General features: G+C 47.7%; 29 protein-coding genes (1 of these 29 running past the window's edge). All 29 read left to right on the top strand.

Translation table 11 applies throughout. The features are described from left to right. Window positions 1-373, top strand: the 3' portion of a protein-coding gene (locus KVT36_RS27540; protein ID WP_217606660.1) for a rod shape-determining protein MreD. Its footprint begins 137 nt before the window's first position; the window shows 373 of its 510 coding nt (coding positions 138-510); its start codon lies off the left edge, out of view; it ends in the stop codon at window positions 371-373. A gap of 114 nt (window positions 374-487) precedes the next feature. Then, on the top strand, window positions 488-2,440 hold the full coding sequence (gene mrdA, locus KVT36_RS27535; protein ID WP_217606659.1) for a penicillin-binding protein 2: 1,953 nt from the start codon (window positions 488-490) through the stop codon (window positions 2,438-2,440). An 836-nt stretch (window positions 2,441-3,276) separates the two neighbouring features. Continuing rightward, entirely contained in the window at window positions 3,277-3,783 is a 507-nt protein-coding gene (locus KVT36_RS27530; RefSeq protein ID WP_217606658.1) for a transcription termination/antitermination protein NusG, read from the top strand. 163 nt (window positions 3,784-3,946) lie between these two features. Next, a complete protein-coding gene (locus KVT36_RS27525; RefSeq protein WP_217606657.1) occupies window positions 3,947-4,990 on the top strand; it encodes a TauD/TfdA family dioxygenase in 1,044 nt (347 codons plus the stop codon). After that, complete coding sequence (locus KVT36_RS27520) at window positions 4,908-6,746, top strand: carbamoyltransferase N-terminal domain-containing protein (protein ID WP_368670054.1); 1,839 nt, start codon at window positions 4,908-4,910, stop codon at window positions 6,744-6,746. Before KVT36_RS27525 ends, KVT36_RS27520 begins: the two co-directional genes overlap by 83 nt. Window positions 6,747-6,795: 49 nt before the next feature. Beyond that, complete coding sequence (locus KVT36_RS27515) at window positions 6,796-10,650, top strand: non-ribosomal peptide synthetase (protein WP_217606655.1); 3,855 nt, start codon at window positions 6,796-6,798, stop codon at window positions 10,648-10,650. 27 nt (window positions 10,651-10,677) lie between these two features. Further along, the gene (locus KVT36_RS27510; RefSeq protein ID WP_217606654.1) at window positions 10,678-12,975 is read left to right on the top strand and encodes a non-ribosomal peptide synthetase; all 2,298 of its coding nucleotides are present in this window, start codon (window positions 10,678-10,680) and stop codon (window positions 12,973-12,975) included. Then, a complete protein-coding gene (locus KVT36_RS27505; RefSeq protein ID WP_217606653.1) occupies window positions 12,962-17,485 on the top strand; it encodes a condensation domain-containing protein in 4,524 nt (1,507 codons plus the stop codon). The genes KVT36_RS27510 and KVT36_RS27505 overlap by 14 nt, the downstream gene beginning before the upstream one ends. After that, window positions 17,482-18,189, top strand: a complete 708-nt coding sequence (locus tag KVT36_RS27500) for a thioesterase II family protein (protein WP_217606652.1) — start codon at window positions 17,482-17,484, stop codon at window positions 18,187-18,189. The genes KVT36_RS27505 and KVT36_RS27500 overlap by 4 nt, the downstream gene beginning before the upstream one ends. 95 nt (window positions 18,190-18,284) lie before the next feature. Next, entirely contained in the window at window positions 18,285-20,411 is a 2,127-nt protein-coding gene (locus KVT36_RS27495; RefSeq protein WP_217606651.1) for a condensation domain-containing protein, read from the top strand. Between the two features lie 12 nt (window positions 20,412-20,423). After that, window positions 20,424-21,707, top strand: coding sequence for a PLP-dependent aminotransferase family protein (locus tag KVT36_RS27490; protein ID WP_217606650.1), 1,284 nt, complete (start codon window positions 20,424-20,426; stop codon window positions 21,705-21,707). Window positions 21,708-21,719: 12 nt separating this feature from the next. Further along, window positions 21,720-22,847 carry a VOC family protein gene (locus tag KVT36_RS27485; RefSeq protein ID WP_217606649.1) on the top strand — a complete coding sequence of 376 codons (1,128 nt, stop codon included), beginning with the start codon at window positions 21,720-21,722 and terminating at the stop codon, window positions 22,845-22,847. Next, a complete protein-coding gene (locus KVT36_RS27480; RefSeq protein WP_217606648.1) occupies window positions 22,837-24,228 on the top strand; it encodes an FAD-binding oxidoreductase in 1,392 nt (463 codons plus the stop codon). The genes KVT36_RS27485 and KVT36_RS27480 overlap by 11 nt, the downstream gene beginning before the upstream one ends. A gap of 19 nt (window positions 24,229-24,247) precedes the next feature. After that, the gene (locus KVT36_RS27475; protein ID WP_217606647.1) at window positions 24,248-30,004 is read left to right on the top strand and encodes a non-ribosomal peptide synthetase; all 5,757 of its coding nucleotides are present in this window, start codon (window positions 24,248-24,250) and stop codon (window positions 30,002-30,004) included. Between the two features lie 22 nt (window positions 30,005-30,026). After that, a complete protein-coding gene (locus tag KVT36_RS27470; protein ID WP_217606646.1) occupies window positions 30,027-38,954 on the top strand; it encodes a non-ribosomal peptide synthetase in 8,928 nt (2,975 codons plus the stop codon). 12 nt (window positions 38,955-38,966) lie between these two features. Continuing rightward, window positions 38,967-39,896 carry a cupin-like domain-containing protein gene (locus KVT36_RS27465; protein WP_217606645.1) on the top strand — a complete coding sequence of 310 codons (930 nt, stop codon included), beginning with the start codon at window positions 38,967-38,969 and terminating at the stop codon, window positions 39,894-39,896. Window positions 39,897-40,053: 157 nt separating this feature from the next. Further along, window positions 40,054-42,492 (top strand): outer membrane beta-barrel family protein, encoded by a 2,439-nt coding sequence (locus KVT36_RS27460; RefSeq protein ID WP_217606644.1) that lies wholly within the window; start codon window positions 40,054-40,056, stop codon window positions 42,490-42,492. Window positions 42,493-42,507: 15 nt separating this feature from the next. After that, window positions 42,508-43,449: a 3-oxoacyl-[acyl-carrier-protein] synthase III C-terminal domain-containing protein gene (locus KVT36_RS27455; RefSeq protein ID WP_217606643.1), complete on the top strand. Its 942-nt coding sequence runs from the start codon at window positions 42,508-42,510 to the stop codon at window positions 43,447-43,449. Between the two features lie 48 nt (window positions 43,450-43,497). Then, a complete protein-coding gene (locus KVT36_RS27450) occupies window positions 43,498-45,021 on the top strand; it encodes an AMP-binding protein (protein ID WP_217606642.1) in 1,524 nt (507 codons plus the stop codon). 2 nt (window positions 45,022-45,023) lie between these two features. Further along, window positions 45,024-45,284 (top strand): hypothetical protein, encoded by a 261-nt coding sequence (locus KVT36_RS27445; RefSeq protein ID WP_217606641.1) that lies wholly within the window; start codon window positions 45,024-45,026, stop codon window positions 45,282-45,284. Beyond that, a complete protein-coding gene (locus KVT36_RS27440) occupies window positions 45,271-45,858 on the top strand; it encodes a GNAT family N-acetyltransferase (protein ID WP_217606640.1) in 588 nt (195 codons plus the stop codon). The genes KVT36_RS27445 and KVT36_RS27440 overlap by 14 nt, the downstream gene beginning before the upstream one ends. Continuing rightward, window positions 45,831-46,904, top strand: coding sequence for a C45 family peptidase (locus KVT36_RS27435; protein WP_217606639.1), 1,074 nt, complete (start codon window positions 45,831-45,833; stop codon window positions 46,902-46,904). The genes KVT36_RS27440 and KVT36_RS27435 overlap by 28 nt, the downstream gene beginning before the upstream one ends. After that, a complete protein-coding gene (locus tag KVT36_RS27430; RefSeq protein ID WP_217606638.1) occupies window positions 46,897-48,513 on the top strand; it encodes a class I tRNA ligase family protein in 1,617 nt (538 codons plus the stop codon). Before KVT36_RS27435 ends, KVT36_RS27430 begins: the two co-directional genes overlap by 8 nt. An 11-nt stretch (window positions 48,514-48,524) precedes the next feature. Next, the gene (locus KVT36_RS27425; protein ID WP_217606637.1) at window positions 48,525-48,866 is read left to right on the top strand and encodes a cupin domain-containing protein; all 342 of its coding nucleotides are present in this window, start codon (window positions 48,525-48,527) and stop codon (window positions 48,864-48,866) included. Further along, window positions 48,857-49,918: an FAD-dependent oxidoreductase gene (locus KVT36_RS27420; RefSeq protein WP_217606636.1), complete on the top strand. Its 1,062-nt coding sequence runs from the start codon at window positions 48,857-48,859 to the stop codon at window positions 49,916-49,918. Before KVT36_RS27425 ends, KVT36_RS27420 begins: the two co-directional genes overlap by 10 nt. A gap of 14 nt (window positions 49,919-49,932) precedes the next feature. Beyond that, window positions 49,933-51,633 carry a carbamoyltransferase N-terminal domain-containing protein gene (locus KVT36_RS27415; protein WP_217606635.1) on the top strand — a complete coding sequence of 567 codons (1,701 nt, stop codon included), beginning with the start codon at window positions 49,933-49,935 and terminating at the stop codon, window positions 51,631-51,633. 10 nt (window positions 51,634-51,643) lie between these two features. After that, a complete protein-coding gene (locus KVT36_RS27410) occupies window positions 51,644-52,969 on the top strand; it encodes a lysine N(6)-hydroxylase/L-ornithine N(5)-oxygenase family protein (RefSeq protein WP_217606634.1) in 1,326 nt (441 codons plus the stop codon). A 56-nt stretch (window positions 52,970-53,025) separates the two neighbouring features. Further along, window positions 53,026-53,862 carry a phytanoyl-CoA dioxygenase family protein gene (locus KVT36_RS27405; protein ID WP_217606633.1) on the top strand — a complete coding sequence of 279 codons (837 nt, stop codon included), beginning with the start codon at window positions 53,026-53,028 and terminating at the stop codon, window positions 53,860-53,862. A 57-nt stretch (window positions 53,863-53,919) separates the two neighbouring features. Further along, on the top strand, window positions 53,920-57,671 hold a 3,752-nt coding region (locus KVT36_RS27400), incomplete at its 3' end, for a non-ribosomal peptide synthetase (protein WP_217606632.1).

Raw genomic sequence — 57,671 nt, 5'->3', positions numbered from 1 at the left:
CATTCCCCGCCCGGCCGTTATGCTGCTGGGATTGCTCATGGGACTTAGCCTGGACATGTTCATGAACACCATGGGCATACACGCTTTTGCCTGTGTGTTTATGGCATACCTGCGCCCGTTTATCATTAACATACTTTCTCCCCAGGGAGGCTTTGAAACCAATATGAAAACCCCCTCCATGATCAGTATGGGTGTATCCCAGTTCCTGACCTACATATCCATACTGGTGGTGCTGCATCACATGGCGCTGTTTACCCTGGAGGTGTTTGGCTTTGGCAACTTTGGATACCTGCTGATGAAGATCGTGTTTTCCAGCATAGCCAGCCTGGTATTGATTGTCTTGTACGAGCTGCTGTTCTTTTCTAAAAGATAATTACGAATTACGCAGTTGTTAAAAATGAGATAAAATTTAATATCACTTGTCTGTCATTCGTAATTTGTAATTGAATAATTCGTAATTTAATCTGTGCACTTCACGCTTACTTAGATGTCCGTTTATAATCAGCCCAGGAGAAGAGTTATACAGTTGATCATACTTGGAATGGTGCTGCTCATCGTTTCCAGGTTGTTCTTTTTGCAGGTAGTGGAAAAGAAATATTCCAAGCTTGCGGATGCCAACGCCGTACTGCGCAAAGTGGTGTACCCCAGCAGGGGCATTATCTTTGACCGGCAGAACCGCAGCGTGCTGCGTAATGATGTGATGTATGACCTGGTGGTAACCCCTGCCAGTGTTAAAAAAATAGATACCGCGTACCTATGCCAGATATTACAGATAGATAATACAGAATTCAGGAAACGTATTGTAAACGCCATCGTAAAGAACGGGCGCGTACGCCAGTCTGTATTTGCGCCGTTATTACCCCCGGAAATATTTGGCCGCCTGCAGGAAAGCATGTACCTGTTCCAGCCCGGCTTTGAGCTGGTGCAACGGCAGATCCGCTCTTACCCTTACTCCGCCGCGGCTAACATACTGGGTTATATTGGTGAAATTTCCCCGCAGCTGCTGGCTAAGCAAGCCTACAGCGCTTACCAGATGGGTGATTACCTGGGTATGACCGGCCTGGAAAAAAATTATGAAAGTGTGCTGATGGGCCAGCGTGGCATCCAATACCTGGTAAAAGATAACCTGAACCGCCCGCAGGGTGCATATGAAAAAGGGGAGTTTGATACAGCGGCTATTGCCGGGAAAAACCTGCGCCTGTCGCTGGATATAGACCTGCAGGTATTAGGTGAAAGGCTGATGCGTAATAAAATAGGCAGTGTAGTGGCCATTGATCCGCAAACCGGCGGCATACTGGCCATGGTAAGCAGCCCTACGTTTGATCCGAACCTGCTGTCAGGCTCCTATCGTACCAGGAACTTCAGTAAACTTTTTGTTGATACAACCAAGCCTTTGTTCAACCGTGCCATGCAGGGTACTTATCCGCCAGGCTCTTCCATGAAACCATTAACAGCGCTGGTAGCGCTGGATGAAGGGATCATTACTCCCAGCTTTGGCTACCCCTGCCGTGGGGCTTATCTTGCCTGCGGGCGTATTGCCTGTGAGCACAGTGAGCCGGGCCATGCCGCCAATCTCCGGCTGGCGATCTCCCACTCCTGTAACTCGTATTTCGTAAACCTGTACCGGTTGGCAGTAGACTCCCGGAAATGGGGCAGTGTAAAAAAAGGCCACCAACGCTGGTATGAGTACATGAGCTCCTTTGGGCTGGGGCACCGCCTGGGTGTTGATATCCCGGGAGAATATCCGGGTTATGCTATTGACACCATAGGTATGAATAAACGCTACCGGGGACAATGGAACTCCTGTACCGAGCTCTATGTAGGTATGGGACAGGGAGCCGTATCGGTAACTCCTTTGCAGATGGCAAATGCGATGTGTATTATTGCCAATCATGGTTACTATTACCTGCCGCATTTTGTTTCAAGCATTGACAATGATAATACAGACCTGCTGAAGAAATATAAAGAGAAACACGTGGTGGCAAATGTATCAGATAGCAGCTACCGGTCTGTAATATACGGTATGGAAGATGTGGTGGAAAGCGGCACCGGGCGTAACGCACAGGTAGAGGGAGTGGTCGTTTGCGGTAAAACCGGTACGGCAGAGAACAATGCTATTGTAAACGGCAAGCTCACCAAGCTGAAGAACCATGCGTTCTTCGTGGCTTTTGCACCCCGTGATAATCCTAAAATTGCGATCACCGTACTGGTAGAGAACTCCGGTTATGGTGGAACCTATGCTGCGCCTATTGCCGGACTTATGATTGAGAAGTATCTTAAAGATACTATCTCTATCAAGAAAAAACCCGTAATGAAAACCATGCTTGATTATATTACCATGGATCCTGTGATCCGTGCGAAGTCGAAGCTGGATTCCCTCAACGGAGCTACGGCGCGGATGACAGCAGAGCAAATACTCAGCGCGTATTTCCGTAATTAAAAGAACCGGTATTCAATCTCATACAACCTTGTTTTTTAACACCACTTTTTCTTTTCTTTTCATAAATTTATTTTACAACGCTTCCGAAGCGGAAGCTGCCGTAAATATAACGTTGGCATTTTATGGAAAAGCACAGCGGGATTACGGAACGGATTAGAATTATTTCTATAGTTTAAATATAATCTTAAAGTATAAGAGTCTTTCAAACGCTTACTGGTAAAGGTTATGCAAAGGAAACGATAACATAATAATAATCACCTGCTGATTTTTTTTTCGGGTTACAAAAATTATTCTATTTTTAATCCCCGAGTTAAACGCAACATTAAAGAGTGTCATATTTAAGCCTGAATAATCATTAATATTTTTTCAATTAATTTTTGCAGAAGGCAAATGGAAATATAATTTTAGATGTTGGGATCACCTTAGTTTAAAATAGCCAGCTTTATTGTTTTAACTCCTATTAAAAAGTAACCATTATTAATCCATTAATTTTAGACAATAAATGTGGGTTGCCTTAGCGATAGCTCTGTCCTTTAGAGTTAGGTAAGGGGTATCCTTATAGCCTGTTCTTAACCATCAATTACATCAACATACATTTTTTTACCACACCTTTTATTTTGTCGAAAACCCTGCCTGATAAGATCCACCATTTTATCGGGATAAGTGCTTTGTATTGCTGCAGATAGCTTTATTAGTATATCTGCATTTAACGGAGTTCTGCAAGACATAAAAAAAGGTATATCTAAACCGTACCGTTAACCGGCTATTCATTTAATATCTGCCACTTTGTGCAGTTAACCTTATTATTTAATTCCTATCATAAATCCTCTTTAACCATGACTGACTTCAGGAAAGGGTGGTATCTTTTGTATACCCTGCCGCGACAAGAGAAAAAGATATCCAGACAGCTCCTGGAAATGAATGTGACACATTACCTGCCAGTCGTTAAAACTCTACGCCAGTGGAGTGACCGGGTTAAAACATTGTATGAACCGCTCTTCCCCTCTTATCTATTCATCTATCTTCAAAATTCCCAGGATTATTTTACGGGATTAAATGCCGATGGTGTGGTTGGCTATGTGAAATTTGGCGGTAAGATTGCCCTCGTTGCTGATGCGGTAGTGAACGACCTTCGCCTGGTAGTGGGCTCAGGAGAAGCGTTGGAAGTATCTTCCATCGAATTCCAGCCGGGGCAGATGCTTATCATCGCAGAGGGCGCCTTTGCCGGCCTGCAGGGGGAAATGGTACAGCATAAGAATAAGGAAATGCTGATCATCAGAATTAATTTGCTCAAACGTAATATACTGGTAGAGTTACCGGTAGCCCAGCTAATAGGCGTTTAGACTTTAATTACGAATTGTCAATTACGAATTACGAATTAAATGCAGCGGATCTTTATAAGTTGCCCGCATTAGTGTAATGTTCCATTCGTAATTCCCTATTCCCAATCCCGTCCCTCACCCGAACCGCCAGCTTTAAAATCCAAACGTTAAAAGTGGTATCTCAATGACAAGTAATTACCGTGAAATTGCACCAACACAGTTGGATGCGGGCATTGCCCTGCCTGATGATATAACGCTGACAAGGATCGGCAACCAGTACACAAAGGCTACGTTAATAACGCCCGCACAAACTTATCCGGAGCTTAAAAGCTGGATCAGCGGGCATGTTGATTTCGTCAGATCCCTGTACCAGCAGGACCGTGTGCTTTTGTTCAAAGGATTCTCCCCCTTTAAGGAAAGGAAAGATCTTTCAGAGATCGTAGGGCTTGTTTCCGACAGTAAAGCGCTGCAGTATGCAGAACCTTCCACCCCCAGAACAAAGGTGCTGGATGATATTTACACTTCCACTGAATATCCCAAAGAACAACAAATAGCCCAGCACAACGAACATTCCTACTCTGATTTCTGGCCGAAGAAATTATTCTTTTATTGTGAGCAACCTGCTGCCAGCGGAGGGCAAACGCCTATCTGCGACAGCGCTGAGGTGTATAAGCTTATTCCTGAAGAAATATCCCGCAGGTTTGAATCCAAAGGAGGGGTCATGTATGTCCGGAACTTTACAGAAGAAATGGATATCAGGTGGCAGGACTTCTTCAACACAAATGATAAGCGGGCCGCAGAAGAATATTGTGAAGCAAGAAAAATGGGATATAAGTGGCAGGATGATGAGAAGCTGATGATCTACCAGGTTTCACAGGCGGTGCTTACTGAAAAAACGTTTGGCCGTAAGGTATGGTTTAACCAGGCGCATTTGTTCCACTATAGTAACCTGAATGAAGAGATCTCCGCTTACCTGATTGATGTATACGGAATGGAAAACCTTCCCCGCAATACTTTTTATGCTGATGGTTCGGAAATAGCGGTAGCGGATCTTGACCGGATCAGGAAAGCTTACCAGGATGCCATGTTCCGGTTTGAATGGAACAAAGGTGATCTGCTGATCATGGATAATGTAAATTTTACACATGGCCGTGATACATACAGCGGCGACAGAAGCCTGCTGGTATCCATGTCTGAAGAAGATGGCATCAGCAACTATAACGCATAACATTTCTTTCCCCATAGTTAAACACATAAAAAAGGTATTCAACGTGAAAATTCTTGGACTTAAAACAAGCCATGACGGAGCAATGGCTTTAATAGATAACGGGAAGCTGATTTTTTCATATGAAATGGAAAAATTGAATAATAACAACCGGCTGGAAACTTTTAACCTTACGCTGCCGGAAATAGACGCTATATTAAACGACTATGGTTATAACCTGCGCTCCCTGGACCTTATTGCTATAGATGGATGGAGAAATGAAAAAAGAGTGGTATTGGAATCCGTTAAAGAAGAGGACACTTCTATTCTGAAAGGCGCTAAGCTGGGGAAAGACCTTACGCTGGACCTGCAGCTGGCGCGGTATGGCGTGCTGATCTCAGAAAAGGAAAATGTGATGACGCCGCTGGATGCAAAAATTGATGCGCTTAATTTATCCTATTCCAGCTATATGCATGTTACAGGGCATCTTTTCTGTGCTTACTGCACCAGCCCTTTTGCAAAAACACAACAGGATTCATATGTACTTGTATGGGATGGTGGTATGCCTCCCCAGCTATTCTATTATCAGTATAATGAGAATAAGGTAATAAACTACGGGCCGTTGTTCCTGATGTTTGGCGGTGTTTATCCTGAATTCTCCTATGAGTTTCCCCCGTTTGACCAGTTTAAGGGCGACTACCAGACCTCCGGTAAGCTAATGGCCTACATTGCATTAGGAAAGGTAAATGAACTGCTGATGGCGGAGTTCCGCCGGATGTACTATGAGCTGGAAGCCGGGATCATTGATGATGTGAACATTAAAAATATCAATTGGGTTACCCGCCAGTTCATTGCAAGGTCAAAAGCGCTGTATGAAGAAACAGGTATCAGCAGCGAAGACCTGCTTTGCACCTTCCATGTTTTCCTGGACAATCTGCTCACAGAAAAACTAAAAGCACGCCTGGAAGGGCTTTCACATTCCATAGAGAACTTATGCTTTGTGGGGGGATGTGCGCTGAGCATTAAATGGAACAGCAGTATCCGCAACACCGGCCTTTTCAGGAATATGTGGGTGCCTCCTTTCCCTAACGATGCGGGTAGCGCCATAGGAGCTGCATGCAGCGCCATGGTAGATAAAACGGGCAAACAGGTGCTGGACTGGAATGTATATGCCGGACCTAAAATAGTTGAAAAAGGCACTGTACAGGATACCTATACAGTAAAACCTTTTTCTGTAAAAGAGCTGGCAACGCTGCTGCTTACACGGGATGAACCTGTGGTAGTGCTGAATGACAGAGCCGAGCTTGGGCCAAGGGCATTAGGTAACAGAAGCATTATTTCCACCGCAACAAATACAAAAATGAAGGCCCTGCTGAACAAAATAAAAGGCAGGGAATTTTACAGGCCTGTGGCGCCTATTTGCCTGGAAGAAAATGCCCCGGTTGTATTTACTCCCGGCAGCCCGGATCCCTATATGCTTTTTGAGCACACGGTAAGAACGGAATGGAAAGATAAAGTGCCGGCTATTGTGCACCTGGATGGCAGCGCAAGGTTACAGACCGTGAATGAAAAAGAAAATGATGTGATCTACGAATTGCTGAAGCGTTATAATGAAATGTCGGGGATACCACTTTTATGCAATACCAGCGCTAATTTCAAAGGAAAAGGTTTTTTCCCGGATGTGCACAGTGTAATGGAGTGGGATGGTGTGAACTATATCTGGAGCAATAACACCCTGTATGAAAGAAAAGAAAAACTTGCTTTGTTTGAAGACCTTTAGAAGGCACCTCATCCAACCCCGGCATATTTTCCAATTGACATAGAAAAGTATGAAAGATATAAACTCCATTGGTAAGGATCTTACGCAGGATAAGAAGCCGCAGCTTATAACTACGTCCGGTCCGGTGAGTGACAGAACGGTCCAGCAACGGGATGCGTATTGGACAGCGCAGCTGGCAGCTGAGCTTCCGGTGTTGAATTTTCCCGGTTACAGGAACAGGCAGGTTGTTAAAACATACCGTCCGGTAACGATCCGTTGTACATTTCCGGATCATATTCCGGCAGTGGCCTGGTCCCAGGGGAACCGCAGTAAATTATTTGCCCTCCTGGTGGCGGGCGTAAATATCCTGTTGCAGAAGTATACCCGCCAGTATGATATTATCATCGGTACCCTTAGTGATAACATGGGCATGCCGGGAAACGACGATCTTGCCGCCCACACGCTGCTGATCAGGTCGCGGATGGATAAGAACACCCCTGTAAAACAATGGCTGAACCAGCAGCAGCAAATACTGCAGGATGCTTATGAACACCAGCAGCAGCTGCACGCAGGAACACCGGAGGTATTTGTAATATTAAAAGAATATACTGACCTGGCAGCTGCACCGGCCGGGGACATCTGTTTCAGCTTCAGCGATGCCGGGGCACTGGCGCTGGAGGTCACCTATAATGCTGATGCCTGCGAGCAGCAGATAATGGAACAGCTGCCGGGGCACTATATCCAAATATTATCGGGTATGCTGGCTGATGAGGATATAACGGTTAAGGACATAGGTTATCTCACAAAGCAGGAAACAGCGTCACTGCTGGTATTTGGTGAAGCAGGTACCGATAATGATACAACAGCAACGATCATAGACCTGTTTCAAAAACAGGCTGCGGAAAAGCCAGGCCACACTGCTGTGATAGCAGAGGGTAATACCCTTACCTACCAGCAGCTGAATGAACGGTCGGACCTGCTGGCGCATTACCTGGTTCATAAGGGGGTGCACAGGAATGACCGTGTTTTCCTGTGCTTTAATCATGCAATGGACAGATCCATTATAGGCATGCTGGGAATTATGAAAACAGGCGCTACCTATGTGCCGGTTGATTCCGATCTGCCGGCAGAGCGGATTGCCTACCTGGTAGCTGATACAGCAGCCGTCTTTGTTGTTACCAATAACATAGATGCAGCCGTTTTTGCAGATCTCCCGGTTCAGATCATTAACCTGGATGAACCTATACTGGATGAACCTATAGAGGCGCCTCAACCTGCTGATCACAGAAAGATCAGCCCGGATGATCATGCCTATATTATTTACACTTCAGGCACCACCGGTGATCCTAAAGGTGTAATGATCACCCATCAGAACCTGTCGGATTATTTTTACGGGCTGAATAAAAAAACAGGGATAGGGCAAAACCGTACCAGCGCCCTGATGTCTACCCTGGCTACAGACCTTGGTAATACAGTACTTTTCAGCGCTTTGATATATGGGAACACCCTGCATCTGTTCTCAAAAGATGCATTGAGGAATGCCGAATACCTGCATCGCTATTTTAATGAGCATACTATTGATTGTATTAAAATAGTGCCCACATATTGGAAATCGCTGGAACTAAAAGGCAGCTTCATTCTGCCTGCCAAACTGATCATCTTTGGCGGAGAAGAATTGCCTGCGGATATTGTACAGAAAATAAGGCGTTTACAACCGGGTATCCGCATTATTAACCATTATGGCCCTACGGAAACAACGATCGGTAAACTATTGTATGAGATAAAAGCAGATCCCCCTCAGTCCCTTATTCCTATTGGAAAACCTTTCTCCGGCACCACGATCTATATTGTGGATGAAGAGCTGGAGCTTTGCGCCAAAGGCATATGGGGAGAGCTGCTCATAGGCGGGAAAGGTGTTTTCAGCGGTTACCTGAATAACCCCTCACTCACTAAAGAAAAATGTATTGAAAATAAATTCAGGGGAACCAAAGAACGTCTTTACCGCAGCGGCGACCTGGTAAGAATAAATGCAGCAGGAGAAATAGAATTTGCTTCCCGGCTGGATAACCAGGTAAAGATACAGGGTTACAGGATAGAACCGGCCGGGATAGCGGCCATCATAGCCAGGCATGCTGCTGTGCGGCAATGTTATGTAGGTGTAATGGAAAATGAGCAGGGTGTGAAAACACTGGCAGCCTACCTGGAAACACGGGAAGGTTATTCGGAAGAAGCATTAAAGGAATACCTGAAGAACAATTTTCCTGCTTATATGATCCCTTCCTTTTTGATAAAGGTGCCGGCATTACCTATGACCTCAAATGGTAAGATCAACAAACAGCAATTACCTGCCATTGAACAGCTGAAAGCTACCGCGGGATTTGAAAAGCCCCAGGATGAGATACAACAGGCGCTCATAGGCATACTGGAAGAGATCTTTAACAGGGAGCGTATTAGTATTAACGACAACTTCTTTGTGCTGGGCGGCGATTCTATTAAATCTATACAGGTAGTATCAAGACTCAGGCAACGCGGTTATATCCTGCATCTGAAGGAAATTATCAAAAATCCGGTTATCCGGGATTTTGCAGCCCAGGTAAAGATCAGCGCGCCTGTTAAGCCTAAAGAAGATCTGTTTTCGGGCACTATCCCGTTCTCCCCTATCCAGCTATATTTTTTTGAGAATAAGCGGGGCGATTATAATCACTATAACCAATCCGTAATCCTTTATGGAAAAGAGCTGCGGGAAGACTATCTCAGCAAGACTTTTGATGAGCTGGTAAAATATCACGATACATTAAGGATAAGATATGCGGAGGAAGGAGCCGGGCAATGGAAGCAGTATTACAGCAATGCTTTTCCAGCTTATGTATTTACCAGTGTTCCCTATACAGACGAAGCATCTTTTTACAACAAAATGAATGAACAGAGCAGGAGCCTGGATATACAACAGGGCCCGCTCATCCGCTTATGCCTGTTTAAAGGGGTGGAGCAGGACCGCTTGCTGATCGTTATTCACCATCTGCTGGCAGACGGCGTTTCTTTCAGGATATTGACGGAAGACCTGTCCAGCTTATACCGGAAACAAGCGGCCGGCTCCGGGTTTGAGCTGAAGCATAAAAGCAGCTCTCTGAAAGAGTGGCAGACAAAGCTGCTGGAATATGCAAAGCAGGGAACGCTGGCTAAGGAAGCCGCTTATTGGGAACAGGTAGATAAAAGCAAGTTTGACAGGATCCGGGAAAACAGCCGAAGTGTACCGAATACCATTGCAGACAGAAAGAAGCGCTTGCTGGCATTTGAAACATCCCATACGAACGATCTGCTGACAAAGTGTTACAGGAAATATAACACGGAGATCAATGAAATACTGGTTACTGCTTTATACCTGAGTCTTCATGAAGTATTTAACCTGCAAAAGATATTGATGCACATGGAAGGGCACGGCCGGGAAGATATCGGGTATGAGCTGGATGTATCCGGCACGCTGGGATGGTTCACCTCCATTTTTCCCGTTTACTTTGACCAGATAACCCCCGGGGATCCCGTGGCCATGCTGCTGCGGGTAAAAGAGCACCTGAATGCGGTGCCGGGTAAAGGAATGGGATACGGCCTGCTGAAGTACCTGCAAAAACAACCACTGAACGTACAGCCGGAAATTACTTTTAATTACCTGGGCGATCTCTCATCCGGTTTGAATAATTACCAGGAGGATGCTGTTTTTCAGCAGGTGAAATTTAACTACCAGGACGCTTCCGGGCTGATAACCTTTAATGATGTCCTCAACTTTACCGGTGTAATAGAACAGCAGCAGCTGTGCATATACATCCATTATAACCAGCTGTTGTTTTCCGAAGAGGAAATTAACATGTTAAGCCATTCTTATAAAAAGCACCTGCTAATGATCATAGACCATATCATTCAAGCTTAACCGGAAGGTGAAAATTGTATACCATATATGGAAAAGATAAAAGAGATCCGGCGCCTGCCTGTTGAGGAACAACAGCAGATACTGGTTGATTTTAATAATACAACAACGGCTTACCCGCAGGATAAAACAGTAACAGACCTGTTTGAAGAACAAGTGTTGTTACATCCCGGCCATACCGCCATTGTAACAGATAATGGCGCCATCACGTATGAGGCGCTGAACAGCACTGCTAACCAGCTGGCCGCCTACATACAGCACCGGCATGGGGTAAAGCCGGGAGCGGTGATCGCTGTGCAGCTGAAAAGAAGCGAGCACCTCATCATGGCCATATTAGCCATCCTGAAATCCGGCGCCATCTATATGCCGGTGGATAATAATATGCCGGAGAAAAGGAAGGAATATATTAAAGCAGACAGCGGTTATACGTTACTGATAGACAGCGGGCTTTTTAGCGCATTTGCTGCTGATAAAGCCGCTTTTTCTGCTGAGGATCCCCCGCGCGCATCCCAGCCGGGTGATGTAGCTTATATTATTTATACTTCCGGCACCACCGGGCAACCCAAGGGTACGCTGATAGAACATCATTCGCTGGTGAACAGGTTATGCTGGATGCAGAAACAATACACATTATCGGCAGCAGATACCATTCTGCAGAAAACATCCAACTCTTTTGATGTATCTGTGTGGGAGCTGTTATGGTGGGCCGTTATGGGAGCAAAAGTATATTTTCTGCCGGATGGTTATGAAAGAGATCCGGAGCAGATAGCACTGCATATAGAACGTTATGGCATCAGCGTAGTGCATTTTGTACCCTCCATGCTGGTGCGGTTCCTTGACTTCCTGGAAAATAATCCCGCATATGCGCTGGGCAGCCTGCAACGCGTATATGCAAGCGGAGAAGCATTAACGCCCAGGTTAAATCAGCAGTTTCATGAGCTGATAAAACAAACAAAGCTGGTGAACCTGTATGGACCTACGGAAGCAACCATAGACGTAACCTGTTTTGAATGTAAGCAGGGATTGAATATTATTCCTATCGGCAAACCGATTGATAATACAAGGATCTATATACTGGATGATAACAGGGAGCTGGTGCCGGTTGGTAAAGAGGGCAGGATATTCCTGGCAGGCGCGGGCCTGTCAAGAGGTTACCTGAATAAGCCTGAATTGACCGCACAACGTTTTATAGCCGATCCCTTTTTTGCCGGAGAACGTATGTACGACACCGGAGATCTGGGAAAATGGATGCCTGACGGAAACATTATCTATTTGGGCCGGGACGATGACCAGGTGAAGATCAGGGGATTCAGGATAGAGCCGGGCGAGATCAGTAATACACTCGAAAGCCTGCAGGGGGTGGGTGTAGCGCATGTGCTGCACCTGGAGGAAAAGCTGGTGGCATTCATTGTGCCGGACAGCCCGGCGCCCATTGCGGATCATACGGCATTGGAAAACTACCTGAGGGCGGAGCTGTTACAGATACTACCGGATTATATGCTGCCGCATTATTTCTGCCTGGTGAAGGAGATCCCCGTTGGGGCTACCGGAAAAGCTGACAAAAAACAGCTGGCCCGCATCTTTGAAGAAAGGAAAGCAGCTGCTCCGGCAAGGAACCACATAACACAACTGACGCCGGCCAGCCGTATTATGACAGAGATATGGTCGGCCGTATTAGGGGTGCCTGTTGAAGCCATAGATCCTGAACAGAGCTTTATTGAGCAGGGCGGCGATTCCCTGTCTATGCTAAAGGTAGTGGCTATGTGCAAAAAGAAAGGTTATTCCATTACCGTAAAGAGTTTCCTGGATGCACCCTACGTTAATTTTCTTGATAAAGCAGTAAGCAGCAAAAAGGAAAGCGCAGCTGTTACACAAGGCCCCTTTGTGTTATCTCCCATCCAGCAGTTCTTCTTTGATCATAACCGGCAGGGATCGCAATTCCTGATGCACGCTTCTTACTACCTGCAACCGGCATTCAGCCTGGAGGGTATCCGTAAAAGCCTGGATGCGGTAACGGAAAAACATGACACGTTCCGGCTGCGGTTCAAAAAGGAAAAAGGACAATGGCGTCAGCAATATGAAGCTGTTACTATTAATTATACGCTGGAAACAACGGCGGCCGGACAGGATGAAAAGAGCCTGCAAGAGCGGATAGGTCACGCCATGAAAGTGATCAATATTGAGAAAGGGCCCTTACTCTATGCCGGGATATTCTTTGAACAGGAACGCCCTGTGCTGTTCCTGGCCTGCCATCACCTGATCATGGATATGGTATCGTGGAAACTATTTATTGAAGACCTGCAGTACAATTATTATGAACAATTATAAACACTGGATATTAGAGAACCAGAAAGCAGTGAATGTACTGCTGGAACAGGAGCTGGACTACTGGGTAGCCCAGGTGGATGGTGGTGAGCTTCCCGAAAGAATAGAAGCCGGCATTCCTCATTCCGCTATGGTAAAAGTGCCGGTAGGCCGGGCAATGGGGGGTGTGGCCCTTCAGAATATCACCATCACGGCAATATTATATGCCTTACATGAGCTAACCCTGGAAGATGCATTTGTTATATACCGGGAAGGGCATGGCCGCAATGCGCTTACAGATTATGACGTGTCTGATACCATTGGCTGGTTTACCTGCAAATACCCTACTAAGTATAGGATGGTTCCCGGCAGTATCAGCCGTACATTGGAAGGAATTGCAGCTGCGAATAATGCGGTTCCTAATGGAGGGGTAGGGTTTGACGTATTGAAATATTATGGCCCGGTATATATCAACCGGCAGCTGGAATGTGCTGACCGCATATTGTTCAACTACCTGGGCGATATTGGTTTTAATACGGATGCTCCTGCTGATGACCGGTTGCTCTTATCCGCCCATTCCGGTTTTGCAGCTACCTTTCAGGGGAATGCCGGCAGCCTGTATGCATTGAATATAAACGCATGGCTTGATAACAAGGTATTACATTGCCAGCTGGCCATAGCCCCGGAAATGGGGCTGGACAGCGAAAAGGGTGCGCTTTTTATTACCCTGGTACAGCAGTATATAGAAACACTGCTCGTAAGGGATAAGGCAGCGGAGCATGTACCGGTTACTCCTTTTCAGCGGGGACTGATCAGCTATGTGTTTAACCATCCGGAGAACAAGAGTTATATTAACCAGAACAGCTTTGAGACAACAGAAGATATTTCTTTCAGCTTTCTGCGTGAAGTATGCCGGCTGCTGACCACGAAGTATGAAATTCTCAGAACCTGTTATGACTTTGATTATAATACGGGTGAGTTCATTGCCACCGTACTGCCCGCAGGCACCCTGAACTGTGAATACTTTGAGGCAGGTGATACCGCTTCCCTGCAGCACCTGCTGATCCATATCAAACAGCAGGGTTTTGATATAGCCAGGGAGCCGCTGATCCGGTTCTCGCTGATCAGAACCGGCAATGGGAAATGTGTTGTGGTTATCACCAGCCATCATATTATTATTGATGGCACATCCGTGATGCACATCTTTAAGGAGCTGCTGGATATAGCGGACAGGCTGCGTGCAGGAAAGGAAGTGATAACCACCATTCCTGAAGAGCTGAAATTTTCTACCTACGCCCGCTGGATCAGCGGAAAGAATGAGCAGGAAGCGCTCACCTATTGGAAAACACTGCTGTCTGATGTAAAGCCAACATTGCTGGAGGAGAAAACTACCGGGGAAACAGAGTTCCCGGAAAATCCTTTCTCTGACCTGGAGCTGCACTTTGATCTCAATGCAGGCTCACTGGCGGTTTTAAAAAGCCAGCATATTACCCTGGCGGCTGCATTGAATTATATCACGGGTTTCATTCTTTCCAGGTACTGCGGGAAAGATGCCTTTATATGGGGGAATACGGTAACTGTGCGCCCGTTTGAGCTAAATGATATGGAAACCATCATTGGCCCCTGTATTTCCACCATCCCGGTAAAGATGCATTTTAATACAGGGCAGTCTTTGCTGGAAGGGATCAAGGCGTTGCAGATCCAGCTGATAGAATCACAGGAATACGCTTATCTGTCCCTGAATGATATTGCCCGGGCGGCCGGACATGCGCAGCTGTTCAGCGTTTCCTATGTATACCAGAATTTTATCAGGACCGGCACCGGCGCCGGGCAGCAGGACCTTTCACTGAAACATTTATCAACAGATGCCAACATCTCTTCCCATTTCCCGGTAAACCTGCTGCTGGTAGAGGGCGATGGACAGCTGGGTATTAAGACGAGATACCGGAATGATAATTTTACCAGCCACCTGGTAAAGGATATTTGCCAGGCCATTGTATCTGTATTCAACCGGCTGGATATTGTAAAGAGCTTACCGGATAACGGTATAAATGTATTTGAGGCAGGCGGCCTTAAAAGTTCCAGGTTGCAGGGAAACGTTCCTGCAGCGGGGGGGAGTACCCTGCACGGCGCATTTATGAAAGCTGCCGCTGTTTTCCCTGACCGTATTGCAGTGAGAGATATCAGCAGGGAGGTTACTTACCGCGAGCTGAATGCCATGAGCAACCGCATATTTGAGCTGCTGACCAGACATGATATTTCCGGTGCAGTAGGCGTGCGGATGAAACGTTCCGTTAACCTCATTGCCGTGATCATAGGCGCCCTGAAAGCAGGCTGCCATATTGTAAGCCTGGAGCATGATTTTCCTGATGAGAAAGTAGAATGGATCCATAAGACCATAGGTTTGAGTGCTGTTTTTACAGATATGGATACCTTGTTAAAAACAGCCGGCCGGGTTTTTGCCATCGGCCAAATAGATCCCCTGGAATCTTATGAGGCGGTTCCACACGCGGATCCTTCTTCCCTGTGCTGCATAAACTATACTTCCGGTTCTACCGGCGTACCCAAGCTGGTAAAGATCGATCATACCGGTCATATGAACCGGGTATCCTGGCTAAGCGGAACTTTTCCGGCAACTGCAGAGGATACCTATGGGTTTAAGACGCTGCTGTGTTTTGGCCCTTCACTGCGTGAAGTATTTGAGCCGCTTGCACAGGGCAGCACTTTATTTGTTTATTCAAATGAATCCAATAATAATCCTGCGCTGTTCCATGAGCAAACCACAAAATACAAGGTAAGCAGGTTGTTCCTGACGCCTACTTTTTTGCGCTTGCTGTATGATTGCGAACTACAGGAAGCACTGGCTCCTTTAAGATACCTGGAGATCAGCGGAGAGCCCATTGCCGTTACGCTTTTTGAAAGATTAAAAAAAGATTTCCCGCAGATAAGGATCGTAGGCAGGTATGGCGCCACCGAAGCACCCGGCACCGTTTATTTTACCGGGGATAATCCTGGCAGCAGAAGGAACCTGCCGTTGGGGAGGCCTATACAACATACAGCCATTGCTGTGCTGGATGAGCATAGGAAAATATTGCCCGTTGGTATTATAGGGGAGATAGGCATAACCGGGGAAAGTATTTCTACCGGGTATATTAATAAAGAGCTGGAAACAGACAGCTTTGTAGAAGTGGATGGAGAACGTTATGTTAAAACCGGCGACCTTGGTTATGTGAACCATGAAGGCATTCTTATTTTCCAAAGCAGGAAAACAAGAATGGTAAAGATCAGGGGATTCCGTGTAGAACCTACTGAGATCGAGTTCAACCTTACACAGCACCCTGCCCTGAAGAAGGCAATTGTTGTACCTGTGGTAAGCAGCGGCAATACGCGGATCACTGCTTTTTATATGAAGAACAGCGAAGTAACGGGAAAAGAGCTCAGATCCTTTCTTGAAAAGAAGATACCTCCCTATATGATCCCGCATGAGTTTACAGAGATAGACGCCGTGCCGCTGACAGACAGCGGGAAGGTTGACTTTGTAAAGCTGGCGCAGCGTGCAGGCACAAAAGCACAGGGTGAAATGCGGCCACCGGAAGCAGGTATTGAAAAGGACCTTTATAATATTATCAGCAGCTTGCTGGACAACAGGCCGTTCGATATCTTATCCAATTTCTTTGAAATAGGCATGGATTCCATACTGGCGCTGAAAGCTGTTTACAGGATAAGAAAGCAGCTGGCGCCAGCCATAACAGTAACAGACCTGTACCTGCAACCTACCATTAAAGAGCTGGCAGCCTTTATTACGCGCAGGCCGCATAGCTCCCCTGCAAATGAAGAGCGGTTCTATTTCATTAATTACAATGAGCAAAATGAGCTTCTGTTCTTTGTACTGCCTATAGGGAACACCCAGTTTGATATAAATACCCTGGAAAAGGCCGTGCCCGGGCATGTTACGCTGGTAATATTAAGATCCGTGAGCGCAGAAGATGCTATGCAGTCGTCTATAGAAAAAATAGCGGCTGATTACATTCAGCTCATAGAAAAGATCAATAAAGGCAGGAAAGTGCATATCAGTGGCTGGTCGCTGGGTGCTACTATTGCTTACGAAATAGCGGTGCAGCTTGAAAAAGCAGGCACGCAGATCGGTGCTGTACTGTTGTTTGATCCCGGTTTCTATTTGCCTGAATATGATATGAACCTCACAAAAGAAAAGCTGGGAAATATCCTGGACAGCCAGTTGGAAGGAAGTAACCGGGCAGATGCTGAGATCCGGGAAAGGATCCTGACAGATATGCTGGGGGCCAACCAGCTGATCGTTCATTATAAACCGGGTACTTACAGGGGAACGATGCAGCTGTTCAAACCTGTACAGATCCGCGAAGGAGAACGTAACTACAGCAGGCCGCAGAACGGGCTGCAGGGCGATATCCATATCACCAGCATAGAAGGCAACCACATGAATATGCTGGGCAATGCACAGCGCAATAAACAGATCATCCAGGAATTTATATTGCAGGAGGAAGCAACGCGATGAAGGAACAATTATTTATGCTGCATTTTTCCGGGGGAAGTATTTACTCCTTCAGAAGAATGTTCGATAAGCTGAACGATTTTTTTACAACGGAACCGGTTGAGCTGCCCGGCAGGGGTATGCGCTTCGCAGAAGAGCTGATCTCAGACCGGCAGGCTGCTGTGAATGACCTGTTACAGCAGATCCTGGAAAAAAGGAATGGGCAGCCATTCTATATTTATGGGCATAGCCTTGGCGCAGAAATGGGATTGCTGGTAACTCAGCAGCTGGAACGGCTGAACGACGGACCGGCTTACCTGGTCGTATCCGGCAATCCCGGTCCCAATGTACGGGATGAGAAACTGTATAATGTACCCTCTTCCTATTTCTGGGAGAAGTTAAATGAATGGGGAGGCGTATCCGCAGAAATACTTGCCAACACAGAGCTGACGGAAGTGTTTGAACCGATCTTAAGAGCTGACTTTGGGATACTGGAAAAAGATACCGCACCTATTACCGGCAGGATCCATACACCTGTACTGGCGCTGATGGGAAGTGAGGAGAAGAATGTGCATAAGATCCTGAACTGGAAAGAGTATGTAAATGGCGCATTTTCCCACCGTATCTTATCCGGTAACCATTTTTTCATCTACGACCATATTAATACCGTTTGTGAAATGATCATTAACTGTAAGAGAACGCTCTCTGCCAGCCGCTCCGGTAACTAATTCCTTTTGTTTTGATCTGATCTTAACCGATCCTGTTTTTTATAATGGCCGGGCCAGAAGCCTGTGCTGTTGAATGTTTAATTGTATCTGCCAGTATGGATATTGTATATATTATTCAGCAACTCAGGGATGTGAATGCCCGTATTTCCGTGGAAGGAGAAAGACTGCGTATAGATGCAGGAAAGGGAGCTATTGGCCCTGAGCTGAAAGCCCTGATACAGGCGCATAAAGATGACCTGGTAAAATATATCCGCGGCGCCGGAGCAGGCGCCTTCACCGCTATTCCGGCAGCAGCGCCTGCAGCATCCTACCCCTTATCTTCTGCGCAGCGCCGCTTATGGGTGCTTAGCCAGTTTGAGGATGGGAATGCTGCCTACAATATGCCGGCTGTATATGTGTTCAACGGAAAGCCGGACCTCACTGTTATGGACAAAGCTTTCCTGGCCCTGGTAGAACGGCATGAGATACTGCGCACCGTATTCCGTACAGATGCTGCAGGAAATGTGCAGCAGTTTATTCTAACACCGGCAGCACTGTCTTTTGGTATTACTTATAAAGATGTACAGGATCTCTCACCGGGATCACCGGAACTGGGAACATTGGTACGTGCAGATTGCCAGCGCCCTTTTGATCTTTATTCAGGGCCTTTATTCAGGGCTGGTTTATACCAGATGGCTGCACATCAATGGGTATTCACTTACACCATGCATCACATTATCACAGATGGGTGGTCCATGAATGTGCTGTTCCGCGAATTGCTGGAAGCGTATTACGCAGGTGTGCAGGGAACAGCCTATGCCCCCGCCCCACTGCGTATCCACTATAAAGATTATGCTGTATGGCAGCAATCGCAGCTAACCGGCAGCAGCCACCAGGCCCACCGCGCTTACTGGCAGCAGCAGCTTGCAGGCCAGCTGCCGGTGCTGGACCTTCCGGGCAGCCAGCTGCGGCCTGCAGTAAAAACCTATAATGGCGGTTATGTACAACGCCGTTTTTCAACCGGGTTAAGTAAGCAGGTGCAGGCCCTGTTGCAGGAAGAAGGCTGTTCCCTGTTCATGGGATTACTGGCAGCAGTAAATGTGTTGTTATACCGGTACAGCGGACAGGAAGACATGATCATAGGCAGTCCTATAGCAGGCCGTGAGCATATAGACCTGGATGACCAGATAGGGTTCTATCTTAATATGCTTCCCCTCCGCAGCCGTTTCCGCGGTGCAGACAGCTACCGCAGCCTGCTTGGGCAGGTAAAACAGCTAACCCTGGATGCTTATACGCACCAGGCATACCCTTTTGACGAGCTGGTAGATGATCTGCATCTGCAACGCGACATGAGCCGGAGTGCGCTGTTTGATGTGATGCTGGCGTTGCAGAATACCACATCGGATATACCGGCCGCAGCCTCCGGGGAGCTGCAAATTGCCCCTTATAACGGTGACGCAGGTACGGTTAGCAAGTATGACCTTAATTTCAATTTTTCAGAAACAGCCGGGCAGGTGCATCTCAGGCTTGAGTATAACAGTGATATATATGAGGATGCTTTTGCAACGCAGTTAGCCCGCCACCTGGAACAGCTGTTGGCGGTAATGGCAGCAGATCCTGACCTGCCGCTCCGGCAGCTGGATTACCTCAGCACACAGGAAAAACAGCAGCTGGTGGAAGGCTTTAATGATAACCGGACTTATTACCCTGCCGATAAAACAATGATAGACCTGTTTGAAGAACAGGTGCTGCAAACCCCGGATCATACTGCGGTGATCTTTGGCGCCACAAAGCTGAGCTACCAGGAGCTGAATGAATGTGCTAACCAGCTGGCAAACTATCTGCGGCACCGTTATGCCGTAGCCGCAGAAGACCTGGTAGGGCTGATGCTGCCACGCTCAGAATGGATGCTGGTGGCCATACTGGGGATCTTAAAATCCGGCGGGGCCTATGTACCTATTGACCCGGCTTACCCACAGGAAAGAATTGATTATATACTAACAGACAGCCGGTGTAAGGCGCTGTTAGATGAAAAAGAGCTGGCGCAGTTCAAACAGGAACGGTTACAATACAGCAGTGATAACCTGCCGGGTATTATTCAGCCGGAACAGTTGGCTTATGTTATCTACACATCCGGTTCCACCGGCAAGCCCAAAGGGGTAATGATACCGCATAAAAGTGCAGCCGTATTCTTTGAAAGCTGCATTCACCAGTTCGGGTTAAGAAAAGAAGCTGTTTATTAAAAAAGATCAATTATGGTGAATCCTTTGTTAAGCCGGCTGGGAGAAGATGTAATGGGCTTCCTGAACGAGATACAGATCAAATATCCCAACGCTATTTCACTGGCCTCCGGCCGGCCGGATGAAAGATATTTTGATATCCGGGACTTTGCATCCTGCTTCAACCTTTATGTGGATACCGTGGCCCGTGAAGAAGGAAAAGAACGGGAAGCAGTATTAAATAACCTGGGCCAGTATAACCGTACAAAAGGCATCATTAACCAGCTGCTGGTAAAATATTTAAAGAATGATGAGGAGCTGGATGTGCGGCCGGAAGATGTTATTGTAACCGTAGGAACGCAGGAGGCAATGATACTGGCTGTTACCACCTTATGCGACAGGGAAAAGGATGTTATTATAGTAGAGGATCCCACTTACGTAGGGCTGCCGCATTTTGCCATTATTGCAGGTTACCAGGTTGCGGCGGTTGGCGTTAATAAGGACGGCATTTGCCTTCAATCGCTGGAAGAAAAGATCACTTACTTTAAAGAGCTGGGTAAGCAGGTAAAGGCGGTGTATGTGATACCCGATTACCAGAACCCTACCGGCAACAGTATGCCTGATGAGAACAGGCATAAGCTGCTGGACCTGTCGGCAAAACACAATTTCTATATCCTTGAAGACAATGCTTACGGGGATTATAATTACCAGGGTAAAAGATCGCTGCCGTTAAAGGCGCTTGATAAGGACCGCAGGGTAATATACATGCGCTCGTTCTCAAAAACACTCTATCCTTCACTGAGGCTTGGTCTGATAGTGGCAGACCAGCAGGTGCAGTACCAGGGGGCTGAAGTGGCATTGAGTGAGCTGATAACAAAAACCAAAGGTTACACAACAGTTAATACACCTTCCATCAGCCAGGCAGTTATGGGCGGGTTGCTGATAAAGCATCATTGCTCGCTCAGCGCAGTGAACACGGATAAAGTAGCGGCCATCCGGAATAAAAGGGATCTTTTACTTGCTGCGCTGGATGCCTGTTTAAGCGCAGCACAGTTTCCCGGGGCAAAAGATATTTCATGGAACATACCGGAAGGTGGTTTTTTCATCACTATTAATACGCCTTTTAAAGTAGATAAAAATGATGTGATCCTGTGCGCGGAGCGTTATGGCGTTATCTTCACCCCCATGTCATTTTTCTATTTGAACGGTGGTGGGGATAATGATATCAGGCTTGCCTTCAGTTACCTGTCGCCGGATGATATAGTGCCGGCTATAGAGCGGTTGACCTCATTTTTCAAGTATAAACTTAACATTAATTAATTCTGATCTAACATGAAAATGAATGCCCAAAACGGAATTATTGAATCCGATTTCCTGAAAATGGAGTACGACTATATAGAGTATTATGTAGGCATGGCCAAGATGGTTGTTTATTGGCATGTTAAGGCGCTGGGATTTAAAGTAGTGGCGTATTGCGGCCCTGAAACAGGCTACCCTGACCGCTGCTCATACTACATTGTAAAGAATGATATTAAGCTGGTGATCACTTCCGCATCACAACCCAGCTCCTATAAGATCGTATCGTTTGTGGACCTGCATGGTAATGGCATTAAGCGTATTGCAGTGAAAGTGGAGAACGTTGCCGGGTTCTTTTATAAAGCAGTGGAGAACGGGGCCATTCCTTTGCAGTACCCTGAAACGCTCACAGACGAGCTGGGATCTGTAGAACAGGCTTCCCTGAAAATGTTTGATGATAACGAAATTGTGCTGATCAACTACGATAATTATGACGGGGATTTTATACCGGGTTATAAGAACGTGGAAGATGAATGGCATACGGCAGAAGCAGATACTGAGCTGGAAAAGATAGACCATGTGGCCTGTGTGCTCCGCTTAAATGAGATCAAGCTCTGGGAACCTTATTTCAACAATATCTTCTACTCCAGAACAGTAAAGCAGTTTGATGAAAGAAGGCTTACGGAAGCAAAAAAAATAGGTATCCTGCTGAAAGTATTGCAGTCGGAAGATAAACAGATCACAAATGTGCTGGTGGAACCGGATGATAAAACCCAGTCACAGGTACAGCTGTTCATTGATCAGAACTATGGAGCAGGTATACAACATATTGCATTTGTATCCGGTAATATTTTCAGGACCGTGGAAATGCTGCGTGCCAATGGCGTAAAGCTTACCAAATACCCGGATTCCTATTACAACAAGCTGGCTGATAAATACCCGGAGCTGGATGTGGAGCTGTTAAGAAAACATGGTGTGCTGTGTGATGTGCTGGACAATGCATTGCTGTTCCAGGTATTTACTTCTCCCATTGGCGACCGGGCAACTTTCTTTTACGAGATTGTGCAGCGCGTGAATAAATATGAAGGATTTGGTTTGGATAATATAACTGCGCTGTTCAATGCAATGGAAGCAGAGCTTAACCTGAAGCCGCATGAGGGTTGAGCTGTCTGAAGTGTATGCAGGCATCAGGCAGGTGGTAGGCGATAAATACCTGCTTAGCAGCCCTGAACAGCTGCAGGAATATAGCAGGGATTGTACTTCCAGGGAGGAGATACTGCCATGGGCCGTGATCCTGCCGGGAACGGCGGAAGAGGTGGCCGGCGTTGTAAAGATCTGTAATGAGCATAAGACAGGGCTTACGATCAGGGGAGGAGGCACGGGGGTAAGTGGCGGCGCACTTTCCCATGTACCCGGCTTTATACTTTCTGTTGAACGTTTGAACCGGATCATTGAGATCAATAAAATAGACCGGCTGGCTGTTGTGGAAGCCGGTGTGGTTACCCAGGTATTACAGGAAGCTGTGCGCGCAGAAGGCCTGTGCTTTCCGCAGAACATTAGCAGCGCAGGAGGTAGTTTTATAGGAGGAAATGTGGCCGTATCCAGTGGAAGCCCCAAATCACTGAAGTATGGAGCTACCCGCAACCTGCTGCTGAATATGGAAGTAGTGCTTGCTGATGGACAGATCATATGGACAGGCAGGAACATTACTAAAAATGCTACGGGTTATAATCTTACCCAGCTGCTGGCCGGCAGCGAGGGAACGCTGGGTATTATTACAAAAGTGGTATTACAGTTGTCAGACCCTGTTGAGGAGCTCCTGATCCTGGCGCCTTTCCGCTCTGTTCAGCGCCTGTTTGATTGTGTACATCTTTTTTTTGAAAAAGGTTTTTCCGCTTCCAGTATGGAGTTTGTGGACAGGCGCGGGTATGAGCTGGTGTCCGCTTTCCTGCAGCAGCAACCTTTTGGCCGGGACACAACCGGCCTGTTATGGATAGAAACAGAGGGAAAGCACAAAGCGCAGCTGCTGGAAGAAATGGCAGAGATCAGCGAGTTCATTTATCCTTTTATAGAAGACGATGTGCTGGTAGCCGAAACGCGTCCGGAGATCAGCCGTTTATGGGAGTTCCGGAAAAGAGTGGGAGATGCGGTTGTGAATTATACACCTTTCAGGGATATAGATATTGTAGTGCCCCGTTCCAGGATACACCAGATGTATACGGCTATTGAGAGCACGGCGCGGCATTACGGCTTCGACTATACGGTGCTGGGACATATTGGTAATGGCAACTTCCATGTAAATATTTTTGAGAACACAGCTATACCCGCCGCCGAATGGCAGGAAATACTCCACCATGCTATAGCTGCGATCTATGCGGATGCAGTGGCTTTGGGAGGCACCTTATCCGGTGAGCACGGGATCGGGCAGCTGCAGCGTTCGTACCTGAACCTGGCTTTGCCTGAACACCAGATCCTGTTAATGAAGAATATTAAAAAGATGTTTGACCCTAATAATATCCTGAACCCTGGAAAGATATTCTCATAAGTTTAAAGAGCGATACTGAATGAGCCAACGAAATACAGAGAAAAGTTATACGGTTCCCTTACTGGTTTCAAATGCATTCGACATTTCATTATTTGAAACTTTTCTGCCGTTATTATCCGGCGGTACGGCCATCATGACCAGCGATGAGCAGATGAAAGATGTGGATTATCTCGCAGAAGAGCTGCAGCAGGTAAATGCATTCCATGCTGTACCGGCGTTAATGTCGCAGCTGGTGAACCATATCAGCGCCAGCGGTACAAAGGAAAAATATGCCGGTATAACAGACCTGTTTATAGGAGGGGATGCGGTGCCTGACAATGTGTTACAGGAAATGAAGGAGGTATTCCCCACTGCAGATATTCATGTGCTGTATGGCCCTACGGAGGCTACCATCTTCATGAGCGCGGCCCTTTACCCGGCAGGTGAAAAAGCTGATCTTAACGGCGCGCTGATAGGTAAGCCGCTTGAGAACAGGAAGATCTATATCCTGGATAAGCACGAACACTTATGCCCTGTTGGCGTAACCGGTGAGATCTGCATTGGCGGCGCCACACTGGCCCGCGGTTATCTGAACCAACCGGAGCTGACAGCACAGAAATTTGTACCGGATCCGTTTAATGCCGGTGCAATGATGTATAAAACCGGTGACCTGGGCAGGTGGCTGCCTGATGGCAGTGTAACATTTGCCGGCAGGGCTGATAACCAGGTAAAGATCCGGGGATACCGTATAGAATTGGGAGAGATAGAAAGCACGCTGGAGAAACATGAGGACATACAATCTGCCATTGTGCTAACACATGCCAATGCTGCCGGGGAAAAAGAGCTGGTAGCATATGTAGTAGCATCAGGCGCGCCAGAGGTGCAGGAGCTGCGCGCTTACCTGGGCCAAACATTACCTCATTATATGGTGCCCGGCTATTTTGTGCAGCTGGCCGCCCTGCCGCTTACCCCTAACGGCAAGATCGACAGAAAAGCGCTGCCGGCGCCTGAAGAAATGAATATGGTTACAGGAGCGGTATACGTAGCTCCGCGTAATGAAACAGAAGAAAAGCTGGTAGCAATATGGCAGCAGATACTGGGGAGAGAGCCGGTAGGGATCAGGGATAATTTCTTTGACCTGGGGGGCCATAGTTTGAAAGCTACCCGGCTGGCAAGCCATATTTACAGGGAGTTTGGAGTGAAGGTAGCATTGAAGGACCTGTTTACGCACAGTGTGGCGGAAGAGCAGGCCCTGTTAATAAAAGAGGCGGTACAGGCAGGTTATGAGCACATTCCGGCAGCAACGCCTGCCGCATCGTACCCATTATCCTCTGCACAACGCCGTCTGTGGGTGATCAGCCAGTTTGAAGAGGGTAATATAGCCTATAACATGCCTGCTGTGTACGTGTTCAACGGACAGCTTGACTATGTGGCGCTTGAAGCTGCCTTTCGCCTGCTGCTGGAACGGCATGAAGTGCTTAGAACCGTGTTCCGGGCAAATGAAACAGGAGATGTACAGCAGATCGTGTTGCCGGCAAATAAAGTTCCATTACAGATCACTTACCGGGATGCGCGGGAGCTTTCCCTTGCATCTGCAGCGCTGAAAGCGCTGGTGCAGGAAGAAGGCCGCCGCCCCTTTGATCTGTCAGAAGGCCCGTTACTACGGATATGCCTATACCAGCTTTCTGCAGACCAATGGGTATTTATAAATACCATGCATCACATTATCAGCGATGGCTGGTCTGCAGGCATATTGATCCGTGAATTACTGCAGGCATATCATGCAATAACAGGGGAAAGCGTATATGATCCTGCGCCGCTCCGTATCCAGTATAAAGACTATGCGGTATGGCAACAGCTACAGCTGAAGGGGAATGATCCGGAGGGGCACCGGGCTTACTGGCAGCAACAATTCTCCGGCGACCTGCCGGTGCTGGACATGCCGGGTGTACCCGTGAGGCCTGCCATAAAAACATTCAATGGAGGGGCCGTGCTGTATCATTTCCCGGACTCCCTCAGCAGCAGGCTGCGTAACCTGTTGCATGAAGAAGGAAGCACTTTATTTATGGGGCTTCTGGCAGCCGTAAATACCCTGCTTTACCGTTACAGCGGGCAGGAAGATATTATCATCGGCAGCCCTGTTGCCGGCCGGGAACATGCCGACCTGGACGACCAGATCGGTTTTTATATAAATATGCTGGCGTTAAGGAGCCGTTTCAGTGGTGCGGAAAATTACAGAAGTATATTAGCCGGTGTAAAACAAACAACATTGAACGGGTATGCCCACCAGGTTTACCCGTTTGATGAGCTGGTAAGTGATCTGCAGCTGCAACGGGATGTTAGCCGTAATGCGCTGTTTGATGTACTGGTGGCATTGCAGAATGCGGAGGTAAATGTAAAGCTGCCGGTGCTCAGTAATTTACAGATCACACCCTATTCCGGTGAAGAAAGCACTACCAGTAAATATGACCTGGCTTTCATTTTCTCTGAAAGTGCAGCACATATTCATCTGAGGCTGGAATATAACAGTGATATTTATGATCATGATATTGCCACCCGCTTAACCCGCCATCTTGGGCAGTTATGTGAGGCCATTGTGCTGAACCCTGATACCGCCATACAGCAGCTGGACTATTTAACAGCAGATGAAAAGCAGCAGCTGCTGGTAACATTTAATGATAATACGTTACCTTATCCAAAGCACAGATCTATAGTAGATCTGTTTGAAGAGCAGGTGCAAAACACACCGGATCATACAGCCCTGGTAGCAGGAGCTACCCGTTTAAGCTACCGGGAGCTGAATGAGCAGGCTAACCGCCTGGCCAATTACCTGGTGCAGCATTACGCCCCGCAGGCAGATGAGCTGATAGGACTGGTAATGGACCGTTCCGAGTGGCTGGTTATTGGCATACTGGGCGTGCTGAAAGCAGGTGCGGCATATGTTCCGGTTGATCCAACCTATCCCCGGGAAAGAAAGAAGTTCATCATAAAAGATGCGGGCGTAAAAGTGATATTAACAACCGCAACAGAGCTGTTTGAAGCAGAAATGCCGGCGGATGTAATAGATATCCGCTCCGCATTTTCGGATAATGCCGGCAACCTGGCCGGTATAAGCATATCCCCCAATTCTCTTGCCTACGTTATCTATACCTCCGGTTCTACCGGTACGCCTAAAGGGGTTATGATAGAACATCATTCCCTGGTGAATTTCTGTTACTGGAACAATTATGCTTATGCGGTAACAGCAGCGGACCGCGCCAGTATGTATGCAAGTGTATCATTTGACGCAGCGGTATGGGAATTGTTCCCTTACCTCATAAAAGGAGCCTGCGTTTTTGTAGTGCCGCCTGATATCAGGCTGGATATGGAAAAGCTGGCTGCATTTTATGATGCCAACCAGGTAACGATCAGTTTTTTGCCTACAGGCATAGCAGAAAGGTTCCTGGAGGTACCGCAACAGCAGTCATTGCGTTATCTGCAGGCGGGGGGCGATAAGCTGACCACTTTTACTAAAAGAAATTATCAGCTGGTAAACAACTATGGGCCCACTGAAACAACCATAATAGCCATCAGTTACGCTGTTAATGAGGCCGTACCTAATATTCCTATAGGTAAGCCTGTTTCCAACACCCGTGTGTATATACTCAGCAGGCAGCTGGCCTTATGCCCGGTAGGTGTGAACGGTGAGATCTGCATAGGCGGGGAGCAGGTGGCCCGTGGATATGCCGGCCATTTGGAGCTGACAGCAGAAAAATTTATTCCCGATCCGTTCCGGGAAGGCGAACGGCTTTACCGCACAGGAGATATTGGCCGCTGGCAGCCCGATGGTAATATTCTATTCTTAGGCAGAATGGATGAACAGCTAAAGATCCGCGGTAACCGCATTGAGCCTGGTGAAATAGAAAGCGCCTTACTGCAATACGGAACCATTGAAGCAGCCGTTGTGCTGGCCCGCCAGGATAGTAACGGGGAAAAAGTGCTGGTTGCCTACCTGTCAGGTAAGGAGCAGCCGGATACAGCAAGCCTGCGGGCTTACCTGGCCCCCCTGTTGCCGGCCTATATGTTGCCGCACCATTACATATACCTGGAAAGCCTGCCGCTTACCGCTAATGGTAAGGTGGATAGAAAAAGGCTGCCTGCACCTTCAGCAGGAACCGGAAGCTCCTATGAAGCGCCCCGGCATGAAAAAGAAGCATTACTGGCCGCTGTGCTGGAAGAAGTGTTAAAGAAACAACCGGTTGGAGTGAAAGACGATTTCTTTGTGCTTGGAGGCGATTCCATTAAATCAATGCTGGTAGTATCCCGCCTGAAACAACAGGGTTACCAGTTACGGATACAGGATATACTGCTGCATCCTGTGGTGGAGGAGCTGGCCGGTTATATGAAACCAGCCGCTGAATCAGCAGATCAGCGTACGGTAACCGGTATTGTTCCATTGGGCCCGGTACAGGCATTTTTTCTCAATAATGAGGATGTTGATAAACATCATTTTAACCAGTCCGTACTGCTAAAAAGCAATGCGCCTGTTTCTGCAGAAGCGCTAAGAAAGGTGTTTGACAGCATCATACTGCACCATGATGCACTGCGCATGGTATATTATAAATCTGCCGGAAGGTGGATACAGGAAAACAAAGGAGAAGATCATTCATATTCTTTTGAAGAGATCACATTAAACGATGAAGCGGCCTTTGTTGCGCATTGCGAACGGATACAGGCAGGCATAGACCTTACACACGGGCCCTTGCTGAAAGTAGCGCTGTTTACAAATGACAGGGAAAGCAGGTTATTGATAGTAGCGCACCATCTTGTTATAGACGGTGTTTCCTGGCGCATCCTGTTCAAAGATCTGGCAGACCTGTACACCCAGTACACACAAGGCGCGCCGCTGACATTGCCCGGTAAAACACATGCTTTCAGGCACTGGCAGGAACAGCAGCTGAAATATGCTAAAAGCGAAACGCTGCAGAAAGAGGAAGCCTATTGGGCTGCCGTGGATACCATTGTGGTGCCGCCCCTGCCGGTTGATCATTCAAACGGTGAGAACCTGGTGAAAAATGTTGCCTTTACATCCTTCCTGCTGGATGAGCAGCTTACCGGGAAATTACTGACCGCCTGTTACCAGGCTTACCATACGGACATTAATGATATTCTGTTAACGGCAATAGGACTGGCGCTGGCAGAAGTATTCGGGTTAAACAAGCTGGCAGTAACGCTGGAAGGGCATGGCCGTGAAGACATAGGCGGCATGCTGGATGTAACCCGTACGGTTGGCTGGTTCACCGCTATGTATCCCGTTGTATTTGACCTGGCTTACCGGCAGGACCCTGAACGCCAGCTGGTGGAAATAAAAGAGCAGCTGCACAGGATACCCAATAAAGGGATCGGTTACGGCATACTCAGGTACCTGGCAGGAAAACCTTACACCCTGGAACCTGAGATCACTTTTAATTACCTGGGAGATTTTGGCAATGGTATTCAGACAAAAGAAGGAGCCGCGTTGTTTGCATTCTCCGGTGATTATCATGGAGCAGAGAGTTCCGGTAACAGGCGCCGTGGAACAGTGCTGGATTTTTCCGGAATGGTAACCGCGGATACCTTCCGGCTAACAATAGCTTACAGCAAGGCCCGGTATGAAGCGGTAACCATAGAACGTTTGCTGGCCACCTGCCGGCAGCAGCTTTCAGATCTGATCCACCGCTTATCCGCCGAAAAACAGGTACATGTAACCCCGGTTGATCTGACCTATAAGGGGCTTACAATGGAGCAGCTGCAGGCATTGAGTAAAAAAATAAAATAACAGTTACCCTAATAATCCATATATGATCGAAGATGTTTACCCGTTAAGTCCTTTGCAGGAAGGGATCTATTATCACTGGACAGCAGCTCCGGGATCATGGATCAATTTTGAGCAGATGAATTACCGGATAAAAGGGCAGCTTAACGTAACATTGCTGGAAGAGAGTTATGCCGGCCTGGTGGCACGGCATGGCGCCCTGAGGACTTTTTTCACAGAGGACTTTGGAACAGAAATATTGCAGGTGATCGTCCGGGAAGTAACGCCCGACTTTGAATACCGGAATGTTTCCGGGGATCAGGATTTTTCCGTTGAACAATTCAGGGAGGCAGACCGGAACAAGGGATTTAACCTGCACGCAGGCTCGCAAATGCGCTTAACCGTGCTGCAGCTTGGTGAAGATACCTATGAATTTATCTGGAGCTTCCACCACATTATTATGGATGCCTGGTGTATTGGCATACTGATAAATGATTTCTTCTCCATCTATAACAGCAGGCTGAAAGGGCAAACGCCTGTACCGGGTAAAGTATATCCCTATTCCGGTTATATCAAATGGCTGTTGGCCATAGACCGTAACCGGTCATTAAGCTATTGGCGTAATTATTTATCAGGCTACAACACCAATTGCACTTTACCCAAGCGTTTACATGCGCAAAAGCGGCAGCTGGTGCCGGAAGAGATCCTCTTTCCGCTGGGCAGCGAATTAAGTAAAGGCATTAAAAAAATATGTGCGGAAACAGGTGTAACAGAAAATAACTTCATCCAGGCTATCTGGGGAGTTTTGCTTTCCATCTACAATAATACTAACGATGTTGTATTTGGCTCCGTTGTATCCGGCCGCCCGGCAGAGGTGGAAGGCGTAGAAAAAATGGTGGGTTTGTTTATCAATACCATTCCTATGCGTGTGCAAACGGAACCTGGTATGAAGGTGCGGGAATTGCTGAAGAATGTACAACGTGCATTTATTGACAGTACGGACCACCACTATGTACAGCTGGCAGAGATACAGGCCGGCAGTGATGCAGGCAGGGAGCTGTTTGATCACATTATCCTGTTTGAGAATTACCTGGTGCAGGACATGGTTGCACAGAATACAGGCAGCCAGCTTGCCTTACTATCAACCGGTATGTTTGACCAGAACAACTACGACCTTACCGTTGTGATCATGCCCGGCGATAACCTGGTCATGAAGTTCTTTTATAATGAGAGCGTGTATGAAGCCGCTTTTATGCACACTGTAAAAGACAGGTTAATACGGATGATGGAGCAGGTGGTAAGCTATCCTGATCTCATCATCAGGGAAATTGACTGTTTGAGCGCAGCGGAAAGAAGCAGTTTATTACCGGCAGCTGCAACAAAAGTATTTCCGGGCAGCGGCACGCTGTTACACCAGTTCAGGCAGCAGGCTGTTATACAGCCGGATAAACCTGCAATTGTATATGAAGACCAGGTGTTGAGTTATAGCGAGCTGGATGAATGGTCCAACCAGTTTGCAACCTGGCTGAAAGCTACCTGCGCAGTAGCCGGCGGCGACAGAACAGGCATTCAGCTGGAGCGCAGTGAATGGCTGATAGTAGCCCTGCTGGGCGTATGGAAAGCCGGGGGTGTGTATGTGCTGCTGGATAGTGATACTTCAGAAGAAAGGCTGGAAAAGATCATAACCGGCAGCAGCTGCAAAGCGGTGATCGATGATGCGATGCTGCTGCGGTTCAGAAAAGAAGCCCGGCGTTATGCAGGGCAAACACCCCTGGCAGACAGGCTGCCGGAAGATGCGGCCTGTATACATTATGTACCCGGCACAAGCGGCCACCCGGCAGGTTTAATGTTCAGCCATGCTGCTTTATGGAACGCTGCAATGTTCCGGCAGCATTTTTTACAGCTACAGGCAAACGACCGGGGATTGCAGTTTGCTTCCTGTACAGACGATGCTTTTATACAGGAGGTATTCCCAATACTGGCGGCAGGAGCTGCATTGTATATTATCCATGATGCATTTAAGCAGAATGCAATATTGCTGGATGAATTTATTTCAGCTAACCATATTAATGCTGCCATATTACCAGTGTCCCGTTTGCAATTGCTGAAAGAAGAGAGTGTACGGCTGCTGAGTAAAACAATAACATTAAGGGATCAGGAGGACGCAGGGGAATTTTATATTGCCTATAACCCGCCGGCTTCCGGTATTTATGCTGCTTTGGGCAGTGGTGAAAATACAGGTGCACACGTTATCTATGATACACCTGCAGGTGATACACAATTATATGTGCTGGGCAATTACGGGCAGCTGGTGCCGGAAACCGCCACCGGTGAAATATACATCAGCAGCAGCATGCTTGCAGATGGTTATTGGAATGATCCGGAAAACACTGCTGCAAAATGGCTGCCTGACCCGTTTCAGCCGGGAAAGATAATGTATAGAACAGGGGATCTGGGCCGCTGGGTAACACCCGGCAGGCTGGAATACCTGGGGGTAAAAATGGAAGCAGCTGCGGTACACAGCGCCGTAGCACAAATAACGTCCCTCATCCGCCAATACCCCGGTGTTGATGACGTGGTGGTGCAGGTTAAAGGAGGGCTGAACCGTAGAATGCTGATCACCGCTTATTTTACCGGTGAACATAAAATACCTGTTTCCCGCCTGAAAGAATATCTGTCTGAAAAAGCGGCAGACTATATACTGCCGGACTATATTGTTCAGCCGGACCGGTTTATTACCGCTGCGGATGGCGCCATAGAAATGAAAGCGCTGCCTGATCCTGAAACAATGGATACTGCGGCTGATGCCGGGTTTGTAGCACCCCGTAATGAAACGGAGGAGAAGCTGGCCGTCATCTGGCAACAGCTGCTGCACCGGCAGCAGATCAGCGCCCGGGACAGGTTCTTTGAGCTGGGTGGGCAAAGCATTACTGCCATAAAGCTGGCGGGTCAGATAAATAAAACGTTTGAAGTAAAGATTCCGTTGAAGGACCTCTTCCGGTATAACATGCTGGAAGAACAGGCTTTGCTGATAAAGCGCGCCGCACATACCGGTTATGCAAACATTCCTGTTGCGGAGCAGGCAGCATCTTATCCCCTGTCCTCTGCACAACGGCGCCTGTGGGTGCTTAGCCAGTTTGAGGATGGCAGCATTGCCTATAATATGCCGGCAGTGTATGTTTTTAGCGGGAAGCTTAATATACCCTTACTGGAGCAGTCATTCCGTAAGTTACAGGCGCGTCATGAAATACTGAGAACCGTTTTCAGAACAGATGAAACAGGCGATGTACGGCAGATTGTGCTGGATAACCTGCTGTTTGGCATTGAATACAGGGATGTGCAGCATTTATCGCTGACATCTGCGGAGCTCAAAGCTATGGTGCAGGAAGAATGCCTGCGGCCGTTCGACTTCTCCGCGGGCCCGCTGCTAAGAGCCTGTTTATACCAGACTGCTGCAGGCCAGTGGGTATTTGCCTGTACCATGCATCATATTATTACGGATGGCTGGTCTATGGGAATATTGATCCGCGAGCTGCTGCAGGCTTATTATGCAGGCATTCAGGGATTGGATCACCAGCCGGCGCCATTGCGTATACAGTATAAAGATTATGCCACCTGGCAACAGGCGCAGGCAGGCGGAGCAGAGCTGCAGGAGCATGGCGGCTACTGGCGGCAGCAGCTGTCCGGCGAGCTGCCGTTACTGGACCTGGGTAATCACAGGCGCCCGGCAGTAAAAACCTACAATGGCGGCGTAGTATTACACCGGTTCCCGCCGGAGCTTGGCAATAAGCTGCACCAGCTGTTACAGGCGGAGGAAGCTACCCTGTTCATGGGATTATTATCAGCAGTGAATGCCTTGTTATACCGTTACAGCGGGCAGGAAGATATGATCATCGGAAGCCCCATAGCAGGCCGTGAACATAGTGACCTGGATGATCAGATAGGCTTTTATGTGAACATGCTGGCATTGCGCAGCTGTTTCAGCGGAACAGATACCTACAGGCGCCTCCTGGCCCGTGTAAAGCAGCTAACGCTGGATGCCTATGCCCACCAGATGTATCCCTTTGATGAGCTGGTGAACGATCTGCAGCTGCAACGGGATACCAGCCGAAATGCTTTGTTTGATGTGCTGGTAGTACTGCAGAATGTTATTGCAGATGCGCCATTCCCTGCATTGCAGGACCTGCAGATCTCCGGTTATGCGGGAGAGGAAAGCACCATCAGCAAATATGATCTGACGTTCACCTTTTCAGAGGCTGCAGACCATCTTCATCTGAGGCTGGAATATAACAATGATATTTACGATCATAGTTTTGCAGCGCAATTGGCGCGCCACCTGGAACAGCTGTTATCCGGAATGGTGCTTGCACCTGATGCGGAAATACGGGAAGTGGATTATTTAACCGCATCAGAGAAAAGGCAGCTGCTGGAGGTGTTTAACGATACAGCTGCAAAATATCCTTTGGAAAAAACGATCATCAGTTTGTTTGAGGAGCAGGTGGCGCGCACACCTGACCACATTGCTGTAGTATCCGGTGATGAGTCTTTAAGTTACCGGGAATTGAATGAGCTGGCTAACCGGCTTGGATCTTATTTAAAGAACCGTTACGGGATAGGGACAGATGACCTGGTAGGGCTGGTGCTGGAACGTACGGAGTGGATGATAGTGGCCATACTGGGTGTGCTGAAATCCGGCGGCGCTTATGTACCTGTTGATCCTGCCTATCCGCAGGAAAGAATAGATTATATATTCAGGGATAGCCAGTGTAAGGCCTGGTTTGATGAAAAGGAGCTGGCATTATTCCGGCAGGAACATGCACAATACAGCGGCGAAAATGTGCCGGCCCTTATACAGCCGGAAAGCCTGGCCTATGTGATCTATACTTCCGGTTCTACCGGTAATCCCAAAGGAGCATTAATTACCAACAGGAATGTGGTCCGCTTATTTATGACCAGCCGGCCGCTGTTTGATTTTGGAGCAGATGATGTATGGACTATGTTCCATTCCTATTGTTTTGACTTTTCTGTGTGGGAAATGTACGGGGCCCTGCTGTTTGGCGGAAAGTTAGTGATGGTGCCGGCTGTAACTGCCCGCGACCCGCAATCCTTTATCCGGCTAATGCATAGGGAGGGCGTTACAATACTTAACCAAACACCTTCTTCTTTTTATAACCTCATCCGGCAGGAATTACAGGAAAATGTGGCCGGCCTGAAAGTACGTTATGTGATTTTCGGCGGGGAAGCATTAAGTCCCGGAGCGCTGGCTGAATGGAAATTAAGATACCCTGCCACCAGGTTAATTAATATGTATGGCATTACTGAAACAACGGTGCACGTTACTTATAAAGAGATAAGGGAAGAAGAAATAGCCTGTAACACAAGCAATATTGGCCGCCCTATTCCCACCTTATACTGTTATGTATTGGATCAGCATCAGCGCCTGCTGCCTGCAGGAGTGCCGGGAGAGCTGCATGTAGGAGGGGCCGGTTTAGCCAGGGGATATTTAAACCGGGATGAGCTGACCGCGCAGCGGTTTATAACAAGCCCCTTCAGAAAAGGTGAGCGGCTGTACCGTTCCGGCGACCTTGTAAGGATGATGGAGAACGGGGAGATGGAATACATAGGCAGGATAGACAACCAGGTAAAGATAAGGGGATACAGGATAGAGCTGGGTGAAATAGCTAACGCGCTGGAAGCGCACCCTCACATTATTGCGGCGGTGGTTATAGCACGTACCGGTAAAAGCGGCGATAAGGAGCTGGTAGCCTATATTACCGGTAAAGAAAAGCCTGCAATAGCTGACATACGCGTTTATTTAAGCGGTATTATACCCGCCTATATGCTGCCTGCACATTATGTATGGCTGGATAAGCTGCCCCTTACCTCTAATGGTAAGGTAGCGGTAAAAAAATTACCGGATCCGGATGTGGCAGAACAGATCAAAGGCCAGTATACAGCTCCTGAAAATGAAATGCAGGCTGCGCTGGCCGCTATATGGCAGCAGGTGCTGGGTATTGAAAAGGTAGGCATCAACGATAATTTCTTTAATATAGGAGGTAACTCTATTTCAGCCATTGAGCTGTTATCCAGGGCGCGTGGTAAAGGAATTACCCTCTCCATCCGGCAGATATTTGAAGCGCCTACCATTGCAGCATTGTCTAAAACAGTTAAATGGGAGCAGCGGCAAACAGAGGTGCACGCCGCGGCCGCTGGTGATATGCGGCTGTTACCCATTCAGCAATGGTATTTTGAACAGCAGCAGCAGGAGCCGCACCATTTTAACTATGCTAACATATTTATTACACCGGAAGCATTGAATGAAGCTGCCTGCCGGCAGATAGTAGAACGGTTATACGAAAACCATGATGTTTTCAGGTTACACTTTACAGAACAAGCCACCTGGTTTGAGCCGCTTTCTGAAAAAATGCTTGCTGCCAGCCTGGAAGTGTATGATTATGCAGCTATAGAAACTGCTGAAAGAATACAGCTGGTAAATGCAGCTGCAGAGCGGGCGCAGGGGAGCTTGTCCCTTGAGAGCGGGCCGCTAATGAAACTCGTATGGTTTAATTATGGCCATGGGAATAAGGGGCGCCTGTTGCTGATCGTTCACCATCTTGTAACAGACGGCATTTCCTGGAGAATATTGCTGGAACAGGTTAACCAGATGATGAAGCAGGCAGCAGCAGGTAAGACCCTTAGCACCGGAACCAGGACCGCTACTTACCAGCGCTGGTCGGAAACGTTGGTGCAGTACGCCGGCAGCCGGCAGCTATTGCAGGAAAAGAGCTACTGGCTGTCTGTACTGCAGCCGGCCGCGGAGCCGTTCCCCTTGCGGCCCGCTATAAAAGAAAATAACGGGCCAGGCCAGTATGTAGTTACGTTAGAGGAAAGCTGGACCCGGCAATTAATGCAGGAATGCGCTCCGGCCTATCATACACAGATCAACGACCTGCTTTTAACCGCCTTGTTAATTGCGGTGGGTAAATGGAGCGGGAACAACAGCTTCCTGATCAATATGGAAGGCCATGGCAGGGAGGCTTTGTTTGACGATCTGGATGTAAGTCAAACTGTTGGATGGTTTACAAGCCTGTTTCCCGTATTGCTTAACGGAGAAGGAATAGATACCGGTACTGCGGCTGGTATGGCTGCAGCTATCAAAAGGGTAAAGGAAAACCTCCGCGCAGCTCCACACAATGGCATAGGTTACGGGGTGCTCCGTTACCTGGCAGCAGACCAGGATATTATGCGGGCAGCAGCTGACAGCCAGGCGCTAATGCTGTTTAACTTTTTGGGCGATTTCAGGACCACGCAAAATAATTTTATCGATAAGGTGGAGGAAAGGGCCGGGAATACGATCGCTGCTACGCATAAACACCCTTATAATATTGAAATGAACGGCGCTGTGCTGGATGCGGGATTAACATTCTCCATTAATTTTCATGAAGCGGCAGGTTATGGAACAGCAACAGAATTGGGCCAGTTATTCAAAGCCGCTTTACAGGCAGTGATCACGCACTGTTTGTCTGTAACAGAAAGCGCTTATACGCCCTCTGATCTTCCATATGCAAAACTCACGCAGGAAAGGCTGGATGAAGTAATGGCAGACTATCCCCGGCTGGAAGATGTTTACACGGCTACTCCCATGCAGCAATCCATCTTCTTCCATTCATTAACTGCAACGCAGCCGGGCGTATATATCAATCAGCACCACGGGTATACCAGGAACATTGATCCGGTAATTTTCGGTAAGGCACTGGATGAGCTGGTGAACAGGCATGCCATGTTACGTACTGCATTTGTAATGTGCGAGCTGAATGGCGTATTGCAGGTAGTTGATAAGGCGGCCAGGCCGGAGATAGCATACCTGGACCTGCGCCGGGCGGATAAGCACACACAGGCCCGGCAGGTAAAAGAGCTGGTAAATGCAGATGCAGTGCAGGACTTTGAGTTTGAAAGCGCTCCTTTACTCAGGGTAAAGCTGATACATACCGGCGATAACATTTATTACCTCATCATAACCTTCCATCATATTATCCTGGATGGATGGAGCGTGCCTATCCTGTTCTATGAGCTGAACAGGATCTATGATGCGCTCGCAAATAAACAAGCGGTAAAACTCCCTGCCATTCCGCCCTACAGGGCTTATATGAGCTGGATGTCGCGTTTGCCGCAGGAGGAGCTGGCCGCGTTCTGGAGCAGGGAGCTTAGCCGCCTGAAGAAAGTAACCAGGTTATCAGCGCTGCCTGCTGCTGCGCCGGGAAATGGTACCGGCGAAGGATATGAGCAAACGTTCTTTGACGCATCTGAGGAAGTTAGCGCAGGATTAAAAAAGCAGGCAGCAGACGGCCAGGTTACCCTGAATTCCCTTTTAGTGGCCGCATGGGCGCTGTTGTTAAGTAAGTATACCGGTGAAGAAGAGGTGATTTTTGGTATGACAATGTCCGGCCGCAGCGGCGGACTGGAAGGAATTGGATCAATGGTCGGGTTATTCATTAACACCATCCCTTTCCAGCTAAGCTGTCAAAAAAGCCAGGAGCTGGGAAGCTGGCTGAAAACCATTCACCATGCCAGGTTGGAACGGGATACCTACAGCTACCTGGGCATAACGGAGATCGGGAAGTTAAGTCCCCTGGGGCAACAGCAACCCTTGTTTGAAAGCCTGCTGGTGCACCAGAATTACCCCGTGAACCTTACGGAGAAGGAGGGTGAGGGAGCGAATGGCGCTATAGACTTTGTATCCTCCGGCTTCAGGGATGAGAACAATTTTCCCATAACGCTGCAGGTATCAGAAAAAAAACAGCTCCTGTTCACCATCATCTATCAGCGGGAAATGTTTGACCCTGCGTTCATATTGCAGCTGATCACCGATCTGAAAATTATGCTGGAATGGGTGGCCGGCGCCGGTATGCAGGATCCGTTAAAGAATGGGCTGTCTGAAATAAAACCGGTCCTATTGCATAACAGCGCTATCTAAAAATATATTACCATGGAAGATCAATTTATTCATACATCGCTCAGTGACGGTATTACTTCCGTTATACCGGGTATAGAGAACGCGGCTCCTATTCCTGTACTATACGCTGAATCGCTTACAGAGAAGGAGTTTGTGAAGAACTGGGTAGATAAAAGTAAACCCTGCCTGATCAAAGGAGCCATTAAGCACTGGTCTGCAATGAGCAACTGGAAGGAGAAGGATTACTGGATTGCCAATAGCCGGAATGAAAATGTGAAGGTGGGCGCTTTCCGTAATTTTGCACTTCCCCGCCCGGACCAGATGGAAGAAATGCCGTTCCATGATGCAGTAGAACGCTTATTTGCACAAAAGGATGATGTGTTCAAGATCAGTGCGCGTGTTATTGCAGCAGATACCCACGTGGCAGCGCTGGAAAAAGATACGCCCGGTTTCCCGTTCCTGCCTGATGCAGGCATACCCAGAAAATATCCGCGTAAACGCATTTTAATGTATCACCGGGCCAGCTCCAACTGGCATTTTCATCCGATGGATGAAACGTTAATGTGCCAGGTAAGCGGCTCCAAGCGGATTACCGTATTCCCGCCGCATTTGCCGGAAATGCGTACGGTATCCCGCTTCCTGGACCAGGACCGCTATTTGTCCGGTGAGCAGCTGGACCCGTCCATAAACGTAAAACCTATGACGGCAGATGTGGAAGAAGGAGATGCTATGTACATTCCGCCATTCTGGTATCATGGTCTTTATCCTACGCAGGATGAAGTTGGATTTACCCTGGTATATTGCTGGAAAAGCCCCTGGCATGTTATGGGAGATATGTCTAACTACCTGTTGCGGGACCTGTATAAAAGACATCCTTACATGTTTAAGAATAATCAGCTGCTGATAAAGTCGTTTAGTGGTTATGCATGGCTGCGGCATCTGATCTGGAAAGCCGGTCAGTAATAACCGTGAAAATGGGTTCTCTGAAAATAAGCAGGCTTTTTTATGCAGATAACTGATTATCCATTTATCTTAGCATAGCTTAACCTGCTTGATCAATCCAAGGCATCAAATTTTTGAAAACCCATTTACTCAGAAAACCAGTATAACAGAACCCGGTATGAAGTTTTGTCATCTCCTATTAACAATATCTGTTTTTTTTACCATCATCTTTTCTGCAAAAGCGCAACAGGGAACACTTTCTATTCAGGGAAACATCCAGGATTCTGCAACCGGTAAGGCTGTAGCATATGTTACCGTGGAGCTAAGGTCTGCAACAGCTGCACAGGTAAAAGGTACTGTTACCAGCGAGCAGGGCGCCTTTCTGCTGGACCGGTTATTGCCTGGCCAATACACGCTGCTGGTAACTGCTATAGGATATAACAGGAAGATGGTCACCGTAGAGCTGTCTGCCAATAACAGCCAGGCAGGGGCCCTGGGTAATATCCTGCTGAGCGCTCAAAGCACACAGCTGAATAAAGTAGATGTAGTGGCCTCCAGGCCCCTTATTACCCGGGAAGCGGACCGCCTTATATTTGATGTGCAGGCAGATGCGGCAAGCAAGGTGGAAACCGCACTGCAAATGATGCGCAGGGTACCGCTGCTTACTGTTGATGCGGAAGATAATATAGAGCTGAAAGGCAGTACCAATTACCGGGTATTTATCAATGGGAAACCCCTGCGTTTTCAAGGCAGCCCCAAAGACCTGCTGCGCAGCATCCCTGCCTCCAATATCCAGAAAATTGAAGTAATTACCACCCCGCCGGCAAAGTATGAAAGTGAGGGGCTGGCCGGTATTATCAATATTATCACCACCAAAAAAATAGGCGACGGGTATAACGGAAATATTAATATCAGTGAGCGCTTTCCTGCAGGGGGGCCTAATGCCGGCGCTTCCATTACCTATAAAACAGGGAAGTTCGGGATCTCCGCTACCGGCGGGGCGGGTTATAACAGAACACCTGATACCAGGGGAACCGGCACCCGCGATACTTATGGCGATGATCCTACCAGCTTTATTTATCATAGCATAAAAAATTCCGAACAAACATCCGGTTACCTGGATACGGAGCTGAGCTTTGAAATTGACAGCCTGAACCTGCTGGCCGCCGGCTTTAGCTTTAATAAGAACCATATGAAGTCTAACTCCCGGCAGGAAAGCCTTATGACAGACGCAATGGATACCGTACTGCAGCAATACGATCTGGCAGGCCCAGGGAAAAATGATATGCTCACTTACAGCATTGACGTAAACTATCAGCTGGGCTTTAAAAAGCATAAAGACCGGCTGCTGACCTTTTCCTATAACTATAACCAGGGCACCAATGACCAGTTCAATGCGCTGAGCTTTGCTAACCGCAAGAACTATCCAACGCCGGACTATCAGCAAACCAACAATGGGAAAACAACAGAACAGACCTACCAGGTAGATTTTGCGTTGCCCATCAATAAAGGCTTCAGCATAGAAACCGGTGTTAAAGCCATATTGCGGCATAATAACAGTGATTTCCAGTATAGATCGCGCAACCAGAATACCGGGGAATTTGAAGTAGATACTGCTTTTTCCAATGCATACAGCAATAAGCAGGATGTGCTGGGCGCTTATATCTCCGGGCAGTATAACCTGAAAGAGTGGAGCGTGAAAGCGGGTGTACGCGCGGAGAGGACCATTATAGATGCAGATTTTGTTGATGCCAAAGTAAAGCAGGACTATAACAATGTGTTACCATCCATATCTGTAAGCAGGAACCTGAAAAATGCACAGAGCCTGAGCTTTGGCTTTGCACAACGTTTGCAGCGGCCTAACATCTGGAGCCTGAATCCTTTTGTAGACCGCTCCAATCCTAACTTTGTAACAAGCGGTAACCCGGACCTGCGCCCGGTATTAAGCAACAATATTGAGCTTAACTATAGCCTGAGCAAAAAAGGAGCGGTGAATGTGGGATTAACTTACTCTTTTTCAGACAGGGCTGTACAGATGGTTACTTCCTATAACAAAGAAACGAACGTTACTTTCCGCACGTTTAAGAACATAGGCAAAGAACGGTCCATTGGCTCCAATTTCAGTGTTAATTACCCGCTCACAACCCGCTGGAGGGTAAATATGAACGGGCTGTTAAATTACATCTGGATAGAGGGAGTGGTGGACAGCGTATTGCAAAGCAACAGCGGGCTGCGGGGTTCATTCAGCGTTGGCACAGACTACCGGTTCAATAAGGGATGGCGCGCCAATGCCCAGGTACAGTACCTGAGCCCCCGGGTAACATTACAGGGTAAAACAAATGCATTTGTTTACCTTTCACTGGGAGGAAGCAAGAGCTTTTTTAATGATAAATTAACTGCTTCGGCAATTATTAATAACCCCTTTACTAAATTCTTCTATTACGTTGGTTATACAAAAGGCCCCGATTTTTACCAGACAGGGGACTTCCAGTTTTACTGGAGATCGTTCAGCGTTAGCCTCAATTACCGCTTTGGTAAGCTGAAGGAAAAGATCAGGAAAAATAAACGCGGCATCAGCAACGAAGATGAGCTGGACGTGAGAAGTATAGGCAGATAAGCAATATAACCGGTTATGATAAAGTATGTAGACTATTATGTCCCGCAGGCGCGTGTGACATTGGAAACCGTATTTGATAATATTTCAGGAACAGGTAAGCTGCCCGCTGCATTTGAAACACAGGAGGATGGTATTCATTTCTTCAGGAACGTAACAGGCATACAGGAAGTAGCACATGCTGCGGAGATCACGGAAGCAGAACAGCTGCATATTCTGTTAAGCAGATTTTTTGATAGTAATATCACTACTCCTTTTGAAACAGAGCTGTTTATACTGATAGGTGACGACAGGAACAAAGGTGACCGTATGGCCAACCTGGGACATTACCTGCAGCATACTTTTAAGATGGAGAACGCAGATGTGCTGGTGCTGCAGGGCAACCACTGCTCTAATGTGGAATACGCGGTCAGTTATGCGGAAAACATACTGGCCTCCGGGAATGTGAGCAATATTATTATTGCAGCAGCCAATAAGCTGCTGCGTCATGAAGACAGGATCATTGGCAGCTATGCCATACAGGGAGACGGGGCCGGGCTGGTGTACCTGAATGCAGATAAGGAAGATGGAGTGCTGGTGCATGGAAAACATTCCCTTACAAAGGGTATGTTATACCAGGCAAATGTTAATGAGGATAACTCCCTGCTGTTATGTAAGAACTACATGCTCTGTATTGCAGGGCTGATGAAGAAGTATAAGCTGAAACCGGCGTTTATTTCAAACGTTATTATACAGAATGCCAATCATTTGCTGGTAACGCAGTGCCTCACCAGCCTGGGATTTACACGTGAACAGGTATTCACAGATAATCTTACGGCCTATGGCCACCTGGATGCTATTGATTTCCTGGTGAACCTGCGGTCACTGATGGAGAAGAGCCCCGCAAAAAACACAAAGATGATCTCTTTTGGTACAGGCTGGGCCGGCTCCAACATCAGCCTGTATCTTGAACAAGTTTAACAGCCTATTACATTAATTATGTGCCTCATAAATGAACTGACCGGCAGAATGATGATTAGTAAAGGGAAACTCATCACATTTGACGGCCGTAAAAAAGTAGAGATCTCTTTCCCGGAGCTGTTCCCCAGGGTGCGGGCAGCCGCAGCCTGGCTGAGGGGAAAAGGATTTGACAGTGATACAGTGCTGTGCATCATAGGTAAGAACGACCTGGAGTGGATCATTGCTGATCTGGCCTGTATCTACTGCGGTATTAAGTTATTGCCACTGGAACCCGGGGCTGTACTGGCACAATACCAGTCGGACCGGCTTAGGATTGCTGCGGTGCTGGTAAGCGCAGAATTTAAAGAAGAAGCTGCTGCTTTAGGGCAACAAGGATATACCTGCATAGGATTGCAGGAACTAAACACCGGCACAGCGGAGCAGGCAGGTACGCCCCATGCCTATGCCCCTATGGAAGTAATATCCTATAAATCCACCTCAGGCAGTACTGGTTTGCCCAAGGTGATCGGGCATGCTGCAGCAGGATTAAGCAATTCACTGGAAGGTACACAGGAGATCTTCCAACATTCGCCCCGGGAGCGGATCCTGGTATTTCTGCCACTGAATATACTGCAGCAGCGTTACTGGCTGTATTCTGCTATCCTTTATGATCTTACAGTGATCATTATCCCCAGGAGTTATGTGTTTGCCGCTGTAAAACAGGATAAGCCTACTGTGATAATGGGAGTGCCTTATATCTACGAAGTGTTTTATGATGAATTTTCCGCTTTACTGAGAAAAGATGATAGCCTGAGAGAAGCCTATAATGCATTCCTGGCATCCGGCAGCAGGGCAGCGCGTTTTGGCCCGTTCCATGAATTCCTGGGTGGGCATATTAACTATCTGTGGACCGGATCAGCCCCTGTTTCAAAGGAGATCCTGAGCTTTTATTTCAATATGGGTATCCCCCTTTACCAGGGATATGGTATGAACGAAACCTGTATCATTTCAAAAAATTATACAGCACATAATAAGACCGGCAGTGTAGGAAAACTTTTTAAAGGCATAACACTGCGGTTTGATGACAATGGGCAGATCCTGGTGAAAAGTGATTTCCCGGTATGCCATAATTATACCATTGCCGGAGAGCAGGAACGGGCGCAAACCTTCCGGCCGGATGGTTACGTTGCAACGGGCGACTGCGGTTATATGGATGAAGAAGGTTATTTATTTGTAACCGGCCGTATAAAGGATATTATCATTCTATCCAATTCAAAGAAAGTATTTCCGAGAAGCATAGAAGAGAAAATTGAAACCAATACCGGCATAGCGCATTGTGTGGTTTACGGGGATAATAAGCCTTACCTGGTAGCCATGATCGTACCGGCTGCAGACGGCCTTACTGAAGGTGAAGTGAAAAGCTTATTAAAAACCTTCAACGACCAGGCAAGGGAAGAAGAAAAGATCTTCCGGTATTGTATACAAACGGAGCAATTCTCCATGCAGAACGACCTGCTTTCCAATCAGCATAAGATCAAAAGACAAAAAATATATCAGCAATTCCTTAACAGTTTTGAGGAGCTGTACAAATAGTTATGAGTGATATTTTAAACATCGTTGTAGACAATCTCAAACTTCAGCTGGATAAGGATATAACAATAACGCCAGAGATGCATATCAAGGAAAACCTGGCTATACCCTCTATTAAGCTGGTTGCGTTCCTGACCACTGTAACAGACCAGCTGGGCATCAGCATTATGGATTTCAGTGATTATGAACTGCTGCGCCTGAAAACAGTGCAGGATATAACAGACTTATTAACATCTAAAGTACAGGACCGTAATGAAAACGAATGAAGAGCGCTTGTTCGACAGCCGGCTGACGCTGGAAAATGACCGGGTAAAAGTGCGCATTGTATCCCCGGACGACATCGGGCAATTAAAAGACATTGCTTTTGATCCTTCCATCTGGACCTATTTCACCAGTGAGATCAGTACAGAGCAGCAGCTGGTCACTTATGTGGAAGATGCACTGAAAGAGTTTGCCGGCAAACAGAAGGTGCCTTTTGTGATCATTGATAAAAAGCAGGACCGTATTGCGGGCATGTCCTCCTTTGGGAATATTTCCCTGCGGGACGCACGTATTGAGATCGGCTGGTCATGGCTTTCACCGGATGCGCAGGGAACAGGTATCAATGGCCTGTATAAATCCCTGCTGATGGCTTTTGCTTTTGACGAGCTGAATATGATGCGGGTGGAATTTAAAACCGATGTGCTGAACCAGAAGGCGCGTAAGGCATTACTGAAAATAGGCGCCACGGAAGAAGGCATACTGCGTTCCCATACCCTGATGCCGCACAACCGGCGCAGGGATACTATTTACTATTCAATACTGAAACCGGAATGGGAACAGCGCAGGCAACAGGTTTAGAAGTAGTGCTGGAAGGAACGGCTTTTGAAAGAGGGGTGCAACATGGCCGTTTGCTGGGAGAGCCTATCCGGCATTTCCTGGCAGATAACCTGGCCCAGATCAACAGCCTGCGGTCCCGGCCACTGGATGCTGATAAGCTACCCGCACTGGTATTGCCTTACCGGCAGGTTATTGCACAATACCTGCCGGAGATAATGGAGGAGCTGGAAGGGCTGGCGCAGGGCGCCGGTATACAAACAGACGAAGCCGTGTTGTTACAGGTAAGAAGGGAGCTGATAGGCACCGGCAGCTTTACGCTGCTGGGAGATTGCAGCTCCCTGGCCCGTTACACGCAGGAAGAGGTGGTGCTGGCACAAACCATTGATCTGAACGGGAACATGACAGATATAGGGCGGGTATTCAGAATTATTCCGGAAAACAAAAAAAAACCGGAGATCCTGATGTATTCCTTTGCCGGGTTACTGGGCTATATGGGAATGAACAGCGCCGGGCTGGCGGTAACTATTAACCTGGTAGTATCCGGCGGCTGGAAAGCAGGCATACCTCCTTATTTACTGGTAAGGAAATTCCTGGAGTGCAGCACTATCGAAGAATGTTTGCAGGTAGTGGAAACCATTCCGGTGGCCAGCTCCCGCAGCTTCACCATTACAGACCGGCGCAGGCAGGTAATACTGGAGATCACGCCGGAAACCTACCGTGTTACAGAGGGAGATCAGCTGCTGCATACCAATCATTTCCTGCACCCTGAGCTGAAAAGCGAAGACAGGATGAATATATTCAGCAAGAACTCTTCTGCAAAACGCCTGGCGCTGCTGGGTAAAAAACTGGGTAATGACTGGAGCCTGCAAAATATTCAGGCCGCCTTCGCAGACCATACGCTGCATCCAGTAGGCATCTGCGCCCACAACGAGTCAAATATAAAACTGAACGAAACCGTGGCTGCTGTGATCATGTATCCCAGGCAAGGCGCTTTCCGGGCGCTGAAAGGCAAAGCATGTACAGAAAAGTATCAACTCTTTAATCTTCCCATCAATAACAATGAGTAAGCAATTCAATTTCCCAAAAGAAAAAAATTACCTGCTGGTACCTGAAATGCCAACACCTAACGGCCGTATGCACCTGGGCCACCTGGCAGGTCCTTACCTGAAAATGGATATCCTGCGCAGAAAGGCAGAGCGGGGCGGTGGAAAAGCTTTTGTGGTATCCGGTTCAGACGTATTTGAATCCTATGTAGAGCTGAAGGCAAGCCAGCTTGGAATAGGTACGGAGGATGTATGTAACAAATTCCATCCGCAGATCATTAAAGATCTTGAGGCGTTAAAGATCCATTTTGATTTTTTCCTGAACCCGCTGGATGAGCAATGGAGAGCGCGTTTCTTTAAAAGGGAAAAAGAGCTGATGCAGCAGCTGACAGATGCAGGCGTGGTAGAGGAAAGGGAGGAAGATCTTATTTATGACCCTGTCAATGAGCGGTTCCTGAACGGGTGCTGGATCAAAGGTACCTGCCCTAATTGTGGCAGCGGAACGGGAAGTTACTTATGTGAAACCTGTGGCACGCACTATCGGCCGTCTGATATTTTTGATGCAGCCACCTACCCCGATGCCCGCGTAATAAAAGGCACTGCGCTTTACCTGAAGCTGGATACAAAGAAGCTTTTTGATAAAGTGGAAAAAATGGAGATCAACAGCGTTTTTGCTGATATCTTAAAGCGGTACGTCGAGTTGCAGGGCCCTTATATACGCCTTACAACACCGCAGGCTACCGGTGTGGAATGGGAGTGGGGTGCTGATAAAAAGCAGGTGCTCTTTACCTATTCTGCTTTGCTGTTCTTCTCTGTTTTCTGCGGGGATATCTGTAAGGAGCAGTTTGATCTTCCGATACATCCCTTTGATGCAGCTTCTGATTTTACTACCATTGCCAGTTTTGGTATAGACAATGCCATTCCTTACCTGGCGGGCGTACTGGCCGGCGGTATGGAGCTGCCTGGTTTAAAAGCTTTCGACTATTATCTCAGCAATCATTTTTATTACCTGAACGGGGAAAAGTTCTCTACCAGCAGGATACATGTGATCTGGGGCAGTGATATTGTACACCTGGCCCAGGTGCAGCCGGATGTTGTAAGATATTACCTGGCCAGGCAAAACCCTGAGCTGGAGAAAAAGAACTTTGATGTCAGCGAGTTTATAACGGTTGTGAATGAAGAGCTGTTTGTACGTTACAATAATGTGTTGAAAGAAGCATTTGCGGTTTTGCCTCAGCTCCCCGGAGAGGCTCCGGACGACAAATGGTGCGCGGCTTTACAATCCCTTATAGCGGAACAGAACAGCTTTCTTAACCCGCCCGGCTTTAACCTGGCAGATGCATTACACCCGGTTGATGAATGGATGGACCGGTTTGACGGTTGGGATGCAGCAGAAAGAAAGCTGTACGCTTACTGGTGGCTGAAAGGTTTTGCATTGCTTGCTTATCCTTTTATGCCGGATATATCCACCGCGCTCTGGAACCGGCTGTCTGATGAAACGGAGCTTACCATTGATCATTTTTTTTCCGGTAATAAGATCGTACGCCAGCCGGTAGAGGACATCCTGTTTAAAGAGGTCAGCTATACCCAGATGGAAAAATGCCTGCCGGAAAGCATAAAAGTTAACCCGTAAAAATACATTCAATGGAAAAGCATATTCAACCCATCATTCCCATGACGGTAGCGTCATCGGAGCTGACTAATGAAACGGCTACCTATAATCTCTCCAAGATATTTGAAGATCAGGCCCTGTCTGATTTTAACCTGATCCGGTTTATTGTTTATCCCGGTCAGCGGTCCGTAGAGGACCAGCACAGGTCCCGGGAGTACTGGTATATCGCAAAAGGTGAAGGCCGCCTTACGATCAACGGGCAGGATGTGATTGCGAAAGAAGGAGAAGTATTTTTCTTCAATTCACTTTCCACGCACCAGATCATTAATCTTTCAAACGATCATAATCTTGAAATCCTCTCCATATGGTGGTAACTGAAACAAGAGAGTATGATATCCTGATCATCGGGGGAGGTGTTATTGGTATTTTTTGTGCTTACTATGCCTCTCAGGCATGGCCGCACAAAAAGATCGCCATTATGGACAAGGGCATGCTGGGTAAAGGCGTAACAGCCTATTCGGCCTGCCTGGATTTTCCCTATGGCGTTACCGCCTACAAAAGAAAGCTGACCGGTAAAAGCCAGGGACTGTTTTCCGAGCTCATGGAAAAATATCCTGAGCTGCCGGTGGCCCGCGTACCTTTTGTAGGAATTGCACACCAGCGCAGCATAGGAGAAGTGCTTTCCAACATCACTGCCCCGGGCGCGCAGAAAGGTACGGTGGCTTCCTTCCATCAGCATGTTCCTGCCGGGTTTCAGCTGGGTGAGGGCAATAAATACTTTCACCAGCTGCATGCACAATACGCTTATAATGATATCACCTATGCATTGGCGCTGGAGCTGGCCAGGGAGCAAAAGATCACCATATATGAGGGAACGGAAGCTACATCGCTGGATAAACCGGCGGATAAATACGTGGTGGCTACCAACTATGGCGTATCGCTGAAGGCAGGCGCCATAATTGATGCAACCGGCCCCTGGATGAATAAAGGGTTTTCTGCCGCCAGTATAGCGTACCGGCAAACCAGGATAAAAAAAATAGTAGCCTTACATATTGATGAAGCGCCCCCCGCCAATGCGCCGATCATTTACCTGTTCAACGATGATGCGTTTTTCCTGCCGCAGCCGCATCTTTCCCGCTGGCTGTTCAGCTACAGGTGTGAGGATTGGGACCTGGATATTTACAAAGATGATTTTAAGATAAGCCCCGCCAATTATTCAGATGCTTCAAATGTACTGAGGAAGTACAATGAAGGGCTGCACAGCAGGATAGCAGGCGGCCGCGCCTATTGCGATCTTTACAGCCCCGACGGCGACCCCATTATTGAAACCCCCGATACAGGATATGTTATTGTCGGCGCACCCGGAGGTTCCGGCTTCAGATTAGCGCCGGCACTGGCACAAAGCGCCATCTCTACCTTAACGTAATAAAGTAAACAAGTATGTTAATATGTGGTATAAAATTAGGGCATGATGCATCCATCGCCCTGATCGATAATGCCCGCCTGGTTTTTTCCCATGAGCTGGAAAAAATTAACAACGGGCCGCGGCACTCCAGCTTTACACTTTCCAACCAGGAAGTAGCTGATCTGATAGCGCGTTTTGGCTATAAGATGGAAGATGTGGACAGTATTGTATTTGACGGCTGGCATCCTACGCTGCAGCAGTACCTGCAGGGGCGCCATCCCGGCCTGCAGCTGGCAGGTTACGGCAGCTACCTGGATGGTGCAGACCTGCTGGCAGAAACGCCTTCTGCAATAGAAAGTTATGCCAGTATCAATTGTAAGAGCTATCGACATGTGGCCGGGCATATAGCCGGCACCTATTGCGCCAGCCCTTTTGCCGCTGCGGGAGAGGATGCGTTTATTCTGGTGTGGGATGGCGGTATGTTTCCGCAATTGTATCACTATAATGCACAAACGAATTATTTCAGCGGCGTAAAGGATCTGTTCCCGTTAACTGCTATGGTATATGCCTGTTTTGCGCATAAGTTCCCTCCTTTTGATCAGTATAAGGACTGCAACGACTTTGCAATCCCGGGTAAGGTAATGGCCTTTGCCGCATTAGGTAATGTACGCCAGGAGCTGCTGGATAAATGGCAAACGGCTTTTGATTCCTGGCAGCCGCCATATATCACACCCACAGACGCTGATCTGCACAAACAGAACATACATTGCATAGATGTATTGCTGGATGAAGAGATCATGAATAATTACAGCTCACCGGATGTAATAGCCAGCTTCCAGAAATTCATTGAAATATTATTGATAGACCATCTTGCGGCGGCCTGTAAAGCATGGCCGGTAAAAACAACCAACCTGTGTATAACAGGCGGCGCAGCGCTGAACATTACCTGGAACAGCGCTATCCGCGACAGTGGTTTATTTGACGATGTATGGGTGCCGCCCTTCCCGAATGATGCGGGCAGCGCTATTGGTACCGCCTGTTGCGAAATGCTGAAGTACACTGATTCCAGAGCGCTGATATGGAATGCCTATAGCGGTCCGGCGTTGATGGATACTGCCATTGATCCTGCCTGGGAAAGCATGCCATGCAGCATAAAACAACTGGCAACATTCCTGCATACCGAAAACGAGCCTGTAGTATTGTTGAATGGCAACGCCGAGCTGGGGCCGCGGGCATTAGGTAACCGGAGCATTGTTGCTTCACCTGCTTCCGGGGTTATGAAACACCTGTTGAATACCGTGAAGGTAAGAGAGTACTACAGGCCTGTAGCGCCCATCTGCCTTGAAGAAGATGCCCCCGAAGTATTTGAGCCGGGTACTCCTGATCCCTATATGCTGTTTACGCATAAGACAAGGGAAGCCTGGCTGTCCCGTATACCCGCAATATGCCACCTGGATGGTACGGCCCGCCTGCAAACGGTTAATGAAAGGGATAACCCGCTTGTGTACGAGCTGCTGCAGGAGTTTAAAGCCGTAAGTAATATACCCCTGTTATGTAATACCAGCGCAAATTTCAACGGGAAAGGATTTTTCCCGGATGTGCAAAGCGCCCTTGCCTGGGGAGGCGTTAATCTTGTCTGGAGCAATGGATCGCTGTTTATGAAAAAAGGCTACAGCAGGTACCTGTATCTCCCGATCATACAGGAGGAAGAAACTGCATTGACTAACATGATATAAAACCACACATATGTTAACCACTAATGAATCGTCTGTATATGATCTGCTGGGAGTGGGAATAGGACCTTCCAATCTTAGTACTGCTGCATTGATAGCACCGTATAACCAACAGGTAAACAGCATTTTCTTTGATGATAAATCTGAATTCAACTGGTACCCGGGCATGTTATTTCCGGATGCTACCATACAGGTGTCTATACTGAAAGACCTTGTTACAATGGTGGACCCTACCAGCCAGTTCACTTTCCTGAATTTCCTGAAAGAAACCGGCCGGCTTTATATGTTCGCATCAAAAGGACAGTTTGACGGCTTAAAAAGACGTGAATTCGTACAGTATTTTAAATGGGCGGTAGCCAGGATGCAGAACCTGCATTTCATGTCTACCGTACAACGGATAGAATATAAGGACGACTGTTTTGAGGTTACTGTGAACGATGTGTCTTATAAGGCAAAGAACCTGGCTATGGGAGCGGGATTGTCCGCTAATGTCCCGGGTTTCTGCCGTAAGCATATCGGCTCCGGTATGGTGCATAGCTCGCAGTTCCTGACCAGTAATGTTGATTTCAGCGGAAAGCGGATAATGGTGGTAGGCGGCGGCCAAAGCGGCGCTGAAGTAATATTGTTCCTGCTGAAGGAAGAAGAGCGCCTTCCGCTGTCAGTACAGTGGATCAGCAGCAACTATAATTTCCTGCCATTAGAAAATACGCCTTTCTCAAACGAATTATACACACCCAAATACAGCGATTACTTCTATAACCTGCATAAGGAAGACAAGGAGAAATTGCTGGAAAGGCAGAAGTTCACCAGTGATGGTGTTAGTGAAAAAACGCTCAGCGATATTTATGAAACGATCTATAATTATAAATTCCTCAGGGATATAGATATACTGGATTTCTATCCAGGCACCTATTTCACTAATGCGGAACGTACAGAGAACTGTTTCTGTGCTGAAGTGACCTTAAAGGAAAAAAGCAGCGCAGTGCAGTACATGGATGTAGATATTATTGTGCTGGCCACCGGCTTTAATTACCAGCAGCATAAATGTCTTGAACCGCTGGACGGTTATATCTCCACCACAGATGGAAAGTATGATGTAGCAGAAGATTTCTCTATTGTAACCACAAAAGACATGAAAGGTAAGATCTATATCCATAACGGAGCCAGGCATGTACGTGGAGTAGCAGATCCTAACCTGAGCTTGCTGGCCTGGAGAAGCGCAAAGATCATTAATGCGCTGATGGAGCAGAAGGTTTATAATACAGAGATCGATAAGTCACTACTGAGCTGGGATAAGCTGACGATTATGAAAAATGGTTTCAGGGCCAGGGCAATATAACCCTGCGCTGCTTTGTTTGTTTTACTTTGATCATGTTCCACTAAATGCTCACTCACATGCAACTTACAGAAGATCAGATCTTCTTCTTTAAAGAAAATGGCTTTCTTTTAATTGAGGATGTTTTTAATCCTGAAGAAATTGATTTGTTTACAACTGAAATGAACAAGATCATTTCTGAAGAAGATCCCCGGAGAATATTGGAAAAAAACGGATCGGTGCGGACATTCTTCGCCCCTCATCTTACAAACGAAGTATATGATAAGATCCACCGGCTGGACCGGCTGGTAGTACCGGCTGCCCAGTTGCTGGGCAGCGATGTGTACCTGCACCAGAGTAAGATCAATATTAAGGCTGCTATGGTAGGCGACTGGTGGGAATGGCACCAGGATTACCCCTATTGGAAAAATGATGATGGCATGCCCCGGCCTGATGTGCTGACTGCTATGATCTTTTACAACGACGTGAATGAATTTAACAGCCCCCTGATATTGATCCCATCTTCTCACAAGGAAGGTGTTTTTGATGACCGGGAAAATATAGTGGATGTGAACGGGCAGGATAATGAGTGGTATGCTGAATACCTGAAAAGCGCCCCTTTTATGACGGCGGTAACCGCCAACCTGAAATATAAGCTGGAACGGGAAACCCTTGCTGAATGGGCGGAGAAGAAAGGTCTTTTTTCTGCAAAAGGAAGGGCCGGTGCTGTTTTATTCTTCCACGGAAATATTTTCCATGCATCGGCTAATAATCTTTCTCCCTGGGACAGGTTCACTTATCTGCTTACCTATAACAGGGTAGATAATAAATTAATGGATATTCCTAATCCAAGACCGGAATTTATTTCCATCCGCAAGTATGATCCTATTGCTCCTATCAGCGAAAGACTTGCCTGATGCCATTACCCGTGACCCTAACATACACAGAGATAAAAGCTTAGAGGATATTGATCTATGTCATTAACGAGAGAAAATGTAGAAACTATCCTGCCGCTTACCCCATTGCAGGAAGGCATTCTTTTTCATTATACTGTTTCACCGGATACGGATCAATACCTGGTGAAACTTTCACTAATTATACACCAGGAGGTCAGTTTGCCGGTTTTCAGATCGGCCTGGGAGCAGGTAAGCCGGCAGCATGAAATGCTGAGGGCCGTGTTCCGCTGGAAGGAGCTGGGCAGCCCGGTGCAGGTCATCCAAAAACAATGTTCACCGGATATTACCTTCCTGGATACATCTGCATCTGAGCAGGATGTGCAGAAACTTTGCAGCAAACGCTTTGATCTTGAAGAAGCAACCTGGCGTATCTTATTGATCAGGCGTGGGGCCGGCAGCTATGAAATGATCCTGCAAAACCATCACATCATTTATGACGGATGGAGTGCCGGGATTATCCTGAAAGATTTTATTTCAGCATACGCAGCTTATGCCGGTGGTAATACGCAGGCAACCATACCCGGCACCGGTTTCAGGGATTACCTGAAAGCGGCCGGCCAGCAGGATAAGGCCGCTGCCGGTAGTTACTGGAGGCAATACCTGCACGGGTTTGACGGTGCATCTAAATTACCCCTGCAGGGTAAACCTGCTGTGCAGGGGAATGGATGCCGGAAGCTGATCTTCAACAGTGCAGACCAAACCAGGATAGCTGCCTTTGCCAGGCAACACCAGCTTACCATGGCTGCCCTGCTGTATACCGCCTGGGGCATCCTGTTACAACGTTATTGCGGCAGTAATGATGTGCTGTTTGGAACAGTTGTATCAGGCCGTTCGTTAGCAGTAGGCGGGCTGGAAGAAGCAGTAGGGCTTTTTATTAATACAGTACCGCTGCGGGTATATGGCGCTGCGGATGAAACGATCAGCCATCTGCTGGATCGTGTTCAGCATAACCTGATACAACGAAGCAGGTACGAAACCACCGCACTTACAGATATTAAGCACTATGCACATTTACCAGGCGCCGGGGATATTTTCGATCACATTTTTGTGGTGGAAAACTATCCTATAGATAAGGTGGTGACCGCGAACAAGCTATTGCCGCTTTCATTAAAAGACTATACGGAGCAAACCAGCTATGTGCTGAACATATCCGCTTTCCCGGACGCGGATAACATGGAGGTGGTGTTCCGTTATGATGCATCTGTACTGGAAGAAAGCATGGTGCAGCGTATCAGCGGGCATTTCCGTAATATTATCCAACAGCTCATTATCTCAAGGCCCGGGCAGCGCTTATCTGAGCTGAACATGCTTGATACAGCAGAAAGAGATCTGCTGTTAAATGTGTTTAATCCTACAGCCCTTACAATCCCTTCTGAAAAAACCGTTATTGACCTGTTTGAAGAACAGGCTGCACGTACGCCGGCACATACGGCGATCCTGTGGCGCGGGGAAACGGTGACTTATGACGAGCTGAATATGCGCTCCAACCGCCTGTCGCATTACCTGCAAAGTGAAGGTGTAGGAAATGGATCCCTGGTGCCCGTTTGCATGGAACGCAGTGTAGATATGATAGTAGCGGTACTGGGTATTTTAAAGACAGGTGCTGCTTATGTTCCGGTTGATCCTGCGTATCCTGCAGACAGGATACTGCTGATCCTGGAAGATATTTCAGGTCCGCTGGTATTGGTAGATGAGCATCACAATGTACCGGCAACGGATACACGTTCGGTAAGCCTGGGGGCATGCAGCGCCTTTCCTGTTGCTGATCCCCGAAGAACATCCGGTGTGGATCCCCTTATCAGCATTATTTATACATCTGGTTCATCCGGTGCACCCAAAGGGGTGCAATTGCTGAACAGCGCTATCCTTAACCGTTTATACTGGATGTGGGGCCTGTACCCGTTTGCTTCCGGAGAGCAGTTTGCGCTGAAAACCTCCCTGGGATTTGTAGATCATATTTGGGAGCTGTTCGGGCCATTGTTACAGGGAATACCATCTGTTTTATTTAATAATGATGATATACTTGATATAGATCGCTTTTTACAACACTTGTCGGAGCATCGTATTACACGCATTGTATTGGTGCCCTCTTTGCTGCGCTATATACTGGGGCGCCTGGAAGCCGGCCAGTTAGACCTCTCTGTTTTACAATACTGGACCAGCAGCGGCGAAGAGCTGACCGCAGACCTGGTAAAAGCATTCTATGCTCATTTTTCCCCATCCACACATAAGCTGCTGAATATTTACGGATCTACAGAAGTAGCAGCTGATGTAACCTGTTATGATACTTCTTTATTAGCAGCCCGGCCGGATAGTGAGGTTGTGCCTATTGGCCGGCCGATTGCAAATGCGGCTGTTTACATAACAGATCAGGCAGGGGATCTTTGCCCGGTAGGTGTACCGGGAGAATTGCTGGTGAAAGGTTTACCGGTGTCACCTGGTTATTATAAGCGCAGCGAATTAACCCATGAAAGATTTATCACTGATCCGTTTAGTGACCAGCAGGAACAGCATGTATTCAAAACCGGCGATCTTGCCTTTTGGCAAGCGGATGGTAACCTGGTGTACCTGGGCCGTAAAGATAACCAGGTAAAGCTGCGTGGTTACCGTATTGAACCGGGTGAGGTAGAACGCGTGCTGGAACAGGCGCCGGGCATCCGGCAGGCAGTAGTGATCGCTCGGGGAGAGAGCAGCAACCGCTATCTCGCCGGGTATGTGACCAGTGATGACAGTTTTGATAAAACAGCACTGCAGACATTTTTACGCGCAAAGCTGCCTGAGTATATGGTGCCATCTGTGATCGTAAGATTGCCGCAAATACCATTAACCCCCAATGGCAAAACAGACCGCCGGAGTCTGGCATTGCTGAGCACTGACCATGGGGATGAACATACTTATATTGCTCCTGAGGGAGAAACCGCATTACGGCTGGCAGATATATGGAAGCATTTGCTGAAAAAAGACCGTATAGGCGTTACAGATAATTTCTTTGAGCTGGGTGGGCACTCTCTCCTGGCCACGCGTATGGTTTCCGCCATCCGTAAGCAGCTGGGCCGGGAAGTGGCTGTGCGGGATATTTTTAATATGCCTGTTATAAGGGAGCTGGCCCGCTATTTAGATAATCCCGGCTCTGCGGGTATAACCACGCTGTCTGATTTACCTGGTATTATTGCAGGCGCCCGTCCGGAGCGTATTCCTTTATCTTTTTCACAGGAACGGCTTTGGTTTATAAACCAGCTGCAGGGCAGCCGGGAGTATCATATTCCGGGTGTATTCAGGTTGCATGGGCAGGTTAATGTGGATGCATTACGTTACGGTTTACAACAGGTGATCAACCGTCATGAGGTACTGCGCAGCGTGTTAAAAAGTGAGCATGATCAAACCTGGCAGGAGATATTGCCGGAAGATCAATGGGAGCTGGTGTATCATGAGGTTGCAACATCGGCCATCAGCGATCAGATCCGGGAGGTGGTGGCAATGCCTTTTCATCTTGGACGCGATCATATGCTGAGAGCGCACCTGATCCGGGAGCCAGGAGGTGATCATTTGTTGGTGATCGTGTTACATCACATCGCCTCAGATGGCTGGTCGTTGCCAATACTGGTGCGTGAGTTTGTTGCTTATTACCGTAGCTACGAACAGGGCAGCGCTGCTGTTTTACCTGCGCTTTCCATTCAATATGCTGATTATGCGATATGGCAACGCCGTTACCTCGATGGGGATGGCCTGGCAACCGCATTGTCTTACTGGGAGGAGCGGTTATCCGGTTC

This window comes from Chitinophaga sp. GbtcB8 (assembly GCF_019091455.1).
In the GTDB taxonomy this organism is placed as follows: Bacteria; Bacteroidota; Bacteroidia; order Chitinophagales; family Chitinophagaceae; genus Chitinophaga.
The sequence above is the reverse complement of the archived record's forward strand: the minus strand, read 5'-3'. Positions and strand labels throughout refer to the sequence as shown.

Bases quoted from the DNA above. Each gene is read 5' to 3' on its own strand.
- mrdA (WP_217606659.1), top strand. From the start codon at position 488: ATGTCCGTTTATAATCAGCCCAGGAGAAGAGTTATACAGTTGATCATA.
- KVT36_RS27530 (WP_217606658.1), top strand. From the start codon at position 3,277: ATGACTGACTTCAGGAAAGGGTGGTATCTTTTGTATACCCTGCCGCGA.
- KVT36_RS27525 (WP_217606657.1), top strand. From the start codon at position 3,947: ATGACAAGTAATTACCGTGAAATTGCACCAACACAGTTGGATGCGGGC.
- KVT36_RS27520 (WP_368670054.1), top strand. From the start codon at position 4,908: ATGGCCGTGATACATACAGCGGCGACAGAAGCCTGCTGGTATCCATGT.
- KVT36_RS27515 (WP_217606655.1), top strand. From the start codon at position 6,796: ATGAAAGATATAAACTCCATTGGTAAGGATCTTACGCAGGATAAGAAG.
- KVT36_RS27510 (WP_217606654.1), top strand. From the start codon at position 10,678: ATGGAAAAGATAAAAGAGATCCGGCGCCTGCCTGTTGAGGAACAACAG.
- KVT36_RS27505 (WP_217606653.1), top strand. From the start codon at position 12,962: ATGAACAATTATAAACACTGGATATTAGAGAACCAGAAAGCAGTGAAT.
- KVT36_RS27500 (WP_217606652.1), top strand. From the start codon at position 17,482: ATGAAGGAACAATTATTTATGCTGCATTTTTCCGGGGGAAGTATTTAC.
- KVT36_RS27495 (WP_217606651.1), top strand. From the start codon at position 18,285: ATGGATATTGTATATATTATTCAGCAACTCAGGGATGTGAATGCCCGT.
- KVT36_RS27490 (WP_217606650.1), top strand. From the start codon at position 20,424: ATGGTGAATCCTTTGTTAAGCCGGCTGGGAGAAGATGTAATGGGCTTC.
- KVT36_RS27485 (WP_217606649.1), top strand. From the start codon at position 21,720: ATGAAAATGAATGCCCAAAACGGAATTATTGAATCCGATTTCCTGAAA.
- KVT36_RS27480 (WP_217606648.1), top strand. From the start codon at position 22,837: ATGAGGGTTGAGCTGTCTGAAGTGTATGCAGGCATCAGGCAGGTGGTA.
- KVT36_RS27475 (WP_217606647.1), top strand. From the start codon at position 24,248: ATGAGCCAACGAAATACAGAGAAAAGTTATACGGTTCCCTTACTGGTT.
- KVT36_RS27470 (WP_217606646.1), top strand. From the start codon at position 30,027: ATGATCGAAGATGTTTACCCGTTAAGTCCTTTGCAGGAAGGGATCTAT.
- KVT36_RS27465 (WP_217606645.1), top strand. From the start codon at position 38,967: ATGGAAGATCAATTTATTCATACATCGCTCAGTGACGGTATTACTTCC.
- KVT36_RS27460 (WP_217606644.1), top strand. From the start codon at position 40,054: ATGAAGTTTTGTCATCTCCTATTAACAATATCTGTTTTTTTTACCATC.
- KVT36_RS27455 (WP_217606643.1), top strand. From the start codon at position 42,508: ATGATAAAGTATGTAGACTATTATGTCCCGCAGGCGCGTGTGACATTG.
- KVT36_RS27450 (WP_217606642.1), top strand. From the start codon at position 43,498: ATGATGATTAGTAAAGGGAAACTCATCACATTTGACGGCCGTAAAAAA.
- KVT36_RS27445 (WP_217606641.1), top strand. From the start codon at position 45,024: ATGAGTGATATTTTAAACATCGTTGTAGACAATCTCAAACTTCAGCTG.
- KVT36_RS27440 (WP_217606640.1), top strand. From the start codon at position 45,271: ATGAAAACGAATGAAGAGCGCTTGTTCGACAGCCGGCTGACGCTGGAA.
- KVT36_RS27435 (WP_217606639.1), top strand. From the start codon at position 45,831: ATGGGAACAGCGCAGGCAACAGGTTTAGAAGTAGTGCTGGAAGGAACG.
- KVT36_RS27430 (WP_217606638.1), top strand. From the start codon at position 46,897: ATGAGTAAGCAATTCAATTTCCCAAAAGAAAAAAATTACCTGCTGGTA.
- KVT36_RS27425 (WP_217606637.1), top strand. From the start codon at position 48,525: ATGGAAAAGCATATTCAACCCATCATTCCCATGACGGTAGCGTCATCG.
- KVT36_RS27420 (WP_217606636.1), top strand. From the start codon at position 48,857: ATGGTGGTAACTGAAACAAGAGAGTATGATATCCTGATCATCGGGGGA.
- KVT36_RS27415 (WP_217606635.1), top strand. From the start codon at position 49,933: ATGTTAATATGTGGTATAAAATTAGGGCATGATGCATCCATCGCCCTG.
- KVT36_RS27410 (WP_217606634.1), top strand. From the start codon at position 51,644: ATGTTAACCACTAATGAATCGTCTGTATATGATCTGCTGGGAGTGGGA.
- KVT36_RS27405 (WP_217606633.1), top strand. From the start codon at position 53,026: ATGCAACTTACAGAAGATCAGATCTTCTTCTTTAAAGAAAATGGCTTT.